Genomic DNA, 57,671 nt, shown 5'->3' with positions numbered 1-57,671 from the left:
CGATGCATGGCGCTTGGTCCTTGCTGGAGAATGGCTTGAAGATGGGCTTTGGTACCGTAGCCTTTATGACGCTCAAAACCGTAGCCAGGGTATCGTTTTGCCAAACTTTTCATCAGTGTATCACGAAACGTTTTGGCAATAATGGAAGCAGCCGAAATACATGCTACCGTGGCGTCACCACCAATAATCGCACGTTGCATGACGCGGTGGCTCAATTCGGGCAGAGCGTGGGGAGGAATGGTCTTGTTACCGTCAATGAATAAATGCACCGGCTCTATTCGAAGGTGCATGACAGCGCGAGACATGGCCAAAAATGTGGCTTGCAAAATATTGACACGATCGATTTCTCCAGGCCAGGCAACGCCAATGCTATAAGCACGTGCTTGTTGCTTGATGGAGACAGATAATTCGTAGCGGAGCTCTTCTTTAACCTGCTTGGAATCGTTAAGGCCTGGCAAGACAAACGATTCCGGAAGGATCACGGCAGCGGCGACCACCGGTCCAGCCAGGCATCCTCGACCGGCTTCATCAACGCCGGCGGTTCGTGTCATATCCTGGCTCAGGTTAAGAGGAAGAGTTGGATTCATCCGTATAGTGGACAAAAATGCGCCATGGTTACGCACCTGAGATATTGCACATAACCATGGCGTTTTTGCATTAGTTCTTGTCCCAGATATTCTTCGTTTTGATACGAGCAGCCTTGCCTCTGAGTTTGCGCAGGTAGTAAATACGGCTGCGGCGAACTTTACCTTCGGCAATGACTTCGATGCGTTCGATAAAAGGAGAATGCATCGGGAAAATACGTTCAACGCCAACGCCATCCGAAACTTTGCGCACGGTGAACGTGCTGTCGGTTCCACCCTTGCGCACGCGCAGGACGTTTCCTTGGAAAACCTGAATGCGTTCTTTTTCGCCTTCAAGAATGCGCATGAAGACCTTCACGGTGTCGCCGGCCTTAAATTTGGGCAGGTCAATGCGCTGTTGTTCGTGTTCAATCTTACGAATGATATCCATTTCCATGCTCCTTGCGTTCCGTGCCCGGCTCCCGTTCGTCTCAGCCGACGTCTCCCAGAAGTCGGTCGACCGTAATGGCCGCAGCCGCGCGCACGGACAGATGATTGTATACGTCAAAAGGCCGTATCGGCCTTAGACATCCGGTTGTGAATTCCAGCGTATCTTCGGTCAATCCATGCCCCGTCCCGAAAAGTAAAAGAATCGGGGACGTGGTGAGCGTATGTTGCACACAACGTAGCGATACGGTCTTTTCGGCCGTAGCACTTGTTGCAAAAACAATGGGCGCTTGCCCCGTTTTCGCCTTTACGGCATGCATGGCATCTTCAATCCGGTCATGCACAGACACGAGAGAAAGTGCCTCTGCCCTATCAGGATTTCGTTGCCCACCAGGCCCGGATGTCCAGTGAGAAAGCAATGTTGCCGCCAATTTTTTCTGGTCTTCAAGCGGCGTGACAACACTGAAACCTCCAAGACCATACGTCCGGGAAACGCGCGCAATATCATGCAAATCCAGATTTGTCAAAGAAACTACCGCATCCTGGCCATATTTGTTTCGTACCGGCCCATGAACAAGACAAAGATAGAGATTGCGTCCCATGCGCTGACGCATGATACTGGCAAGGTACTGCATATCCGCTCTGTCCATGTCGACCTGATCGAACAGGTCAGGACGACGAGCCAAAGTCGTCTCTAAAGATTTTTTTCGTCGCCAAGCTGCTATAGCCGCGTGATCCCCACTCAAAAGCACTTCAGGAACAACAAGCTCTTCGAATTCTTCCGGCCGTGTATAGTGCGGATATTCCAAGAGTCCTGCCGCAAAAGACTCCTCGCTTCCGGAGTCTGCATGTCCCATGAATCCGGGGATGAGCCGTGTCGTTGCCTCAATGACAGCAAGTGCTGCTGTTTCTCCACCGTTCAGCACCATATCACCGACCGATGTTTCCTCGACAGGAAACAGCGAGGTGAAACGCTCGTCATATCCTTCATATCGTCCGCAAACGAGTGTCAATGCACGTTGATGAGAGAGAGACTCAGCCATGCTCTGACAAAACGGCTTCCCTCGCGGTGTCATCGCCACAATCTGCCCAGGCGTCTCAATAGATTGCATCGCTCGTTTGAGCGGCGGCAAGGTCATGACCATGCCCGGTCCTCCGCCATACGGACGGTCATCAACACTGCGATGCCGATCGAAAGCAAAGTCACGGGGATTGACGAACGAAAAGGACACAAGACCACGCTCACGCGCTTGCCCTAAAAGCCCGCATGAAAGCGCCGAATCGAAAAATTCGGGAAAGATGGTGACAATAGTAATATGCACGGAATGTCTGCTGTCTTATCTACGTTGTGTCTTTGTCCTTGCCCAAGAAAACGTCATTCCAGTCTCGCTCAACGATGACAAGACGGACAGAGGTGGCATTACGTCACCCACTGGGCGTAGACGATTTTACAAATACAGTTCGAGCAACCCTTCAGGCGGGTCAACGCTCACGGTTTTTTCGTCGAGATCAATGGCAACAACCGTCTCTTCATTGGCTGGAAACAAAACTTCTTTTCCCGAATCCGTGCCAATAGACCAGACTTCTTGCTGGGGCATCTCAAGCACACCGTTCAAAATTCCGATGCGTGTATTGTCTTGCACATTGATGACATCAAATCCAAATATCTCATGGAGATAGACTTCATCGTCATCAATGAGGGGTAATTCCTCTGCTCGTACAAACACATCAAAACCACGGAGACGCTCTGCGTCGTTGCGATCGTTGATACCTTCAACCACGGCCAAAACGTTTTCTTTGTGCGGCCGGGCTGAAATGAGCTTGTACGGTTTGGGGTCGACATGAGCGCCGCGTGTTTCCGAGCCGAAAAAAATCGTCTCGACCCCGGAGAAGAAGGAGGGGGAGTCCGCATAGGATTGTATGCGGAACTCCCCCTTGATTCCATGAGGTTTAGCGACCCTGCCGACAACAACGTAGTCGGTTTTCGTCATATCGGTTGCGACTTATTCAAGGATTTCCAAGACGGAACGTTTCTTTGCCTTAGTGGATGCCGCACCGAGAATGGTTCGCATAGCTCGTGCCGTCCGTCCCTGTTTGCCGATGACCTTGCCAAGATCCTCCTTGGCTACTTTGAGTTCGATGACCGAGGTTTGTTCTCCCTCGACTTCTGAAACCACAACTTGATCAGGGTTATCGACCAACGACTTGGCAACATATTCGACCAGATCTTTCAGCATTTTCCACCTCCGCGTTCGTCCCGTAGTCAGCACCGCATGTCGTTACAGTTCTCGGTAACCGTGGCAGGATTTTAGGAATCAGCGGCCTTACTCAGCAATGCCCGCACCGTATCAGACGGTTTAGCACCGCGATCAAGCCATTTCTGCATTTTTTCTTTATCCACCTTTATTTCAGCGGGGTCAACCATGGGGTTGTAATGCCCGATGAAATCCAGCGCGCGTCCGTCGCGTCTGGTTTTCGAATCCACAGCAATAATACGATAAAAAGGACGCTTTTTACACCCAAGGCGGGTGAGGCGAATTTTCATGGCCATATCTTATGTACTCCCATTGTAGTTATTTAAGCTTTTTTGCTTGTCCTGCAAGTCATTTTCCACATTCAACCAAAAGAAAACACTCTCGACATGAAGAGGCATCCGGCACAAGGCCGCAATCTCGACAAATTTCAAAGAACATCGTGAAACAGCGTACGTTGTTTCAACTCCGCAAGAAACAGCAAAGACCTATTTGCGGCGATGCTTTTTGCGACGTTCTTTTTTCTTTTTCTGATCGGCCTTGGTCGATTTGCGTTTCGGTTGCCCGCCTTCCATACCGGGAAACCCTTCGCCCATCCCTGGCATGCCTCCCATTCCAGGAAGTCCTCCCATGCCGGGCAAACCGCTTTGACCTGACATTCCGGGCATCCCTGGCATGCCAGGAGGCATCTGCCCTTTGGGCATTCGAGGCATTTTGAAGCCTTTTTTGCCACCACCCATCATCTTTTTCATCATTTTCTGCATTTGCTCGAAATTTTTTACGAGCTGATTGACATCATTGATGGTGACGCCACTGCCTCGAGCAATACGTTGGCGGCGGCTGGTCGTGATGATTTTGGGTTGCTGGCGTTCTTGCACAGTCATGGAATTGATCATGGCTTCAACCTTGGCCAATTCCTTTTCCGGCATCTGAATATCGCCCAACTTCTGACGAATTTGGGACATCCCCGGAATCAATTTCATGATTCCATCCAGAGAACCAATTTTCTTCACTCGCCGAAGCTGAGTGCGGAAATCTTCGAAATCGAACTCGGCCTTGCGGAACTTCCGTTCCATCTCGGCGGCTTCTTTTTCATCGACATCCTGCTGTGCTTTTTCAATGAGGGTCAGGATGTCGCCCATCCCTAAAATACGGGAAGCGGCTCGGTCCGGATGAAAAATCTCAAGGTCATTGAGTTTTTCCCCGATACCGACGAATTTGATAGGCTTTTTCGTGACTTCCCGGATAGACAGCGCAGCCCCACCACGGGCATCACCATCCATCTTCGTAAGAACAACCCCCGAAATATCAAGTCGTTCGTTAAAGCTTGATGCCACGGTTACAGCATCTTGACCGGTCATGGCATCGGCAACGAACAAAATTTCGTCCGGATTCGTCTGGGTCTTGATGGCAATCAATTCTTCCATCAATGTTTCGTCAATATGCAAGCGGCCGGCCGTATCGAAGAGAACAAGGTCGTTCCCCTGTTCCCGAGCCATATCAAGAGCGGCCACACAGATATCAACAGGATTATCCTCCGGCTTGGAGGGGTATACAGGGATGTCGAGCTGAGCGCCCAGCTTGGTCAACTGGTCGATAGCGGCTGGTCGATAGACGTCGGCCGGCACAAGCAGTGGCTTTTTCTTCTTGTTACGTCGCAAGAAAAGAGCCAGCTTTCCTGAAGTCGTGGTTTTCCCAGAGCCCTGCAAACCAACCATCATAATGGATGCAGGTGAAGATTTCAGTTCGAGTTCCTGCGCGGAATCCCCGAGAAGTACCAGCATTTCTTCGTGGACAATTTTGACCACTTGCTGTCCCGGGGTCAGGCTCTGGAGTACGTCCTGTCCCATTGCCCGATCTTTGATCCGAGCGACAAAATCTTTGACTACTTTGAAGTTGACGTCAGCTTCAAGCAACGCCAAGCGTACTTCGCGCAATGCCTCCTGGACGTTGTTTTCATCCAGTCGGGCATGGCCACGAATTTTTTTAAAGACGCCTTCTAGTCGGTCTGTTAAGCTGTCAAACATGCGTAATTTCCCCGGCAGCAAAAAGTAAAGCCGTTCTTTTTAGGCGGTCAAAAGGCAAAAGTCAAGACCACACATAGGTTTGTATTCCGGGATTTCAAGTTCAAACAGGTTGAACAATTGTGTTCGTTTGTCGAAAAGGGGTTATATGTCGAGCATATCATTATCGCAATTAGAGCTTTGTGCGGATGCGTTGAAAAAAAATGGTTTCGATGCGGTTGTGGTTGATTCACCACACAGCGCTACGCAGCATATTCTCGATCATATCGTGCCTGTTCTTCAACCGAAAGTTGTATCCTATGCCGATTCTATGACACTCCATGCCACAGCAGTCCTTGATGCATTCAAAGACGACGCTGATATCGTCTTTATCGACACCTTCGAACCAGGCGTCGACCGCGAAACCATCCTTGAACGTCGCCGCCATGCACTCTTGAGTGATTTGTTCTTCACGGGAACCAACGCTCTGACTCAGACTGGCGTTCTCGTCAACCTCGATATGGTCGGAAATCGCACAGCTGCCCTGAATTATGGTCCTCGTCATCTTGTTTTGACTGTTGGAAAAAATAAAATCGTGCCCGATATTGAAGCCGCGCAAGAACGTATTAAAACCATAGCAGCACCTGAAAACGCAAAACGCCATAATTTCAAGACGCCCTGCACCAAAACGGGAGTCTGTATGGAATGTAAAAGCCCACAACGAATTTGCAATACGTGGACAATCACCGAACGCAGCTATCCCAAGGGACGAATTACTGTTATCTTGATCGATGAAGAAATCGGGTTATAATGAGAATATCGCCGCATGACATGCCACGATAAACTGATGTCACACATATTCATCAGCGAAATACATTATTTGGATAAAAGAGTAACTGCGCGCTGCTGCGTAAATTCATCTATAAACGACTTTGCACTGTACTCCTGAAGATGGAGTCCGTAATGAACACTCAGTTGGGCTATTTGCGGTAACAATAATCCACACTGCTCAAGAAGAAAAACATCATCAAACAACTCAGAGAGAGAACCATCAAATCGTTTGCATCCATCTTCCAAACAAACAGCTCTTGTCATCGTTCGTGCAATAAAATCCATATCGTGGCTTATAACAATGACAATTTTATTTTTTGTTTCAAGTTCTCGCAAAACTCGGATACATTGAGAGACCTCCTTGGGGTCAAGACCGACTGTTGGCTCATCGAGAACAATGATTTCAGTATCCATAGCCAAGACAGAAGCCAAGGCAAGGCGCTTGCGCTCTCCATAGCCTAAGTCATGTGGGTTATATCCAACCTTCTCCGACAAATTAAAAGCATCAAGCGCCCAATTGACAAGAGCCTCTACTCGCTCTGCAGAATATTTTAAATTTTGAGGCCCGAATGCAACTTCATCTCGAACGGTTCTTTTACATATCTGATCATTCGGATTCTGGAATAATAATGCAACGAAGTGAGCGAGTTGAGCAATGCGGCGTTGTGTCGTCGCAATTCCATGAATTCGAATCTCACCATCACGTGGAAGAAGGAGCCCATTAAGATGTTTTGCAAGCGTACTCTTGCCCGATCCATTATGGCCGAGTAAGGCGACTCGCTCTCCCGGGCTTATGGAGAGAGTAATATTTTTTAATACTTCAATATCGATTGTATAACGGTATGATATGTTGTCGATTTCGATTGTTTTCGTCGTCATGAGTCTCCATCATCCAGGCCGTCAATCGTTTGAGAACATGTTATCGCCAAAGGACGTGCTGGAGACCAAATATTTTTATCCCGAGCAATTTTTGAGACTTCCGTAAATTGAGTCCAGGCTAGCCCGATTTTGTCAAGGAGCGGTGAAGACAACACCTCAGTTGGCGCTCCATCCAATACGATTTTTCCATTATGAAGTGCAATAACACGGTCAGCATAAAGGGCAATCCATTCAAGTCGTTGTTCGGCGAGCACAATGGTTGTTTTCTCTTGTCGAAGTCGGGTAAGAATCTCAAAAAACTGCCGTGTTGCTTGGGGATCGAGAAACGTCGTCGGCTCGTCGAGCACTAATGCTTGGGGCTTACTCGATAACGCTGCTGCCAAAATCACTTTTTGTAATTGACCGCCCGACAGGTGATGAGGAGATCTGTCGGCTAAATGGGCAATTCCAACAACACGCAGTATTTCCGTAACGCGACGCCCAATCTCGTCTCTCTCCACGCCCTGATTTTCTAAATTAAACGCCACCTCTTCAAAAACGGTAAAGCGAACACCGGAGAGTTGCTGCTCGGGATTTTGCATTACAAATCCAACACGAGAGCAAATATCGGCAGGAGTTGATTTTTCCGTATTGTGGTTACATACCTGAATCGATCCTTCCATTTTCCCGTTGTAACAATGTGGAATCACTCCCGTCAGCGAATAGCAAAAGGTGGATTTTCCCGCATTGTTTGCTCCGATAACGGCAACGAAATCCCCCCGCTTTATACGTACGGAGATGTTCTGTAATGCCGCTACGTCACATCCAGGATAATAAAATGAAAAATGGTTCAACTCAAAAATAGACATATGAAACATCGACAAATTGAAAAAGTATAAGAAGAAAGAGAATCGCGAGCATTATCCAGCGCGCATATCGTTGCCGTTTCGAATCGGCGACACGTCGCCATGATGTTTTTCTGGAAGAAGAATTAAACCCTCGAGTTTCTAAGGCAATAGCGCGCTGCTCTATTTCGGTAAATGCTCCCAAAACAAAAGGAAAAACCAGGGGACTTAGCGCCTTTATCCGATTGACGATACTTCCGCTCGCATCCAACCCCCTCGCCTGCTGGCCTGCTTGAATGATACCTATGCGCGTTCGCATTGCCGGTAACATAAGCATTGGACTTGCAAAAAGGTAAGAAAAAGAGGGAGGCCAACCTGCTTGAGTTAAAGCGGTAATAAAGTCGGCCGGGTGTGTACTAAAAACAAAAAGAAGTGAAGCGGCAAGTATAGCCGCCAACTGCAAAAGCACGGTTGCACCATAGACAATCCCTTCAAAGTAAAAATAAAAGGAATGAAAAAAATATATAACAGTGACATTACCGGGATACAGCATCCCATGAATAGGCAACATAAATATGGCAATTGGTACAAGTGTACGCCACAGGATGGCCCACCAGGGTCTCCAAAGACAACTTTGTATAGCCCAGGTTGTGCTTATTGCGAGTACGGTGGCATCGGCAATCCATATTCCGGGAGCAAGATAGACAAGCCCCATGGTCAGAAGAATATACGTAAGTTTTGTGAACGGATGTAAGCGATGAAGACAGGAATAACCTGGACGATAAAGCGTCGTGTGTTGCTGAAAAGATGTCATACCAGAGCTGTTTTAACGTTTTGATTTTTTCTGCCAACGGAGCATGGTGTTGTGAAAAAACAGCTCCGTTGGCGTCGAAACATTTTTTCTCGTCTAAAGGCTCCCAGTCGTGACTTCGAGAAAGCGAGATCGCGTTCTTTCTGGCAAGGATTTTACAATCCCCCACGACAAAAGCGCGGTAACGACTTTATCCAGAAGATTCGATGTAAACACGGTGACGACAACCGACCCAAAAAGATCTTTACCCAATGCCAGCATATAAGCAGTAATGAAGTCGGCACCACTTCCTGTTATTCCTCCAAACATATAGAGGCGAATAGGAACGGCCACGATTGCGTTGAATATAGCAATAATAACGCCACTTAACACGGCAAGCCACCATGTCTTAAAAAGGCCATATTGTGCACAAACCCCGGCGACAAAACCTATAGCCATGGCAACGGGGGCAAAGGCAGCTGCGACAGGCGAGGAAATGACACCCCAAATCAAATTCGTCACAAGGCCGGTTAATGCACCAGCAAAAGGTCCGGCAAGAATACCGACGAGAACCGTACCGATGGAATCAAGAAAAATCGGAATTTTGAGTAATGAGACAAGTTGTCCTACAGCTATATTGAGAACAATGGCAACAGCGCACAATACGAGCGTGAACGTGGAAAATTCTTTTTTGATTCGGTCGGCGAATCCCATTTATCTACTCCTTGCCCCTCGCTACATGTTGTATTTCAAGTTCCGGATATCCTGTTTCGGCATCATGCGTTCGCAGAAAACGATATTCCGGAAATATCCCGATAATTATTTCCGCAGTGGTATACACGGTGCATCCCGTGAGAAGATGTGCCCCAAATGTTTTTCCCTGTTCATCCGAGAGAGATATATGCATATGACACCCGTGAAGAGAGAGAATGCCGGTGAGCGAAACAATTTCAAAATGGCCCTGAAGACGTGATGCCTCTTGTTGGTTGGCAAATCGAAGCATTGCAGTCGTCAGGCTACCGACACACGTCACCACACACGCAGCCTCAAGACGTTGTTCACCGACGAAACGCTCTATTTCAGCAAGGAGATCCTGCCCAGGATGTAATCGTATAACTTGAATTTCCATACCACTCTTTTCACGTATATTGTCTATTCGGTAGCATTATATGTTTTTTAAAACAGTAAACATCCATTATGTTCATTCAAAGTTTGTTGATTAGCGGTATATTATTTCTGATGACATCTCCAATTGATAATTTGGATTCAACCCAGCCGTATTAATAGACATATCGCATTGATAGTTGGTTTCAATAAAACCTATGGCAATATATATTGGTACATACCTAGATATACTGCTATACACATGCATTCGATTCATGTAGGCATGAGAATGAATCAATAAAATAAAAATACTGAAATCCATCTCTATATACAATCAATTTTCAAATGCTGTGTTTTGGGTATTTCGATTACATCGGACACAGCATGATTCTAACAATCAATATAAATCTCAAAAACACCAACAAATCTAAAGACAGCGGCTATCCCCAGAAGGTCAAGCCGCTGTACCAAAGAGCAAGAAGTATAAAAATGTAACCGTGCCAGAGACTTTCGCTCTGTTTGTGAAAAATTACACCGAGTGTGCCCTCTCTCTGGATATATCACGGTTGTGGTGGATATTCATCGCTTACGCCTTCCCCATCATCTCTAGAAAACCGGCTCGGGAGCGTTCAATGACATCGTCTTCGACACAGAATGCCAGCCGGAAAAAACCTTTAGCGCCAAATCCTGTGCCGGGAACAGCCAATATGCGCTTTTCCTGCAATCGATTGACAAATGCGATGTCATCGCCACCCGGAGCAGCGACAAAAAAGTAGAATGTGCCGCTCGGCATCGCGAACTCGAATCCGGCTTCTGTCAGAATATCGCCCAGCATATCGCGACGTCGGGCATAAGAAGCCACATCCACGTTCTCTCCGAGTGCTTTGAGCAGAATCTTTTGTCCAATGGCCGGTGCATTGACAAAACCAAGAACGCGTGAGGAAAAAACCAATCCATTCATGATGGTCGTCCGGTCTGGCATATCGGGGGACAGTGCGATATAGCCGACACGTTCTCCAGCCAACGCGAGATTCTTGGAAAAAGAACTGATGAGCACCGTATATGGATAACGCGGCAAGATTGGAGGAACTTCAACGCCGTCATACGTGAGAAATCGATATGGTTCGTCGGCGATAAGCAAGACGGGGTGACCGATTTTACGACTATGTTCTTCAAGCAGAACACAGAGTCGATCAAGCGCTTCTTCGCCATACACAGCTCCTGTGGGATTGTGTGGCGAGTTGATAAGAACAACTCGTGTTTTTTCCGTCAACGCACCGGCGAGTGCACCGACATCAAGGTCGAATGCAGGTGCTGGCATGAGAACAGGTCGCAGAGTTGCCTTAAAGTTCTCGACATAGAACTTATACTCTAAAAAATACGGAGAGGGACAAACCACTTCGTCGCCCGGTTCCAAAACAGCACGAAGAACTGTATTTATACCTCCTGCTGCCCCGGCCGTGACGAGAATATCCGTGGCACTCAGAGGAACACCCTGCTCCTGGCTCACTTTCGTAGCTAATGCTTGACGAACCTCTGGATACCCTGGATTAGGCATATACCCGAAGGCAAACGGCGTCGACGCCGTCTGGGCCAACTCTGACAGGCACTCACCGACAATGGGCGGTGGAGGCAGATCGGGGTTCCCCAAGCTGAAATCGCAAACAGCTTGCGAACCATATTTTTTTTTGAGCTCAATACCGGTTTCAAAAATGCGACGAATCCAGGAGCCTTTTTCGAGATATTCTGTCAGTTGACCAGTCAGTACACACATAGCCCTATCCTTTAGGTATGGTTCTCAGTGTTAATCCAAACCACATATTATTGATTGGTGAAACAGGCATATTTTCCAATATCGTCGTTTTTTTCAAGAAAAATACGCACGTCGGAAGAAAAACAACGTATATTTTTATTTATGCAGATTATCTCTTGCTACTTTTTTATTGACAAGGCAGGATCATCGCGGCAAAAAGTAAACTTTTCCTCATGAACAACTCTCTCTCAACAACACGGTGCATCATGGATGGCAATACCAACGCCATTAGCTTTTCCTACGCCCAGTTTATCGCCAAGGAAGCCTGCAAAGAATCGGCGGCACGAATTTTCGATACGGTGCGCAACCGACTTCACAACGCGCTTCCCGGTGAGGAAAATGCAACTCTGCGCCAGCAAGCATTGGACGCACTCTCCGATGCCGAGTGCGATTACTACAATACATTTCGTATAGAGGATGTCATTGCAGACATCCTCGAATTCTAATCCGACGACGAAAAGGACATCCAAGGCATGACTTCTTCCGCCCGCCCGGAACTTCTCGCCCCGGCCGGAGACAGGGCTTCTTTTCTTGCCGCCCTGGCAGCCGGTGCCGACGCTGTATACGTTGGTCTGAAACATTTTTCGGCCCGTATGCAAGCTGATAATTTTTCTATCACTGAACTGGCTCAACTTACCGAATTGGCCCATAAAAAAAGCCGTCGAGTATATGTTGCCATCAATACATTGGTCAAACCTGACGAAATCGACAAGGCCGGTCGTCTAATCGATCGGACAGTGCGTCTTGTTGCACCCGATGCCTTTATTGTGTGCGACCTCGGCGTTATCGAGCTTGCCCGTCAAGTTGGCTTTTCCGGCGAAATTCATGTGTCCACGTTGGCCAACATCTCACACCAACGCAATCTTTCGCTTCTTCCTGCACTGGGTGTGCAGCGGGCGGTCCTCCCTCGAGAACTCAATGTGGATGAAATCCGTGCCATGTCCGAAGCCTGTCCGGACGGTGTCACACTCGAAACGTTTGTTCACGGTGCGCTATGCCATAATATTTCCGGTCGCTGTTACTGGAGCAGTTTCTTAGGCGGGAAAAGTGGATTGCGCGGTCGTTGTGTTCAACCGTGTCGACGGGTCTATGAAAATAAGGGGCAAAAGGGACGTTATTTTTCCTGCCTCGACCTCAGCCTTGATGTGCTCGCAAAGACGCTCCTCACTATTAAAAACGTGAGTGCCTGGAAAATTGAAGGTCGAAAAAAAGGACCGCATTATGTGTACCACACCGTCAGCGCGTACAAGCTACTACGTGATGAACCAGGCAATCCCGATGCAAAGAAACAGGCACTAAGCTATCTGGAACAGTCTCTCGGCCGGCCGGGAACGCACTATTCTTTTTTGCCGCAGAAACCGAAAAACCCGGTCGAGGCAATCAAACAAACCGGCTCCGGTATGGTTGTGGGTCGATTATCACTGAGTGGCCCTGGAAAGGCCTCTTTCTCCCCACGTATCGGTTTGTTGCCCGGAGATATCTTGCGTATTGGCTATGAAGACGAGCCCGGTCATCAGGTCATTCGTTCTCCCAAATCCTTTCCGAAGGGCGGACGTTTTGATGTGCGATACCAAGGGCGACATCGTCCGAAATCCGGAACTCAGGTCTTCCTCATCGACAGGCGGGAAGCCGATCTTGTTTCCATTGTCGACTCCATGCAAGCCGAGCTTGAAGCCATCCCTAAACCGCAAAATAAAGAATCGCAGTTTGTAGCCACTCTTCCTGCGCCCTTCAAGTCGCCACGAAAAATGCGTTCGTTGACGTATGATGTATGGCGCAACCCTCCTCTTGATCGTATTCGCACAGACTTCGGTATGTGGCTCGCAGTCGGAAAAGGACATAGCCTCCCACTCACCCGTTCCGGGCAAGCATGGTGGTGGCTCCCTCCTATCATCTGGCCGAACGAAGAAAACGAGTATGTGGCGTTGACGGATCTCCTTTTGCGTCGTGGAGCCCGAAAATTCGTACTGAATGCACCTTGGCAGCGCAGTTTGTTTCCGAAGCACCTCAAAAAAGAAACGCAACTTTGGGCCGGACCGTTTTGCAATACGTCGAATGCCCTCGCGTTGAAAGTTCTTGAACAAATGGGTTTTTGTGGTGCCATTGTCTCGCCGGAACTTTCTCAAGAAGATCTGGTTAGTCTGCCAACCAAAAGCCCTCTTCCGCTTGGTATTGTTCAACACGGACGCTGGCCACTGGGCCTGTCTCGCACACTCGCCATGGACCTCAAGCACCATATGCCGCTCAAGAGTCCTATGAACGAAGTATGCTTCACCGCCAAGCATGGACAAAATATTTGGATTTTTCCTTCCTGGAATCTTGATCTGACAGGAAAATCACGAGAACTTGAACGAGCTGGTTACAGCGTCTACATTCATTTGCGTGAACCCACACCGAAAAACGTTCCCATTTCGGAACGCCCGGGCTTGTTTAACTGGGAAGTTGGCCTCATTTAAAGGGCTTGGTACATAGCAATTTCTTCGGACGGCTCGAGTTCTGGATAATACCCCAGAATTCGAGCCGCATCGAAGCAATATAACAATACTGCACGTGATGTTCCTCAGCGTACGGCTTTCCTCCCTCCCTTCGGTTTTCCTTTTTCACCACGTTCCGATGCTTGCCTTTCCACACAGCTCGACGTAAGATTTTGGTCCTATCGGGAAAAAAGCAGGTGTGTATGATTTTGGCTCGTGATTCAGCCCAAACCGAAGCAGGCAATCAGTGCAAGCTTTACGACCTCCTTGACCATGCAGATCCACAGGAGGTCAAACAGGAAGTCCACTCTATCGCAACATCCATTTCACCCAATATGGATGGTGATCTTCTTGAGACTGTTCATAACGATATCATTCGTCTTTTTAAAGGTGAATACCCCGGTTTTCGAGCGAGCACGGCCAAATATCATGACCTCGAACATACCAATTCCGTTGCTTTGGCAACGGTGAGGATACTGCACGGTCTTGCTCTGTCCGGCAAAGTCGCCATTGATGGAAGGATGACGCTGACTGCTCTTGTCGCCGCATTATTTCACGATCTTGGACTTGTACAAACACTGCACGAAACTCAAGGCACCGGGGCTCGCTTCATGGTTGGCCATGAAAAACGTAGTATTGCGTTTCTTCGTGCCTATTTTGCCGATAAAAATGTTCCGCCGCATTTCGTTGACGATGCAGCACACATCATCCAGGTCACGGAGCTCGTTCGCCAAATTGATACCATACATTTTCGTACGGAAACCATTCGTCTTCTGGCCAAAGTCGTGGGGTCGGCGGACCTTCTCGCTCAAATGGCCGATCGAAAATATCTCGAAAAATTATTGTTGCTTTTTGAGGAATTTGAGGAAGCAGGACTCAACGCGTATACGACAGAGATTGAACTCTACCATCAAACCAACGATTTCTACCAAAAAACCGTGCAACCACGCCTCGCCAGCTTCGACAACATTGCCCACGCTGTTCAGCATCATTTCCGCATGCGGTTTGGGATAAACGCTGATTTGTATCATGAGGCTATTCAATGTAATATTGATTATCTTCAACATGTTTTACGTCAATGCAACGAATCCATGCAATGCTACTCTTCCCATTTCAACCGTCCAGGCATAGCAAATCCTACCATATCCCAAAAGACCGATCCTTCAGACAGTCACTGAAAAGTTACTTAGCACGTCTTGTCAAATGCCCCTTGAATTGATATTCTCATAAATAATTCGTGAAAACTGTTGGCTCTGCCGTAAGGAGGCCCCCATGTCGAAAGCCTTTGGCATCAAGTTTCCGCAAGAACTTGCAGGTATCCGCATCAGCCGTCTGATGAATACCTACCTGCAAGACAGCTCTGAACGTCACAAAGCGGAAGTCGATATGTCTATTGAACGAAACAACGCACAACCGCGCATCATTGAACAAGCGTTGGAAGGTTCACTCGTCAATCGATCTGCGTAGCTTCAGAAGCGGTTCCTTCGTACGGTTCTTACCGAGACAAGGATCCTGAAGACATACTTTCTTGTGGAGAGTGTAAGCACAATTTTTTGTGTTTCAGGATTCGTGTGGTATTTTTTGCCACGAAAAACACTCGGGAGATGCACACATTCTACAATCCCCCTTTCCATCGAAAAATACATCACGCCGTGATGACATTGAGCCGTGAAAAGCTTTCTAGGATTGCCGCTGCTTTTTTCCAAAGCAGCGGCAATCCTTTCACGTTTGGCTATCTGGTCGCATAAAAAGTCGCAGCCGCCTGCTAATGTTCCAATCTTTGGGACTTCTGTTTGCAATGGCTTTGCCCCATAGCTCGGCTCTGAAGAGGCTGACGAACTGCGAGCTCATCACCCGTCCTTCTTGTTGCCACTTGGGCTTCGGATAGGTCTTGTCTCCAGGTTTGTATATACGATGTTCGGCAAGCAGAAGCATGGTATACGCAAACACGAGTAGACTCGGAACCGGCTCAATCGCCTTCTCATTTCTCATCTGCGCCTTCTCTACACCCTCCCAACGTCAGGCATATGCTTGAAGAAATTTCTCCAAAGAGAGGTCTGGAGCTGTCGAAATCAGATAGCACGGTTTTCGATAATTCATTCGAGATTGCTTGTTCAGACAATACCCAAGTGGGCGGATAACCATCTGTTTGAGGTTGTGTTCTCCCTGGCGTTTCGCCAGCGCACGGGTCTCAAGGTTTTCACCTGAAATTCACAGATTTCACCCGCTGCAAACGCAGAAACAATTTCTCAGGGAATACTTTTGTCTTGCCGTATTGCTTCTGGGGTGGGCAGGCGCTCACCGTATGCTCGCTTTCGTCCCCTTCCGGCCTGTTCACCCCGTGGCGACGCAACACGGCACGATTTTGACGACGGATCACGTTTTACGCGACCTCATCCCCTACGACATTGACGAGGAAACGCTTGGCAAGGTCGTTCTGGGTGCGCCGTCTGTTCGTCCCGCTCCGGGGAGCGGCGTTGTTGCGCAGGCGCTTGACGATCAGGGACGCGTGGTCAGCGAAGCGCAGATTGACCCAAGCCAGACGGAAGAGGCTGTTCAGGCGATGCAAGACCATTCGCCTACCGGGCACACTCGCGTGATTCCGACCGGACAGGCGCTGCAGGAACGGCACGACGGATTTCTTGAAGACCAAGCTCGACAGACGCAGACGTCGCCGGAATTGTCGCCATCTCCCCAGACTCCAGGATCGGGCGGGATCGTGTCCATGAGGGCGCTCGATGTCGGTGAGCCAAATCAAGGGCAGGGCCAGGAACCGACCGCTGTTTCCGCTTCGGACATCGCCGCGTCCATGGAATATCCTCAAACGGATGTTTTACCAGAACAGATTGAAGAGAGCGTTGCCCCTCTCAATTCTACGAATGCGTCGAGATGGGATCACTTCGAAACGAATGAAAACGGGGATTCGTTTGTCGGTTCAATTTCACCGTCGACTGCTGACGACATAGAGGCTCTTGGGTTAAGCCTTCAGTCTCCAGATGTTTTTGCGACACCAGGGGACATACAACACATAGAAGAAAGTCACGGTGATCAACTGACGGACGACGATATCGAACTCATCCAGCACGTCGTGCAAAACCCAACTGAGATCTTGCCCAATATCGCGACAGCAAGCAGTCCCCAACGTGGACGTCGTACGCTTTTTGTTCGTTCAAACGGGAAAAAATTTGTTGGTATAGTTGAAATATCGCAGGATGGTAGCGGGAATATTCTGCGCAATTACTGGAAAATGTCTCAGAAAAAAGCGGAAAGGTACCTGAAAAAGTACCGAGAAGAGAAAGACCGCAGGCTTCAACTTGGGGGGGCGGCCCCTTCCCCCATTGCCCCCGACGATAATCGTCGGTCCCCGGTGGGCCTTTCCGGTGGTCAAGCTGGGTCTGCGGGTATAAATACCATAGTATCGACTGCTGACAACGTCAATACGAATGAAGAGCGCACGTCTCAACCGTTCTCTCCCAAACAGGCTCAATCCGTACAACGCGATGTGCCGTCAGTCGTGCCCGTGTCTGTTTCCTATGCCGAACAATACGGGCCCAAGGCCGGAACAATCGTGGAACACGTTGAACAGGACAACGTGGACGCCGCTCGCAATATCATGAAGAAGATGCCTGTCGGTGCGTTGAAGCCCTTGGCCGGAGTTGACGCCTCAAGTCAGGTCGGGCGTGACGAACTGGTTGAAACGGTATTGGAACGAATGACAGCGGATGTTGCCGCAACGCGTGCGCAGGAAACGCCGGAGCCGATGCCGGGTTCTTCTCCTGTGCAAGACTCAGCAGGCCAAGCCGTTGTTGGTATCGAGGGAAAAAGCACGGCCCATGAAAAAGGCGTCACCGGGAAGCCACGCGCCGACATGGCCATCCAACATTCCGAAGACTGGGACGCCGCCAAAACAGGAGACCTCGACGCGGCTCGACGCATTGTGTCTTCTGTGTGGCAGGATTCTCACACAGAAGCCGTCAAGGCCAAGCTCGACCCCCAAAAAGAGACGGTCTTTGTGTCTGTGCCAAGTACGACAGGGTCAAACACACTGCCCCTCGCACTTGGCGAAGAACTGACTACGCGTATGGGGGGCGTTCTTTTTGACGGGAAGGTACTGTTTGAAGCAGAACATGACGCTCCCATGAAAAGCATCCCCCCACAGGAGCGCCCCTTCGTCGCGAAAGAATACGTGGCGCAAGAAGGAACGAACTTGACCGCGTTACAGGGAAAAAACGTTGTGGTGGTGGAGGACGTTCTGACAACCGGCGCGTCCGCAAAAGCGTTCGTCCGCGCCCTCAAGAAGGCAGGTATCTCGGTCGATACCGTGGCAGGACTCATGGGTGACGCCCGACTCGATGCAGAGCCCCAACTTGTCGCCAAGTTGCAAAAAGCGTTTGCACGAAACAACATCCCGCTTAACGCGAAAAAAACCGCTTCCGTCTTGTCTCGCGGCGAAGTCAATGTTATTTTGGATCAAATCAACAAGTCGAGGACGACCGATGACAGACAAGCCATTGCCCGAGACCTACAGAGGGTACTCGACGAAAGAACTGCTGGAGTTCTGGGAACGGTTCTGCGAAGGCAAGGAACGGGGAGCACCAGCAGAAAAACGGAAAGCAATGCATTCCTTTCTCCGGGAATACAAGATCGCGCCGGTCTACAAGCTCAATCTGAGCGACCCCAAGCTCATGGAACAGATCTTCAAGAAGAAATAACCCCTTCCCCCATCACGCCGTCTTCACATAACAAGAGCGGCGTTCCTCTTTCCTCTTCCGCCTCTGATACACCGCATTCGCATCCGTCCGCACCCAAGCCATCGCGCCCCGCCATGTCCAACACCGAGGCGAGCGCGCATATTGATCGGTGGACGAAAGGCCTCAAAGGCGTCCCTGAAATAGATATTCGCGAGGATGGCGAACCTGGTACAAAAGGCATGTATCAGCCCGCAAGCAAAGACGGGAAGACGCCCCCAAAAGTCACCATTTTCGCGAACAACCATACATCTGAAGCCGACCTTCGCAACACGTTCAAAGAAGAGGTCATGAACCATCACGGCGTTCGTTTGGCGCTTGGCGAACAGTACGAAGCGTTCATGACGAAGGCGTATGAAAATCAGGCCGTTCAGGATATGGCCGCGAAGCTGGAGAAGGAACGCGGCGACTCTTTTCATGGAAATAGAGCGATAGCAGCCGACGAAGCCATCGCCGCGCTTGGCCGTCAAGGCTGGCGGTCCACCATCATGGATAAACTCGTTTCCACGGTGCGTCGGTTCATGCGTCGGCTGTGGCCCGACATGAAGGTGACGGACCGCGAGATACGAGACGTTATCGGCAGATCGTACAAGGCCGTGAGGACGGGAACCGGGAGTGCTGCGTCTCACGGACCAACTCTGACGATGTTCTCAAAAGACCAACCCGCAGACGCCTTTCTCGAAGCCCCTGGAGGCGGAAGAGATTTCGGTCACATCAATGATGAAATGGCGCAGGCCATGGGGAGTCGTCCCGGACCGATTCGGCTTCAAAACGGAGACGAAAAGTTCGGAGCGGTGCACATCGACCAAAGGCATGGGCCTCAAATACAGCAACGAGGATTCAAAGATACCACCGGATTCATTTCTCATATTACAAAGAACTTTAATGCTATCTTCAAAGGAAACACTGATAGGCACTTTGTCTTGACGGTACGAGGAAACAGAATATGGCCAGCCGCTATAGTGAAAATGGAATACAGCCCTAATGGAGAATTTTACAAGGTCGTTACGGCATCTCCAGTAAGGAAAGATCAGTATCTTCATCCTGATGGCGTGCATAAGAAAAAGCTTCTCTGGGAAGGCACGCAGGACCCTCATCGTGACCATAACAGCCAGACCCCTGGCGTCATCTCGGGCCAGAGAAGCGATGTAGAAAATATAACGCCTGATGTTGATCCAGTCAACGACGGCGACATCATGGCGCATCGCGATGCACAGAACGACGAACAGCCTGTGTACGATCCTGAAGCCAGGGTGGACGTCGTTGAACTTGATTCTGCGACGTTGCCGGCTGACATGGATTGGAAAGACGCGAAAGCGGTTCGCAACTGGCTTTTCAATTCCGCCGATTTTGATACGCCTGTTCAGGTCAAGAAGACAGGGGAGACGGTGACGTTTACTCGGCGCGGCTTAAAGGAATCTACAAAACGTCGGGGGGAACAGCAAAGGCAAGCCTATGGAGCGTTACGGCGTCTGATTGAAAACGCCGCGTTTTTTCGTTTTGAACCAGCAACGCAGGAAAAACATCGTCACCTCTTTGGGCAAAACGTCTATTATGCAGCGCTACGATTAGGAGGAAGGGATTATTCTGTAAAAATTAAGGTTAATCTGAGCAGGGCAGGCGATATTAAATCATATAAAGATCATAAAATTTCAGAGATTGAAGTGGCGTCACCCATGTCCCCGACGCAAGCCCATGAACATGGGGGGCAATCGGCATGGCCGGCCTCGAAGAATCAAGACTATGACGCCACATCTTCTTATCCTGTAAGAGTCCTGGCTGGTGAAGTCAATGCCGACGACGGCATCATGAGGCAGCGGGATACGCAACAGAGCGAAAAATCCCCCCTCCCCCACGACGACATTGACGCCATCATTGCCGAATTCAACGATGCCACGCCGGGAGCCGCGCCGGTTCGCGTGTTCGAGAACACCGAGGAAGCCGAAGCGTTCGCCGGGCAGAACATGCGCGGCGTCAACGGATTCTATGATCCCAAGAACGGCATTGTCGGTCTTATCGCCAATCGAGTCAAGAGCGCCAAAGACCTCCTCACAACGTTGGTGCACGAACAGAAGCGCCACCATGGATTGCGCGTCTTCCTGGGCGACCAGTATCAGGCCGTCATGGATAAAGCCTGGAAGAATCCCGCCGTCCAGGCAAAAATTCGCGAACTCATGGACAAAGGTTACAGCTGGAACCTGCGTTCTTTGAAAGGACGCCGGAAAGCGACGGACGAGGCGATTTCCTGGTTGGCTGACGAAGGCTGGACAGGATCGCTCGTGGACCGGATCATCGCGGCTGTGCGTCAGTGGCTGCGAAAGATGCCGCGTTTTTCCCATCTTGAGTTTTCGGACGCGGAAGTCCGGACCTTGATCGGCAACGCCGAACGGGCTGTCATGAAACCGACGAAGGTGCAGGAGGCAACGCAGACGGGTCGGAAAGGCAGCGTGGAGCCGGTTGCGGCACAGCGTGATGAAAAGGACTCTTCTCACCCCGTGTACGATCCTGACGCCAGAGTGCAAGTGGTTGAACTTGATTCTGCGACGTTGCCGGCTGACATGGATTGGAAAGACGCGAAAGCGGTTCGCAACTGGCTTTTCAATTCCGCCGATTTTGATACGCCTGTTCAGGTCAAGAAGACAGGGGAGACGGTGACGTTTACTCGGCGCGGCTTAAAGGAATCGGCGAAACGTCGGGGGAAACAGCAAAGGCAGGCTTATGGAGCGTTACGGCGCCTGATTGAAAACGCCGCGTTTTTTCGTTTTGAACCAACTGATGATCGACATCGAAACCTGTTGGGGCAAAATGTCTATTATGCGGTTTTGAGAATGAATGGAGAGGATTTTTCAGTAAAAATCAAAGTGGATATTCACAATATTGGTGGCCTGAAATCATACAAAGACCATAAGATTTCATCAATAGAAGTGGCGTCACCCATGAACCCGACGCGCGCCCATGAACATGGGGGGCAATCAGCACGGAAGGACTTGACGAATCAAGACCGTGACGCCACGTCTTCTTATCCTGTAAGAGTCCTGGCTGGTGAAGTCAATGCCGACGACATCCTGGCGCAGCGGCAAAGCCGTCCCTCCTCTCCGTTTATTACCAAACGCGTGCAGCGAGCGATTGACGATTTTGCTCGACAGTTGGATCAATATTTTGATGGCAAATTCAACAAACGACGCCATTTCACGCTGGGGCCAACCCCCATTATTCTCAAACGCCTTGGAGTCCCAAACTTACCTTTTACGATGCGTCCTGGAGTTATTCCCAAAGCAACTCAGGACAAACATTTCGTGCGACCTGAGTCATTTTATTCGCTTATCCAGAACCTTCATGACCCCATTATGGTGTTTGAGTCAAAAGACGGTCTCGGCAATTTAGTTGTCATGACGGAAGTGATTGACGAGAAAGGGAAAACTGTAATGGCGGCGGTGCATGTGAATGCTTCAATGCAACACCATGCAGTCAACAATATAGCAAGTTTTTATGGAAAAACGAATGAAAACACATTCTTGAATTGGATAAATCAAGGCTTGCTTCGTTATCAGAACAAACAAAAAAGCCTCGCCTGGTCCCAGTCAAGAGAGCTCCAATTGCCCAAGGAGGGGACCAAGCGAGGCAACAAGAAAATATTGACGGAAGCCGATTTTGTCAATGCCTCCGACATCCAGGCCCATCGCGGCGAATCGTTTACCGACGCCGAGTCCGAACGGCGCTACCAGGAAGCCCGGAAAGGGATCGGCACCAAAGAAACCTTCCTTGATCACGTCAAGGGATCATGGAATCAACTTGCCACCGGTTTTACGCGGCACTTCATCCATCTACCAAACGAAGCGAAATTTGCCAAAGCGCGAATGGTTGCGCCACTTGGAACAGGCGCAGCGCAATGCGGCTGGTGTCGCTGTGCAGAACATGCAGAACATCACCAAAGACCTGACGAGAGAGGAGTTTGATCTGTTCAACCGTTTGGTTGTTCTCGACGACTTTGCATTTCCTACACCGAACAAAGTCTTTTCATATCGGAAGTTGACTTCGACCTCCCAACGCCAGACATATGCTTGAAAAAAAATTCTAAAGGGAGGTCTGGAGCTGTCGAAATCAGGACGTACGATTTTCGGTAATTCATTCGAGATTGCTTGTTAGACGATACCCAAGTGGCCGGATAACCATCAGTTTGAGGTTGTGTTCTCCCCGGCGCTTCGCCAGCGCACGGATTTCAAGATTTCCACCTGAAATTCACGGATTTCACCCTCTGCAAACGCAGAAACAATTTCTCAGGGAATACTTTTGTCTTGCCATATTGCTTCTGGGGTGGGCAGGCGCTCACCGTATGCTCGCTTTCGCCCCCTTTCGCCCTCTGGCAGGCCCGTACAACTTTGCATCCTTTCGTATGCGGCAGATAAAATGGAAAGTTGATGTACTATTGTTCGTTGGCTTTCCGCTTAATTAACTGCACCTTCCTCAGGAATCCCATTAGGACTTCCTTGTATCTAGTTATGTAACTAGATACAAGGAAGTTCAAACCGTCAACTTGACAAAGGGGTTGACTTATGAAGAGCAGAAAAAAAGAGGAATTTGTCTGGCCATGGATCAAACGCGAGATTGCCGCTGCTTTTTTCCAAAGCAGCGGCAATCCTTTCTTGTAGCAATTATTTCAATCGCGCCCGCAGTGTGTCAGCGAACCGTTCAAGATCATTTTTATCACCGTCACGGTAATCTTCAGGATAGAGCAAGGCAGACATATAAAATACACTGTCCAGGTTTAAGGCCTGTTCCGCTCGTTGACCAAAACCGGCAAGGGATGCTGCGATATCGACGAATTCTGGAATGCCTTGAAGTTCTTTGCCGCCCTTTTCCGCCAACTCGATCAGGTTCTCCGCCTTCTGCGCCATGGCCGCTCGATATGCGGGTTCATCGTTGTTTTCATGTAAAGCAACTGCTGCATCTCGTTCCACGTTACGAATCGCAACGGCAGTTTCATCAATCGCTGTGATCACATTTCCTAAGCATACTCGAGCGGTCTCATCCATGGTCATTGTCCTTGTATTAATATCAGCCGAAGGTGCTTCCATTCCATCCAAAAAAACGACGATTGAGATCTGTAAACTCAATGTAGGTTCTGTCTGGAGAAACCCCCATTTCCTGATCGATAAAAGCACACAAAGCACTACAGAATTGCGTACACTGCGTTTCAGCAAGACCGATACTCTTGCACTCAACGGATGCAGCCGGTTCCAATGAGCCCGCAAACGACATGGCAACATTGTCCACGATCAAGGTCATGACATAGTTTTCACTCTTCCCGGTCAGTGTGGCCAGTGTCTGCGAAAGTTTGGCGCACAGGTCGGTTTTCACGTGCTCGTCAAATGTCACGTTTGTTTCAATCCGGCACAGTGGCATAGCTTTTTCCTCGCTAAAAATCGATGCGGTCTCTAAAACATTTGGCGTAATAGATCTTCGCCACGGGCCAAGGGGGCATTGGGGTCAGCCATGTCGATACGGTTTTCCTCGTCATCAATATACGCCAGAGCCTGCTCCGATCCTTTAAGGAAAGGCATAGGAATGCCGTCGACATTCGCGATGGTCAACCCTTCTTGCGGCATGTGGAAGTCTTCCACGGGATAATCTTCTTCAACGACAGAGCGATAATTAAGCCATATCGGCAAGGCCGCTCGTCCACCGGTTTCACCGCGTCCCATCGGTTTGAGTTGGTCAAATCCAATATAAACCCCCGTCAACAGATAGGGTGAAAAACCAATAAACCATGCGTCTTGCTCATCGTTGGTTGTTCCCGTTTTTCCTGCGATGGGACGTCCCAATTTTTTCACTCGGGTTGCCGTGCCGGCGCGAACAACTTCTTTTAACAACGACGCCATGATGTAGGCATTTTGCGGAGAAATGGCCGGAACCGCCGTCACTTGGGACGTATAGACATCTTCTCCCCACGCACTTTTTACAGAGAGTACAAACCGTGGGTCCACATAGGAACCGTCGCGCGCAAAAGCCGTATAGGCCTTGCATAAATTGATCAATTTCAATGACGCCGCGCCAATACTGACAGGAAGATATGGTGGTATTTCAGCTTCAATCCCAAGAGCTTTGGCCCGATCGATAATTTTTTGCATACCGATCGTTTTTGCGACCCGAATCGTGACGAGGTTACGCGACTTGGACAATGCAGAACGAACCGTCATAGGTCCAAGAAATTTACCACCATAGTTACTTGGTCGCCAGACCTTATGGGTAAACGGATCAACATAGACAAACGGACTGTCCATAATCACCGTGCCCGGAGTAATCCCGTTATCCATTGCTGCGGAAAAGACGATGGGTTTAAACGACGATCCAGGTTGTCTTTCGGCTTGTGTTGCTCGATTGAATTGACTGCGCTCAAAGGAGAATCCGCCTGAACAGGCCAGGACATCGCCCGACTTGGGATCAATGGAGACAATCGCGCCTTCAACAATAGGCTCTTGCTCCATATTGACCACCCAGCTTGTGCTTGCCTCACTCTTCTTTTTCTCGGCAGTAACGTCTTCCGCTTGAGACTTCGGTGCGGATTCCACCGACGCTGCGATAATATCACCAACTTTGACGCCCTTGCGTCTGGCAAATGCCATCGTGTTGGCCGGCATAAAACCTGTTTTATCGCCAAATCGGACTTGCGCTCCTTTTTTCGTGACCTGGGTGACAAGAACATGAATCCAGGCTCCAGGATAAAGATTTTCCTCTGACACAGGATGAGACTTTAAGTATTGCTCGAACTCGTCTTTAGCTATGGAGTCTATAGGTCCACGATATCCCCGACGCTTCGAAGATGCCGATAAACCACTGCGCAACGCAATTTCTGCGGCACGCTGGTGACGCGGATCCATCGCAGTATAGACATGCAATCCACCATTATACACCGTGGATTCACCGAACCGTTCCACAAGCCAACGTCGTACTTCTTCAAGATAATACGGGCCAACCTTCCAGGACGGGTCAGGCATGCTTTTAAAAACTAATGGCTCACTGATAGCTTGATCATGTTGTTCTTTCGTAATCCAACCAATCTCAAGCATACGCCCGAGAACATATTTTTGTCTTGCCTTGGCTGAACTGAAATCATGGAAAGGACTGTATCGGGAAGGCGCTTGTGGCAGACCGGCCAAAAGCGCAGCTTGCGCCAACGTCAATTGGCCAACATGCACACCAAAGTACGTCCGTGCAGCCGCTTCAACGCCATAAGATTTTGAACCGAGATAAATCTGGTTGAGGTAGATGGTCAGAATTTCATCTTTCGTCAAATACCGTTCCAGACGATACGCCAAAATTGCTTCTTTGAGTTTACGTTTGTAGCTTTTTTCCGGAGTCAGCAGCAACCGTTTGATAATTTGTTGGGTGATGGTGCTCCCCCCCTGCCGGATGCCACCATGACGCATATTCACCACCATGGCACGAAAAATAGCCATGAGATCAACACCTTCATGCTGATAAAATGATGAGTCTTCCGACGCGAGAAACGCTTTGGGAAGGTAGTCCGGCATATCGGCCAGGGTCACGAGAAAACGTTTCTCCGCGTAGAGATATCCTATGACTTCTTTGTCTCTACTATAGACCGTTGTCACCAATGGCGGACGATAATCCGTCAAATTTCGAAAACCAGGTAAATCTCCGGCTGCCCAAAAATAAATACCGGCCAGAGTCATGCCTGCCGCAACGACAACAAGTAAAGTAAACAAAACAAGAATGATCAGCAGTTTTTTCATGAAATCGATACCTTTACGCCTTGACGGATGAAACGAAGGCCATCCCTTCCCTTGGTGGAAGTCCCCATGCCAGACGCAATTTACCGTGGAGTTTTCGCACGGTTTGTTCAGTCGTCCCTATGGCTTGCACCACTCCAGGTACGGTTCTCCCTTCTTTTTGTGCCAAGCACTGCGAGGCCGTAAACACGGTGAGCATATCTCGTACGACCCAAAGAGGAAAAATACGGCAATAATATGGCCGAACTTCGGTCGGGAGCATGCATCCTGCCGATTCGAGAAATGTACATTTCCCATCAGCGTGTGTAGACAGCCGAAAGTGAAATTGGTCTGCAGGAAAAAGCGCCATAATGACTTTCCGCTCACCGGGAAACAATCGCGCCATATTATTGACGAATGCTGCAGAGTTGCGTTCGCGCGTAAAGCCGCCACGTTGCGACACAACGTCTACGATGCGGTTACGTTCCAAAGTAGAGACCGGGAAACAGGCTTCTTCCTGTCCCGGCACAAGTTGACAGCAGGTAGGGCCTAAAGAGGCACACCTGGCGCAAACATCGGGGTCGGAACGTTTCTGAATTGCAGTTGAAAAATGCCGGATGCTCACAAATTGGCTCCAAAAAAATGGCCGGCCGGCCGAGTTCTTGTGATAGTAGCCACACCGGCACATCATTGCAATGCCGTGCATAATGATCTGTCGGGAAAAGAACGTAATTCCCAATATCGTCCCTGTAAAGCGTTGACCAGCACAAAAAACAGCCTTCAGCTCTCCATAAACTCAGAACTCCCCTTGACTGCGTCGACTTACTGCTGCTGGGCGTTGGTGAATTCGAGTTTTTCCAGACCCGTATCCGTCAAAATGATGCCGTGTTGCGTAGAATCCAAATATCCATATCCGGACATTTCCCGGATAACGGAACGTATGCGATACAACGGTAAAGATAAATCTTGAACCAAACGATTTTCATCAGTTTCCCTGCGTGCCGCTTCAAGGAGATCGCGAGCAAGAACCGTCAGTGTTCCATCAGGCTTTATACATGCCATTTCTTTGAATTCTCCTCCAATGCCCGTGGGTATAGCGCGCAACATGGCGTATGCGAGCGTAAAATCCTATAGATCCTCTCTATCGTTCAGATAGCATGGACGCTTCGTGTATGGGACAGCGCCCTATTTATGACTTCAATGTTTTCTTACAGAAGTACCAGTCCAGGCACTGCGTGTCCGTATTTCCAAGCTGGTCGTCAGCGGCGTCTTGGGTTCGAGGCGGAGGGACAATAACCTCATCGCCGGGTTTCCAGTTGGCAGGAGTCGCGACACCATGTTCATCCGTTGTTTTCAGCGCCGTGACTAATCGAAGAATTTCATCCACATTCCGTCCCGTTGTTAAGGGATAATAGATAATCGCTCGAATGACCTGCTTATCATCTATAACAAAAACACATCGTGAGGTTTCGGTTTTACTTTCCCCTGGCATAATCATTCCATAAAGCATGGCCACACTACGTGCCTGGTCCGCAATAATTGGAAATGTGATTTTTTGCCCAAAAGTTTTTTCAATGTTCTTGGTCCAGGCGATGTGAGAAAATATGCTATCAATGGATAATCCCAGCAGTTCGCATCCCATTTTCTGGAATTGACTGTGTGCTTTGGCAAATGCAATGAACTCCGTCGTACAAACTGGAGTAAAGTCAGCTGGATGAGAAAACATCACAACCCATGTTCCCTTAAAATCTTCAAGGTGCAAAAGCCCTTGCGTTGTCTCCGCAGCGAATTGCGGAGCGAGATCACCAATACGTGGCATAGGAGAGGATTGAATTTGGACGTCCGAAGTCATAAGGTTTTCCTCCGTGTTTTCTCATGGAAAAATCGATGCATACGCTTAAAAAGCATTCTGACAATAGACTTTTTTAACTTTTTTCATGCACTTTTCAAAAGAAAAAGAAATACGAAATAATTTTCAAAAATTTTGTTTATGAAACTTTAATCTTACAACGAGACTTTACCACAAACAACGATCCATGTATTTTGTCGATAATTGAAGTTTCTTTGTTGAGTTACACCTGGAGAAATAAAGCACCCATGAATATACCACCGAAAATACTCGTTATCGACGATGACGATACCGTCCTTGCCAGTTTTGGTCTCTGGCTTGAAGATAATGAATTCCAGGTCATTGAGGCGCGTAACGGCAGAGAAGGACTGAACGTGGTCAACACGCAGGATCCGGATGCTATCATTCTTGATCTTGTTATGCCGGTCATGGATGGTCTCGAATTTCTTCGTGTTAAAGCCGATACCCACCCCGAGATCCCTGTCATCGTTATGACAGGGAAACGTGATCTTTCAGATGCTGTGCGTGCCTTTAAATATGGCGCATTCGATTATTTAACGAAACCGTTGGATAATTTTGAACTGTTGAACCATGCACTGCAAAGCGCACTTGAACATCGCACATTGAAAGAAAAAATTGAACGTGCCGAAAAACGCTACACAAATCTTGTACAGCATATTCCAGTTCTTATCTTCATGCTGCACCATGATTTTAATCTTGGATTTATCAACAAATTTTGTGAAGCCATGCTCGGATTCACGCAATCGGAAGCACTGAGTACGCCAAATTGGTTTTTAGGACGTATTCACGACGCTGATCGTGAGCGCATTCGCAATGCCTTCACCGCTACATTTCGAAAATGCGATCGTCCGTTATCCGAAGAATTTCGGCTTATTCACAAAGATGGGGCCGTTATCCATGGCATTCTCAAAACGATTCCCGCTCAAGATTGCGTTCCCGGACAATCTGTTACGTATATGGAAAGTTTGGTCATGGATATTTCAGAACGCATGATGCTGGAAAAATTTGTTGTTCAGAAAGAAAAACTTAAAACATTGGGAGCCATCTCTGCCGAAGTCGCTCACGAAATCCGCAATCCTCTTATCTCAATTGGAGGATTCTCTCGCCGAATGCGTCAGAAATATCCAGATATTGCCGAAACTGAGATTATCCTGAGCGAAGCCACCCGTCTTGAAAAAACGCTTGATCGCATTCGAACGTATCTTCACCCTGTGAAGTTGGAACGCGAAGATTGCTCTATAAATGATATCGTGGAATCGGCCCTGGATCTTCTGGAACCGGAACTCCTTGCTCGCAATATCATACCCAAAGTTAAATTCGATCGGTTGATAAGTCAGATCCGTTGTGACCGAGAGATGCTCGGACAAGTTGTCATCAACCTTATGCGGAATGTATCCGGCAATATCGACACGGAGAACACGCTCGTAATAACAACATTTGAACGGGACCAATTTGTTAATCTCGAAATTGTCTTTCATCCTTCTCACGTTATTTCCGACCCGGAACTTCTCTTTTTACCTTTTGAGGAGACCGAAACCAATGTCGGTCTCCCCTTTTGCTATCGCATGCTGAAAAACATGGGTGGGTCTTTAACATTTGATCGGAATGAAAAGGCGTGCGTATTCCTTGTTACTTTGCCGATTTCCGGTCGAGAGATTCAATGATGCCGGCGTCTCATGCCCTCATGGCCAGGAATTTCTGAAACGACCAGCGGTTCCCGAACTCCGCGGCGCATCCAGCGAGGCACTTGCCATGTTGGTCCAGCTGCGAAGACAATGCCCACTGCAACCAAAAGACATCCTGCCACATGGGAAGCACGAATTGTTTCATGAAGAAAGAGCGCTGAAATGATGACTCCCGATGCCGGCATTACCCCAACAAAAGCTCCTGCTTCACTGGCAGGCACTCCAGAAACGCCACGGAACCAAAACCAATAAGCCGCGACGGTCACAATCAGTCCATAATAAGTCAGTATGCCCCACTGAGCGATACTGAGGCTGGATACATGAAATTCCGGAGATATCACGAACGCGGTAGGCACAAAAAAAATTGCCCCGGCGAGGGTAATGACAGCGGATGCTTCCATATCACTGATAGCCGAGCTCACCGATTTTCGCATAAGTAAAAAGACTGCCTCACTCACGTATGCCAAAATGATACAAATTATTCCGCGCAAGGATCCGACATCGCCTCCTTGGACAAACAAGGTACCGGAATTAGCAAGAACAATACCCAATCCGCTGAACAGGATGCCCAATTTCGCCATGCGATTTAAATGCTCTCCATAGAAAATCGTCGCAACACACGCCATGACGAGCGGCGTTGTTCCCGCCATAATGCCACCAATGACCGCGGTTTCCGTTTTCAGACCATAGAGCATGAAAATATTGAACAGAACAGCTCCAAAAATTGCTTGGCACAAAAGTACGATCAGGTCTCGACCATGACTTCGTACTTTGGGGATAAGACGGAGAAGAACCGGCAACATCGTGACAAGCGCAATGGCAAATCGAAGGCCAAGAGCCCAAAAAACCGGCATATTCATCACAAGATGCCTGGCAACAACAACAGACGACCCCACCATTACCATGGCCGTCGTCAGGCACGCGTAGGCTTTAATTCGTGAGACAGTATCCATGCGTTTCTCCTTTTCTCTGCAAATGCAATGATGCAGAGGAGATAACGCGGATATCAGCGTTTCTCTTGTACGCTTTTGCGGTAGAGGCCTGGAGAAACTCCAATCTGGGGGGTAAAGTGTCTGGTCAAATGGCTTTGGTCGTAAAATCCAGTTTCCAATGCGGCATCGACAACTCGTGCTCCCGATAACAATAAAGATTTTGCCTGCCGAACCCGGATCATGGTCTGGTAGCGATGTGGTGGTAAACCGTATACTTGACGAAAGGCCCGGTTGAGATGCCAAGGGCTCAAACCAGCCAAATCGGCAAGCTCTTCCAAAGACACATCTTCTGCGTACTCGTCTTCCAATTTTTGACGAACACGATGGAGCGCCTGGGTCGGATCGAAAGAAAGTGTACGGCCCGGGCGTGTTTCCCGACCATGTCGAATCATCCAGGCAACAACCAATGAACGCATGAGGCTTTGTCGTGCGAGAACAGATAGTTGTCCCTCTTCAAGAAGACGGTGCGCCGTTGCTATGCGTGCAGCGAGTGATGCATCGTGGACAATACCCGGAGTAAAAATGATATCTCCAGACTTGACGTCGGCTTCCTGGAGCATGGACCGCACCAGGGCTGCATCAAGGTAGAGCATACGGTAACTCCAGCCAACTTCTCCTGCTGCTTCGCCGGTATGCGGTTCCCCTGGCACAACGGTATTGACGATCCCAGTTGTGGCAACAAGCCGTTCTCCACGATATTCAAACCCGAGAGCACCAGAAGTGATCACTCCCACTGCGTAACCATCATGCGCATGCACCTGAAACCGCCGTCGCATAAAGTGAGCGCGAAGGCACTCCACGCCATCGAGTCCTTCAGGTGTAAAAAAGTTCGCCCATTCCTTGACCCCGATCACGTTTCTCTCCATGGTTTTCTACCGCATCGCGTGTTTACATCATCTGACTTTGCACAGGAATAACGCTCTATGCCAGAACCGACTCTCTTCGCGTATCAAACGATTGCCAAACATGTCTCTCATGTACATCCCGTCATTGTCGACGGAGGCGCCAACAAAGGTCGACGAACACAAACGTTTCTTGACCTTTTTCCAGAAGCCCATATTCACGCTTTTGAACCACTCCCCGACCTTGCGAGCAAGCTCTCAAAACGTTTTCCGGCACAATCGGTCACTGTACATCAATACGGTCTTGGAGCCTCGTCGTTCCCCACAACCATCAATAAGTTGAACAGGCCCACGCTCTCCTCGATTCTTCCCCCTTCCGGAATTCAAGAGAAATATGCTGATCAGGTTTTGACATTATCGGATGTTATTCCTATCCAGGTTGTTTCTCTTGATGAAGTTCTTCCCGACGGCGCCGATGTCGTCAAACTCGATCTTCAAGGGTACGAGCTTGAGGCGTTGCGCGGAATGCCCCAAACACTCGCTCGATGCCGTGCTATCCTTGTCGAAGTTGCCTTTATCCCACTGTATGAAGGACAACCACTATTCGAAGAAATCGAGTTGTTTCTTTCCTCTTCGGGGTTTGTCCTCGAAAAACTGTATGATATCTGGACAAACCAGCAAAATGAAAAAACCGCAGCCGATGCCTTATTTCTACGATGAGAAACATAACCATTATTATGTTTCTTGTCTGCGGACCAATCGCGAGGATCGTCTTGTGAAACATTGAGCTCCGCGTGTTCACGATGGAAACACCAAAAACAGGGCTGAGAGGGCTTTACAATTCATAAGAGCTCGTTTTAGGGTTCTCTCAAACCTCAACCCCCTGATTCCTTATGAAAACACGCTTCGGATTTGGAATGAAGCCAAAGAGTCGGCCACTTTTTGGCGCGCCCCCTCGTCGTGCTCCTTTCCTCCGTATACTGCTTGTATGCGCGTTTATGGGAGTTGGTCTCGTTGCTGCTTATCAGGCCGGTTGGTTTGTTGAGTCGGAACCTGCAACGTGTGTCCTGAAACTAAACGGACCGGAGGTCAGTGAGCTGTTCACTTGCCCTCCTTCTGAAGAAGAGCAAGTCCCCAAACATGTCAACTTCAACGGCGTGGTCAAACCGGGAGACACTGCGGCCCAGCTGCTTGGCAGCTATCTCGACGCAGCCCAGCTGCACACTCTTGCCGCTCAATCGCGTAAGGTTTACCCCTTATCGCAAATCCGTATCGGGAAAGAATATACGATTGAAGCTGAAGGCGACACGCTTACACGCTTTGAGTATGAGATTGGTCCCGGAAAAACCCTCATCGTGGCTCTCGGCGACGATGGCTATCAGGTTGATACTGAAATAGAGCCAAGTGAAGTTCGCACGGAACGCGTGTCAGGCAGTATTCGTTCGAGTCTTATCCAAGCGGTGAACGATTCTGGTGAGAACACGAAACTTGCCGTCAAAATCGCCAATGTTTTTTCATATGATATCGACTTCTGCAAAGACATCCGTCGGGGTGATACATTTGAAGCCGTTGTGGAGAAACGTTACCGCGGTGGACAATTTGTCGGATATGGCCGGGTGTTAGCGACACGATTTTCCAACCAGGGTGAAGTTTTTGAAGGCTTTTATTATGAAGACGGCAAAGGCAATGCCGGCTATTATGATGCGTTAGGCAAAGCACGCCGTAAAATGTTTCTTAAAGCTCCACTTGATTTTACCCGTATATCTTCTGGGTTTACCCACAGTCGCCTTCATCCCATATTCAAGAAAAAACGCCCTCATCTTGGCGTTGACTATGCCGCTCCCACGGGGACACCGGTATGGAGCATCGGAGATGGAGTTGTCGTAAAAAAAGCGTATGGTAAAGGATATGGCTATTATGTCACCGTACGGCATAATAGTGTATATACCACACAATACAACCATCTCAGTCGTTTTCCCAAAGGGCTCGCTGTCGGGAAAAAAGTCAAACAAGGACAAGTTATCGGATTTGTCGGTAGCACCGGATGGGCGACAGGTCCCCATCTCGATTTTCGCCTCTATAAAAACGGCCAAGCAATCAACGCGTTAAAGTTGAAGAAAACGACAGCCGACCCGATCTCGAAGAGGGAGTTGGCATCATTCAAGAAAAAGGTTCACCCTCTTTTGAGCTTGCTTGATAATTCTTCTCGCGCTTCCTCAACACGCACGGCAAAAGCCGATACGTCCACCCGAATGAAAGTGCAGAAAATGTCGAAACGCGAGACAACCCAAAAGGAACCCAACTCTGGTCAGCAAACCAAAGCTGCCCTATAAGCGACGGTATGAATATGACCCCAGGCACTTTGTGCATCGATATCGGTAGCGGAACGCAGGACGCGTTACTGTATTACCCCGATCGCGAATTGGAAAATTGTCCGAAGTTTATTCTCGAATCGCCAGCCAGAATGGTTGCGGCCAGAATTCGTGAGCTTGGTCAGTTGAAAATGCCGATTTATTTGTATGGCAATAATATGGGCGGCGGATTTTATCGTAGCATCAAGGCACATCTCGCTATGGGGCTTGATGTTTCTGCCCGGCGTGATGCTGCCTATTCATTGAGTGATAATCCGGAGAGTCTTCTTGAAATGGGAATTCGGCTCGATGAGCGCTGTCCAGATGGATTCATGCCCGTCTATTTATCCGATTTCGATCCTGCATTCTGGGATATATTTTTGAAGATGTCAGGACATCCCTACCCGTCTTATTTTCTCATTGCCGCTCAAGATCACGGATTTCATCCGGGGTCCAGCAATAGAATGGGCCGCTTTGAACTCTGGCGCCATCTTCTGGAACAAGCCGATGGCCGCCCCGAGTCGCTTATTTATGATACGCCTCCCGAAACGTTTACTCGGTTGCGTTCCATAGAAAAACAGGCTGGGGCGTGTATGACAGCTGACACAGGTGCCGCGGCTATATTGGGAGCTTTGTTTGTTCCGGAAATCGAGGAAGCGTCTCGGGATCACGGCGTTCTTGTGCTCAATATGGGGAATAGCCATATTGTCGCAGCCATGGTGTATGCTGGTCGGATTTATGGTGTTTACGAACATCATACCGGTGTTCTCGACCCTGGTGATGTTATGTTGCAAATCGACCGTTTTCGTCGCGGTACTCTGGCATGTGAAGAAGTCTTTGATAGCTATGGACATGGATGTTTGTGCTTGCCGCCTCCGTCTGATGCAGGCGGATTCGATGATATTCATGTCATCGGTCCCAAGCGTGAACAACTCATGGGATACCATGTTTCCTTTCCCAGCCCTGGTGGAGATATGATGCTTGCCGGGTGCTTTGGACTTTTGAAGGGTCGAGAACTCAAGCGCCTTGCAGCTGAACAAAACTAAAGCCGCGTGGACCTGAAGTGTTCACAGCGCCACATTCTTGATCGTTTTCCGTCAACGCAGTATCGTTATGATCTTTTCGGCTTCCTGTTCCGACAGTATCAACGAGGTTGACGCTCATGAAGACTCCTACCAGCAAGTTCATTATCGCTTTTGCTCTTCTCATTCCACTTTGTGCATCTCTCTATCTTGGGTGGCGTGTCCTCGAAAAAAGCGGTCAGGATGAAGTTATTGAGGATTATTATAAACGTCTATTCGATTCATCACAAAAAGAAGATGCGTCATGCCCCCCTGCCACGACGTGTGAAAACGATCAGCTTGACGCTGGCTACCAGACGTTGGTGAGCGACCTGGAAGGAGAAGTCGCAGCAAAAGAAGTGACGATCGAAAAATTCAAGGAAATGCTCTCCATCAATGTTGTCGATGAAATTCTTTTCGATACAGGGAGAGCCATAATTACGCCACGTGGCAAAATTGTGCTGGCCAAAGTCGGCGGCGTCATCGGCAAAATGACGGACAAACACATCTACATTGTGGGGCACACCGATGATGTGCCCATCCAAACATTCCGCTATCCCAGCAACTGGGAACTCTCATGTGCCCGTGCAGCCGCGGTTATTCGTTATCTTCTCGATACGGATAACTTGGATCCGGCAATGTTTTCAGCTGTAGGCCGGTCATCATATCAACCTGTGTCTGAAAACGACACGCCGGAAGGCCGCGCCCGGAATAGACGCGTTGAAATCGTTATTGCCAATTTTTCCAAGTTCTGACGTTTTCCCCGACTTGAACTATACTCGACGGAACCGAGCTAACGCGGCATAGTCAGGCGCTGTACGGGCATTAAAGTACCCACACGCTCGATAATAGCGTACGTCCTCAAGCCATGTTGTAAAAAATGTTTTATCGGAAAAGCATCGTTTGGCGAGCTGGAAGGGTTGAGTTCGGAGATCAAGCAACGGGCCGATCAACTCCGAAGGATCACGAAAGCACTCCCAATCACACTCAAGGCATCGCATTGACGTATCCCGGCTGTGAAGATCGAGATCCCAAAACTTCCCTAAATTTTCTCCCCCCCGATATCCACAGGGGTATGTGTTCATGTCTTTCGAATCGATAAAAAAGAAATCAATTCCACCGCGGCAACCATAGCACTCTTCCGACTGTCCTTGATATTGACGAATCAGAGAAAGCAATGAGCTTCTTGGCGTGAACACTCGCAAACGGTCTCGAAATGTCGGTACGGTGTCCATAAGCGCTTGAAAGAGCAATGGCTTTTCCTCGGCACTGAACCGAATGAAATCATCCTCGGATGTTGCTGCGTACACGGCGTTTTGACCCGCTTCATCAGCATCAAGGCTCATAGGATAGCATGCATTGACAATGGTAAAGCCAAGCCCTTCGACAAATTCATAAAACCGAGCGAAAGCGTTGGTAAATTCCTGTCGAAAGCGGTCTGCATCAAGCGACCCATCCGGGCGGCGACATACGATTGGTTTCGGTCCCCCGGTTAATCGATTAATGCCCAGATTGGCTGAAGGATATAATCCATATTCACGAAAAATGGAGAGTCCACGTTCCAGGTTGCGGACAATGCCGCGTAATCCACGGTTTGTTTCGTGCGTCTCCGGATCTGCCGAATCAACACTGACCCAGAACGTATTGATCGACGTGGCGGCCAACTTTTCGGCAATGCCATGAATTTTCTTTTCAAAGTCGTCGGGATTTGATCCCCGAAAGAGAAATCCATTTGTTCCCGTGCGGATATATTGAATACCGACCTGAGCAGCATGGTTGATCAGGCTGACAATCTCATCCAGATAAAGCAATGGTTCTCCTCCGGTAAACGAGACTGCCTGAACATTTCGTTCGGCCATCGCATCAAGGAGACGTCGGACCTGATCGACATCCAATTTCGTTCGAGGAAAATCATTACTCACACGCATTGCGCATTGTGCACAACTCGCATTGCAGTGGTCCGTATATTGAACCACAACTTGTCCGGGGATTCTCCCTTTGGCCAAGGAAGCTAATGTTTTGGTAGAAAATACCGATCGGCGTGAATCCGATGAAGAAAAAAGTTGTGTAAGCATGCAGTGTTCATCCAGATAAGGTTTGACACAGGGCCGAATACGCACAGAGCGTCATCGGGACTGGCTCACGTTGTCCTGATGAATTTCCAAAAAATCAAGGTGAAAGACCAATTGTCATAGGAATGTCACACCACAAAGCCTTTTAACCAAAATGAAAACGGCAAGAAGAAAATTTCCTCTTGCCGTAGAATTCAGGGGTTAGCGTACTTTTCAATACGCGTTATTACTGCATGGCTTCCGGGAAAAGTTCTTCGGCCATTTCACGCAGTATGTATTTCTGGATTTTGCCACTTGCCGTCATGGGAAACGCGTCGACAAAGGCGATGTATTTTGGAATCTTAAAACGGGAAATTTGCCCTCGGCAGAAGTCTATAATATCTTCGGGAGCATATTCCACATTGGGTTTCAGAATAATAAACGCACCGACTTCTTCGCCGTACTTGCGACTCTTCACGCCTACGACTTGAACATCGGAAACCCCTTCCATCGTGTACAGGAATTCTTCCACTTCACGCGGATAGATGTTTTCTCCGCCACGGATGATCATATCTTTGAGGCGTCCCGTAATGGTGACATAACCATTTTCATCCATGACACCCAAATCGCCCGAGTGGAGCCAATTTTCACTGTCTATCGCCGTAGCCGTTGCTTCGGGGTTATTGTAATAGCCTTTCATGACATTGTATCCCCGACAGCACACCTCACCCTGTACTCCGGGAGCAACTTCTTGATTCGTTTCGGGGTCGACAATACGTACTTCGATTTCGGGCATGGCACGTCCCACGGTTTCCGTACGAAGTTTGATGTCGTCATCTGTTCGGCTTTGCGTCATAACGGGCGATGCTTCGGTCAATCCATAACAGATAGTAATATCCGTCATATTCATCTGATCAATGACCTGCTGCATAACCCGCACCGGACAAGGAGATCCGGCCATAATTCCCGTGCGCATGGTCGAGAAGTCGAACTTCGGAAACAACGCATGTTCAAGAATGGCAATGAACATGGTCGGTACCCCGTAGACGGCGGTACACCGTTCCCGCTCAATTGACGTCATGACCATGACCGGATCAAACGACTCAAGAATAACCAGGGTTGATCCGTGCGTAATTGCCGCCATAACTCCCAAAACACACCCAAAGCAGTGGAACAGAGGAACCGGGAGGCACAAACGATCTTTGTGCGTAAATTTCTGGTTTTCTCCAATCCAAAAACCGTTATTTCCCACATTGTAATGTGTCAGCATAACGCCCTTAGGAAAACCGGTCGTTCCCGAGGTGTACTGCATATTCACGACATCATGCGGTTTCAACGTTTTTTGCCGTTCCAGGTATTCTTCGTCTGATACCATCTCAGCAAGAGCAAGTACCTCCGGCATGGAGTACATGCCGCGGTGCTTCTCTTGTCCGAGAAAAAACGCACGTTTCAGGTGGGGATATCGCTCACTCTTGAAAAACTTTCGCGGCATATCGCGCAGTTCCGGAATAAGCTCATACACCGTCAAAACGTAGTCAGTATCGCGAAATCCATCAATAAGCATGAGATTTTCGGTTTCTGACTGCTTCAGAAGGTAGTCAAGTTCCGAGGTCTTATAGAAGGTGTTGACCGTCAGCAAGATGGCCCCAATTTTGGCCGTAGCGAATTGCAAGGCAACCCAATAGGGCACATTTGTTGCCCAAACGGCGACTTTCTCCCCTTTTTGGATACCAAGCGCCATCAATCCTTTGGCCATGCGATCGACCAACTGACCGAACTCACGATAGGTGAGACGAAAATCGCGATCCACGTATACCACGGCGTCGTTATCCGGATAGGCGGCCACGATTTCATCAAGAATTTGCCCCAGGGTGACTTCTCGAAGATTTGATCTGTCCATGATGTTCACCGTACGTCTTTAGGATGGGAAATACAGGACAGCATAAATGGAAGCCGGCCCCTCAGACGTTGCCCCGAGATAATGCGGGACAACAGAGTTGTAATACATCGAGTCTCCAGGGCCGAGCGTGTACACAGATTTCCCATACAGGAGCTCGACATGACCCGATTGCACCAGGATGAATTCTTCACCCTGGTGTGACGCTAAGGGTTTTTCTTTGGACGTTTCAGGCTCAATCTCAATGTAAAACGGCTCCATGTGACGATCGGTTTTCCCTTTTCCCAACGAGTAATAGCGCATACTCGTCGATGACGTGGCCGGATCTGCCATGGTCAACGATTCTTCCCGTTCAGACAGGCGAACGATGAGAGGATCCTGCGATACCGCATCATCCAAAAACGTACCAAGTCGGCAGCTTAACGCACGGGCAATTTTGAGCAGTGGGCCCAAAGCCGTGGACATGTTCTCCTCTTCAAGCGACCGCAGAAACTCGATTTCGAGTTCACACCGACTGGAAAGCTCTTCCAAAGTGATGTTTTTTTGTTCTCGGATACGTCGAATACGGTTGCCAATTTTGTCCGCGCTCATACCTACATCCTCACTTCAATACGGTTGGCGTTCGTTCCCGGGCGGCATGCCGGGACTTCACCCGAATCCGTACTCGGAGCCTACTGCCCCCCCTGGACGTAAGCTCCTTACTCCTGAGCACAAGGGAACAGGATCGGTTTCGGGGCCGATAACTGTTCCGTATGAAAGCGTGACTCGTCAAGTAAAAAACGTGCTATGGAATTTCCTTCAATAATCACCGCTTCGTCATCAAATGTCAGCCGCAGTGGCTTAGTATCTTCGTCGGATTCATCACATAAATTCAGAGCTTGTTGTGGAGAAAAAACTGACTGAGAGCCGGATGGCTCGGTCACGATCACTCGTGTTGACGGCGTCGATACTGTCGAAATTTGACCGGTCGCCGTGAATCCAAGTGAGTTGATGTCTCCGCTAATTCCTTCAGGGTCCGGATCAAATGCTTCTATGGGTCCAACCGGAGTATCAATCACAAAGGGACGAGCTGGCTCTATTGACCTCATCGCTCCGTCCGGATACAGCGCAAGTCCTATACGCATACCCATTTCACCAACAGGTGTCGGTACAGTCACGGTTTGTTCCGGCCAAAGCGTCAGTGAACGCAAATTTCCACCGGGATACAGTTGAATGGATATGCATTTTGTTGCCACCGTTCCCCATGGAGCCTTCACGGTATTGACGGGAGCCAACGCACACTCGTCACGCCACGACCAGAACCCGCTCAACCTTCCGTTAACAGGAAAAAGACGCCGAATGGAACCATCCGAATAAAAAGTCACAGCTTCAACCTCAAACTCTCCAACAGGCGACGCAATACGTGTTTTTGTTTCGAGGTTTATAAACTTGATCATTCCGTTGTCATGAAAAGACAGCGGTTCCACCTTGCGTCGCCGGGTGTCGTTTGTTTGGTACTGTGGGGTCAGAGAGCCCACCGGCGTTTGAACCTCCATTTTTCCGGTAGGCACGACAAAATTGACTCTGCCGTCAGGATGCGTGACAATATGGCTGAACATATCGGTCGTCGTCTGGGCCATAATTGTTTCAATAATGGTGGTTGTCATATTTTTGTTCACCTTTTTGAAGTATGTTATGTTCGGTTATGCCCTTTTTAGGGAGAGTTTGTCGGACTTTATGTAGATGAGAACTCCTGGCAATATTTATCACGCAAGAAAGATGCCTAAAAATGAGAAAAACCACCCAGGCAGACATTGAAATGTCTTTGACTTGGAGCTAATAGGTCTCCCATGACGGAAAAATCAATCCTGTTTGTCTCCCCTGCTCACTCCGTCACGTCGCTTTTTCCTTCCTTCAAAGAAGCCGGATTGGAGGCAGGTATTGCGGAAAACGTGGCAGGCGCCTTGGCCTTTGTAAAAAAATCACACCCAGTGATCGTCTTTACGCAGGCCCGAATCGGAGCATACTCTGCTAAGCAGCTTCTTGAAGAGGCCGAGGCTGATCCTACTTTTCCTCCTATCGTTGTTTTTTCAGAACGTGGTTCGGCAACGGAAGCTCAGCAATTTCTCGCTCTTGGAGCAAAAGATTACTGGCTTGCGCCGCTCACTTGGGAAAAAATCAAAGCAGTTATTCCTCTTTTTCCAAATTCTGAAGCTCCTGTTCCAGAAGAGCCTGTTGTTAAACCAACAACTGTGAAGGCAACGACTTCTCCAGGACACGTCGCTATTATTGGAAGTCACCCCGCTATACGGCGTGTATTACAACTGGCCAGGCAAGTCGCGAAATCCAAAGCAACGGTGTTGATTTCGGGAGAATCGGGAACAGGGAAGGAAATGTTCGCCAAGTACTTGCACGCGCACAGTGATAGATTGGGGAAACCGTTTATTGCTCTCAACTGCGCGGCCTTGCCTGAACACCTTCTTGAAAGCGAACTTTTCGGGCATGAAAGAGGAGCGTTTACCGGAGCTATAGCTCGGAAACTTGGAAAATTTGAACTCGCTCATACTGGCACAATTCTCCTTGATGAAATATCCGAGATGGATCTCGGACTTCAGGCGAAACTCTTACGCGTGTTGCAGGAAGGTGAGTTTGACCGCGTTGGTGGTGTCGAAACGGTCAAAGTCGATGTGCGCGTGTTGGCAACAACCAACCGGTTTCTCGATCAATATGTCGGGGAAGGAAAATTTCGTCAGGATCTTTTTTACCGACTGAATGTCATTCCTTTGAAGTTGCCACCGCTTCGTGATCGTGGAGAAGATATCGTCCACCTTGCCGCATATTTTGTAAATAATTATTGCGAAACGTACGAGATCAACACGCTTGAGTTTTCAGACGAAGCCCGTAGTTGGCTTATGGAATATGACTGGCCAGGCAATGTCCGGGAATTGCAGAATCTCATGGAACGTGCGGTGTTGTTAGCTGGAACTGGTCCAATTCAAAAAGCCCACTTCCTCTTGGATTCCGACTCTTGGCCCGAATTTGAAGAAGACGAGCCGGAATCCTCCGAAGATACAGCTGATCGTCTGCATCGTGATGCTGAAACATCACAGAACGCTGAGAATGCAGAGGGTGATAATGGCGAAAGTCCATCGGACGACTCTGCTCAGAACAGTCCCATCCTTGATGTCTTGCCGCTTGAAGTTATGGAGCGACACATGATTTTACGTGGTCTCAAACAAACTGCAGGAAATCGTACACAGGCCGCTCAACTTCTTGGTATTTCGGTTCGGACTTTACGCAATAAACTGAGTGAATACCGCAAACTCGGTGTTGATATTCCATAAGCGCATTGTTGTCGTTTCGGCTCAAGCGATGCCTTTTTCTTTGAAGAAGTTGGCGTATTGTTGATCGACTCCTTTAACATGACTTAAATACCAATTACGAAGAAACTGAACGAGTTCCATCGATAGAAGGGTGCGTCCTTGTTCGAATTCCATTTCAAAATCAAGAATTTTTTCAATGAATTTGTTGTGTTGAGTACGGTGGCTGGACAAACCCGAGAATCTATTTTTTTCCATTAATCGTTCTTCTGTCGAAAAATGCATCTTGACGTATTTTTTGAGTCCAACAAAGGTTTTCGCCAGTTGCTCTTTACTTTTCCCCGACCGCATGCCCTCATGGAGTTGATTAATCATATTCAACAGCGTCTTATGTTGCTCATCGATTTCATGAACACCGACACTCAATTCCGGATCCCAGGAAATGAAGGGCATTTCTTTCTCCTTCGTTCAAAGTGTGCTCGATATATTTTACTGCTCACAAAAGAACTCTATACTTACAAGTCGTTACTTATTATAGGCCTGCCGTCAAGTTCGTTTTATGGTTTGACCATCTTTTCCTTTGCTCGTGTGGACAGGGTGAAACAGAAACGCTACAACCCGATGCGCGCGCGAGCAGGAAAAACAACTTTAACACACTGAATTTTAAAAAAATTTGGAATATCTATGGCCCAGGGAAACACATATAATATTCTCATGTACTCCCATGATACCTACGGCTTGGGCCATATTCGTCGAACCATGGCGATTGCCTCACAGCTTCGGCGCAAAGGGGTGAACATCCTCATATTAACGGGTTCTCCACTTGTCGGCCGATTCAATGTTCCTGAAGGCGTCGACTTCGTCCGTATTCCAGGCATGATTAAAAAGACAAATGAAGAATATCTTCCTCTCTCCATTAAAATCAATGCCAAACATGCTTTGAATATCAGGCGTAATATTATTATTGCGACGGCAAAAGCCTTCAATCCTCACCTCTTCATCGTTGATAAGGCACCAATGGGCCTCAAGCGCGAAGTTATTCCCACGCTCAAATGGTTGAAACGCTGTCAACCACAGACGAAGACCATTCTTGGGCTCCGTGACATTATGGACGATGCTCAGTCGACTATTGACGATTGGGAAGATAAAGGGATCTACAACGTTCTCGACTCCTTTTACTCGGAAATTTGGGTCTATGGAGAGCAACACCTCTACGACTCCATTCGCGAATATAAGATCCCTGACCATATTGCTCGTAAAATGGTTTTTACAGGATATATTCCTCGCACTGTGCCCAAAGGGGGCAACGTTGCAGCGGTGCGACAGGAAGAACACTTTTGCAAGAAAGAAAAAGTGGTGCTTGTTACGACGGGTGGTGGCGGTGATGGGTTCCCTGTGATGGACGCCTACCTCCAAATGCTCGAGAGCAACCCGAGCCCTGGTTTTCGCTCCATCCTGGTTTCAGGACCATTTATGCCACGCATCGAACGGGAAAATATTGCGTCCCGTGCAAAAGCCGTCGGGGCGCGCTTTCATCATTTTTTTCGTCGTATGGAAATTCTCATGGGTCTCGCCGATGTTATTGTCAGTATGGGCGGATATAATACCACCTGTGAAATCCTCTTCCAGCGCAAACCATCTTTAGTGATACCCCGTGAAACACCACGATTAGAACAACGCATCCGCGCCGAAGTGCTCGGACAGCATGGTTTGCTTGATTTTATTCCATGGCAAGACCTGGAACCGGGACGGCTGAAAGCAGCGGTCGATAAACTCCTTTTCAACCCCAAACCTTATGCCGATGCACTTTCGTCCTTTCAATTTCGAGGACTTGATATCATATGCGACCGCATCGAAGCATTTCGCAAAGGCGGACAATGAAAACAGTGCAGCCTGTTCTCGGAATGGTTCTCAAAGGCTATCCTCGTATTTCGGAAACATTTATTTCCAATGAGATTTACTTGCTGGAAAAAGCCGGCATACGTATTCATATCATTTCAATGCGCGAGCCTCGCGAGAACTTCACCCATAGAAGTGTTCAACGCATCAAGGCGGACATCACCTACTTGCCCGATCGCATTCTTCCTCATCTTCATCGCCTGGCAGTACACAACCTCTGCTTGCTCTGCATAACTCCTCGTCGTTATGTCAAAACAGCCGGCTTCATGGTGAAACAATGGCTGAAAACACGACGATCAGCGACGCTCAAACATTTTTTGCAAGCTGGATATTTCGTGAACAAACTCCGCACGGTCGGCATAACCCATCTTCACGCCCATTTTGCGCATTCACCAACCTCTGTGGCGCTTTTTGGATCACGACTTGCCAACATTCCTTTCAGTTTTACTGGACATGCCAAAGATGTGTACACACAAGATCCGGAAAAGCTCGCTCGGAAAATTGATCTGGCTCAATTTGTGGTGACATGTACTGGTGCCAACAAAACCTATCTCGAATCCATTGCCTCCAATCACCATAATATCAATGTGGTCCATCATGGTATTGATTTGCATCTTTTTACCCCGCAGCATGACAAAACTCAGCCGCATAGCCCGGCACGAATTATTTCCGTCGCTCGGCTTACGGCAAAAAAAGGACTAGCTACTGTTTTCGAGGCTCTGGGGAAGCTTCATAAAGGTGGTCTTGATTTTCGATATACCATTATCGGCACCGGAGAAGACCGGGAAATGCTCGAAACACTGGCCACACGCTTGGGAATTCAAGACATGATTGACTGGCGTGGTGTGCGTCCTCATGAAGATGTCGTGACCGCCTTAGATGAATCCGATGTGTTTGTTCTGGGTTGTCAGGTACTCGAAAATGGCGATCGAGACGGCATCCCCAATGTTTTGGTGGAAAGTATGGCCATGGGATTGCCTGTTGTCGCAACACGAGTTTCGGCTATTCCGGAGCTTGTTGAAGACGAAGTGAGCGGCCTCCTCGTCTCGCAACGCGACCCTGATGCTTTGGCACATGCCCTCCAACGCCTGCTGACCGACATCCCATTGCGAAAAAGAATTATTGAAAATGCAAAGCAAAATGTCAGTGTGCATTTTGACAACACACGTCTTATTGCCGGTCTTGTCTCTATTTTTGCCAAGAACACTCAACTTGTGCCGCTAAAAGAAGGCGAGACGGAATAACACCATGCGTGTTGCCTTTTATGCCCCCTTCAAACCTTTGGACCACCCGCTTCCGTCTGGGGATCTCATTATTGCACGGGGACTTGTAGATCATCTCCGGGAGCATGGCCATTGTGTTTCCGTGGTGAGCCAGCTGCGTGCACGAAATATTGTATGCAAACCATGGCTTTGGCCGCGTATCCCGGTGGAAATATTCAAAGCCCAAAAGCTAGCAAAGGCCGCACACGCCGACATTTGGATGACGTATCATACCTACTACAAGTCCCCTGATGTCATTGGTCCACTGGCCAGTTGGATGGCGGGAGTTCCCTATATAATCTTTCAAGGAATGTATTCGACCAAACGTGCAAAACGTTGGAAAACGTGGTTCGGATATCAACTCAATCGATTCGCACTCCTCCACGCCTTTCATGTCTTTACGAATAAACATCGGGATTATGAGAACCTTATACGTCTCCTCCCCGAAGATCGTGTCACATACATTCGACCTGGCATTATCCCCGACCAATTTCGTTTCGATGAACAATCCAGATCCCGACTTCGAAAACAGTGGGGCGTGGGAAACTGTCCTGTCATCATGGCCGCCGCCATGTTTCGGAAGGATGTCAAAACGCAAGGCCTCCGATATGTCATTGCCCGATTGGGTGAACTCGCCCAGTCCGGATATGATTTTCAGCTTATCATTGCCGGTGATGGCGTAACGCGTAATGAACTCGAACTCCTTGCAGCCAAACACCTCCCCGGCAAAGCCCATTTTCTTGGATTAATTCCCCGTAACGAACTGTCTGCATATTACAGTGCGGCAGATCTCTTTGTCTTTCCCGGCATCAACGAGTCTCTCGGTATGGTGTATCTTGAAGCACAAGCCTCCGGTCTCCCTGTTGTCGCATTTGATAACGATGGCCTCCCCGAAGTCGTCATCAACAAACAGACCGGCTTTCTCACAGAGCCATTCGCAGATCATGATTTTCGCCATGCTATCGCCGCGTTATTGGATAATAGGCGCCTTCGTCTCGAAATGGGGGAAAATGCAGAACACTATGTTCGCACGGAACATGATTTGACGAAGAATTATCAACGATTGGAAACAATGCTTGCCGCTATTGACGATACGATGATTCAGACACGCTTCAACAAACGGGATGCGCAACTTGAAACGCCATCATCCGATTGTGTGGCCCAACCTTCCCATGACGAAAGCCAATACGGACGTCGTCGCAAGGCCTTACGCGATGACCAGGAATAACATTGCTTTTCTCTTCGTAACGCTATGATACCTTTCACGAACGACAAGGTGGATGTCTCATTTTTTTTGGTGCGTCATGCTCACACCCAATGGAATGCTCTCAAACGACTACAAGGGCAGCATGATACACCTTTAACGCAGGAAGGCAGGCAACAGGCCATAGCAATGGGGCACGCCCTGGCACGGCTTCACCTTGATGCCATCTTAGCAAGCCCTCTTGGAAGGGCCGAAGCAACAGCACATCTTCTCAATACCGAACTCAATCTCCCCCTTCGCTTTGAACCACGCCTGGTCGAACAAGATTTTGGGGAATGGACGGGGGCAACCATTGCCGCACTCCGTGATGATCCCACTTCGGGGCTTCACGACGAAGAAGCGAAGGGATTTGATTTTTGCCCTCCTCAAGGCGAATCTCGCCGACAGGTTGCCGACAGGGCCGAAAAGTCACTCCTTGAATACGATGCCCAAATGGGGAAACGCGTTCTTGTCGTAACCCATGAAAGTGTCATCAAAAGCCTGATCAATCGCCTTCTTGGTTTAGCGTTTCTTCCAGGTCAATCAGCCAAGCTAAATAAAGGCTGTCTTCATATACTGAAGCGTACCCATGGAACACTTCAACCATGCACACTCAATGAAAAAATTGAGGAAGACGTTCACCAATGAAAATCGTCCATTACTGCCAACATGTTCTTGGTTTGGGGCACTTCATGCGAAGCTTGGCTGTTGCCGAAGCGTTATCTGGACATGATGTAATTTTTGTTACCGGTGGACCGGATGTGGGATATTCCTTTCCGCCTCACGTTCGTCAAGTCCGCTTGCCTGCCCTTGAAATGGATGAAGAGTTCAAAACCCTCCGTGCAAGCGATTCGGATACGGATTCTTCCTTCTCCATTGAAGCGTTGCAAGATGAGCGCAAGCGCCTTTTATGGAACGTCTTTGAATCGGAACGCCCCGATGTGTTTCTTGTTGAGCTCTACCCATTTGGCCGAAAGCGTTTTGAATTTGAATTGCTTCCCGTTCTTGAAGCCATTCGTGAAGATCGATTCGGCCCATGCGTCGCCATTTCAAGTCTGCGTGATATTCTTGTGGAAAAAACTGATCAGGCTAAGTTCGAACGCCGCGTTATTGACCGACTTGGTCGTTACTTCGACGCACTTGTTGTTCATTCCGATGATCGTGTCTTTTCGCTGAGGCAAACATTTTCTCGATGTAATGATATTCCTATTCCCGTTGTCTCGTCTGGTTTCGTCGCCAAAGAGGCTGACCCCACATCGCGTAACCGCATCCGCACGGCTCTTGGTTTGGGGGAGCACGATGGGCTTGTTGTCGCCAGTGCTGGCGGTGGCAAAGTGGGAGGCCCGCTTATGTCGGCCGTTGTCGATGCCTTCCTTGACCCTTCCTTCGATCCATCGGTCTCTCTCCACATCTTTACCGGTCCGTTTCTTGATGATTCCCACTATGACGCACTCACCCATCGCGTTCATGGTCATAAACGTATACATATTGAACGTTTCACGGATGATTTTCTTGGATACCTCTGTGCGGCTGATGTATGTGTGAGTATGGCTGGGTATAATACCATGATGAATATTCTGTCTGCTCGGGTACCTGCTGTTGTCTGGCCTTTTGACCAAAATCGCGAACAACGATTTCGTGCCGAGCGTTTCGCAACGATGTGGCCTTTGACTGTTCTTCCCAAGGGGGAGCTTAATGCGCGCACTTTGGCGCAAGCCATCGGCACACGACTCAATGATTCTCGTCCAGATCCAACCAGTATCAACCTCGACGGGGCCAAACAAACGGCACAATATATTGTTGAATCGACGGCTGAACTCATACGGAGGCGTGTATGAGCGTTTCTCACCCGGTTATGGCTCTATGGAATGCTCCTCCAGCCAATTTTGTCACGCGGTTAGGCCAGACCATTGATGTTGGTTTAAGCCAAGCCAAGGAAGCGGGACGAGAAATCAATATTTTTTTCAGAGATGATGATGTCTCGACCCCCAAAGATGGGTTCGCTCGATTGGCTAGTATATTTCTTCGACACCATGTTCCTTTGTGCGCTGCTGTCGTTCCAGCATGGTTAGATGAATCGAGTGGAATCGAACTCAAAGCACTCTTTGCCGATAGTCCTGAACTCTGTTTTTGGCATCAACATGGCTGGCGCCATGTCAACCATCAACAGGCTGGAAAGAAAAGTGAATTTGGCAGTGATCGCTCTCTTGCCGCCAAATCTGCGGACATCATGAAAGGGCAGGAAATAATACAACGTGTTTTTGGGGAACGTGCCGGACTTTTCTTTACCCCGCCATGGAATCGCGTGGACGAAGAGACGCTTGAGACTCTCTCGGACCATGGCTACTGTGCCGTTTCGCGGAGTCAGAATGCAAAGCCACTGCCCCCTTTGTCACTTCCGGACGTTCCGGTAAATGTCGACCTCCATACACGGAAAACTCCCAATGCCAAAGATGCTGCAATCGAAATTCTTCATGAAATCGAGACAGGTCTTGCATCTGGGTACCTTGGCATAATGCTTCACCACCACCGCATGAATAGTGTTGCTTTTGATTTTCTCGATGCGATACTTGATCAACTGACATCACGACATTCGCTCTGTTTTGTTACATTGGCGGATATAATTCTCGCCTGAGAGCTTCTTTTTTTGATGTTGATGAAGCAGGGGGCCTTTTTTATGGCAAAATGAATCGAAGTCAGGTACTGAAGTTAAAGAAGAAAATTGTACTGTCAGAGATTCCCCCCTTGAACTCCAACAGTGAAATGCACAATGCCTTTACAAAAAGCCTACACCGTTGATGAAGAAAAAGAACAAAGTGTTTATTTCGGCATTACTCCTGGAACCCCTGTTTTGGTTGAACTCAAGGGGCTAGGTGGACGTTTCAAAACGTATTTTGTTGGCCTTGTTCCGAACAAAAGTTTCATTACGCGCATGCCAATGGCGATAGACGTGCGGGAACACATTTACCCTGATAAAAATGTTATGGTTCGTTTTTTGTCCGAGGGTGTCATTTACAGTTTCAAAGCATCAATTGATGGCTCCATCATGCGACCTGTTCCATTATTGTTTGTCAGCTATCCCGATAAAATCGAAGTCGTAAACTTACGGAAAAGTCAACGAGTTGACTGTTTTCTTCCGGTAATAGCCCACCTTGATGAACTCCGCTATGAAGGAATGATTACGAATATTTCGACAAGTGGTTGTCTGATGAGTTTTGCAAAAGAAGATGCAAAAATGGTCGATCTCGTCAAAGAAGGCTCGACGTTTCAAAGTGAATTCTTCTTTTTTGACAAGTCCGACACATTACATGTGGATTCAAAAGTGAAAAGTATCAAACACGGAGAAATTCCGTCATTGGGCATTGAGTTCATCAGTTTAAAACAAGAATTGAAGCAACATCTCGAAAAATACGTTGAAACCATCCGACAATATCTTGGGTACTCCTGAGTTTTTTTCTCTTTCTCACTCCTTCATCTCAAAATAACCAATCCAAACCAAACGACCTCAAAGTCCTGCCTCCATCATACAGTAGTTTTTACTAAAACTTCATGCTTTTCATAAAGAAAAGCCGCGACGAGTGCACGTCGCGGCATCAATTGAAAAAAGCTGTTTTTTGAATCTACCATGCGTTGTCGGTATGGCCTCACACAGCACGCTTTTTTAATGATCGGGCTATCCAGAAAGGGCTCGACGGGTCCAGTCAACAATTTGCTGGGCGTTCATCGCACCGGAAATACGGCTCACTTCACGCCCTTGCCGAAACAGGGCCATTGTCGGGATACTTTGTATTTGAAATCGAGCTCCCAACGCAGATTCGGCCTGTGTATCGACTTTTACAAGCAGGACGTCCGGCTCTAAAATCGAAGCCGCTTCTTCAAAGGCAGGTGCCATCATACGACACGGTCCACACCACGGAGCCCAGAAATCAACGAGAAAAGGCACCTCAGAACTCGTCAAAAAACGTTCAAAGTGTGCAGCATCCACGGGAATAGGCTTCCGAGAAAACAGGAGGCTTCCGCATTTTCCGCACACGGCCTGTTTCAATCTGTCGGCATCAACTTTATTTTTGACATTGCAATGAGGACAGACAACGACTTTGCTGCTCATCTCGCCTCCCGTGCTCTGTCTATTAGGACAGGTTCAAATACCGAGTAATGACATCCTGCAAGTAAAACACGGACCCTTTGCTGCTGACAAGCTGGGGATCAATGTACTCAACAAGCTCAATATTGGCCTGAGTTCGTTCAAGCATGTCTCCATCATAGCTGATGGAGGAAATGAGGCGTTCATTATCGAAATATTCCAGTTCATCGACATAAACTGTCAATTTCTTTGGATCAAAAGGACCAGTTGCATCGCTCAGTTGGTAGACAATGTTCCCTTTTTTCCTGGCTCCGGCAACAAGAATGAGGTCGTGTTCATTCATCTCAACAAAATCAAGATCAAACGCATCGGAATCCGACACAATTTGCTTCTTGTCGACAACGGCTTTGTCCGCTCCATCCACCCCGGCTTTCGCTATGTATGAAGATGCCAAGGGACTCGTATACGAGGCGACGGAAGTATTTTCCTGCCATGTCGTCCAGGGAAAAGACAATAACTCACCGACTTCGGCTGCCCGGGCATCTTGATTGTAAAGCAACCTGGAGACACAGTGTTTGACCATGTCGACTTCCCGGGATTTGCACAAATCAATGAGCTTGAGAAGAAAATTGCGCGGAATAACGCCGACAGCAAGTTCGACGCAGGGTCCGGTCATAACAATTTCAAGCTCCATTCCATATCTCCTTTATCTCTCCCGGCAATACCGGGCCATGTCGAGGGAAGCTCCCCATTCGCATCGTCTTACGGCAAAAGATGCAATTTCGCTGGGGAAGTGTTTTAAAAATAGGACAAGTCTTTTATTGCTGCAAGCAGTTGACAGGGGTTTTCAGGCTGTATTCAATATCGAACCACGCGCACTTGGTTGGATGCGACCAGACTCTCCAATTTGCGACGCAACCAGCGTTTGAACATGCCCCGTGTAGAGGGAATGAGCAAGAGCAATCCGATAATATCGGTCAAAAAACCCGGCGTCAGCAGAACCACGCCGGCAACAAAAATAATCACGGCATCAAGGATTTCTTCCGCTGGCATGACCCCTCTGTCTGTACAGCTACGAACCTTTTGCAGAGTACGTAACCCTTCCATTCGGGCCAGCCATGCTCCCGTAAAACCACTGGCAAGAACGAGAAGAACCGTCCAGGCCGGTCCAATGAAAGAACCGACTTTGACAAGCAGATAGATTTCCACAACGGGTATCAACGTAAACGCCAAAAAGAGTTTCCATAACATAGCATCATCTCACGAGGTTACGCGCGTTACACTCCTTGCCCACAACCAATGCGAGATATTGGGCCTATCATTCACGCGTGCATCGGTCGATATTTTTTTTACGATTTTTTCTCTTCAAAAGCCCCAAATAACAATTATGCAGAACGTACTCAACGGGGCAGTTTGTCACCCAAGCAAACGCTTTCGTTTTCTCTTGTTTTTACTCTCTCCGCTTGAGGAAAAATCGTAATTTTTTTTTCAATACCAAATTATCAAGCCTTTCGCCGAGAGCTTTCAATGATATATTTGAAAACGATGTACCAAAGAATTGGTCTTTTCTCTTACTCATACTGACGAAATATATTTTTAAAGTCATGTATATGGAAGTACGTGTAAGAACACAACAACTCGACAAATTTGAAGTCATTCAAACTTGATTGTAAAAAAATTATCCAACACTCTTGATACACAAAGTATATTCACGCTAACATGCTAATATTATCGATATTTTTCAGAGAAAATAGTGACGACCAACAATACTCACAAAATATACTGCTTTATTCAGATAATTGTAAATACAATAAACGACAATCTCCTCATCCGTCCTCTTGTGTGGAAATCAATCTTGTCTTTCTTATCGCGGAATTGTTTTCTTTCTGCGTAGAAACTTTCGTTTGTTGTGTGTGTCTGCACACCAATTACTCGAATATTCAACTGCATACACCATCTCTTCATGCACTTTTGTCGTATGTGACGTACCGTGTACTTTGCTTACTCTCTAGAATTACTTTTTTACAAAAAGAAGAAAAGCGATACGCTGCATAATTATAGATACGATTCAAATGATTATTTTTTATTATTCTGGACAATTGACAACAACGGTGGAACTCCAATTGAACTTCGACCATCTCCCACAAGGTTGTACTGCTCTCTGGACGTCATAAGGATATTCAGATAAAGAAATCCAACTTTCCAAGGACTCGATATCAATGTTTGCCATGGATTGATATCGAGAGGGACGATCCAACAGCCGCGGATATACCGCGCATTGCAAGCGGAGGAATGGATGACCAGTCTGGAAAAGCCCCAAAAAGAGATTGCACCACGTCTTCGGGGCCTTCGTGAAGCCGTGGGGTTGACGGTTGAAGAGTTGGCGGAAAAAATCGGCATATCCGCCGTGGACGCTGCTCAATATGAAACAGGCGAAGTAGAGATCCCGGTCAGCTATCTTTTTGCTGTCGCCTCATTATGCCAAGTTGATCTTACTGTGCTTTTATCCGGAGGAGAGGCCCACCTCCATGAATACAGTCTGGTCAAAGCAGGACAAGGACTCAGTGTTGATCGTCGTAAGTCCTATGATTACAAAAGTTTGGCTTACCGTTTTTCCGGCAAACGAATGGAACCATTTCAGGTCACCGTTCCACCACGCTCAGAAGACCAACTCTCTTTTACGAGCCACCCTGGACAGGAATTTATCTACGTTCTTGAAGGCCGACTTGAAATTCGGCTTGGTTCCAAAATTCTTGAACTTATTCCAGGGGATAGTCTCTATTTCTCGTCACGCACTCCCCATGCGTTACGTGGGCTTGACAATGCTCCTGCTCAATTCCTCGACGTCATCAATTAACATAACGTCTTTCCTCAATCTGTTTGCACCGCATCGGTCACACACCGACCTGCCGACTTGGATGCTCGCACTGAGGCTGATTTGACGTAAGCCATTTTTTACTGCGAATGCTCTCTGCTAAGGATGCCGCCAATGAAAAAACAATCGTTTGGGAGTTATGAGGAGTTTTTGGCCAAGTTCAGGCTGGAGGTTCCAGAAAACTACAATTTCGCGTATGACGTCATTGACGAAAACGCCAGACAAGACCCAACACGGCTCGCCATGATCCACATTGACGATGCCGGCACTCGTCGTGACTATACTTTTGCCGATCTTGCGACCCAGTCCAGCCGCCTTGCAAATGCTCTGACGGAAGCTGGCATTGGGAAAGGCGACAAGGTCATGCTGATCCTGCTGCGACGCGTCGAATTTTGGGTTAGCATGCTTGCCTTGTCCAAAATTGGAGCACTTGCAGTTCCGTCTCCGGCTCTTCTGACACAAAAAGACATCGAATATCGCGTCAATTTCGCCAAGATAAAAGCCATTCTCTGTGAAGATAGTGTGGCCGACCGCGTTGATGCAGCTCAAAAGGCATGTCCAAGCCTTAAAGTACTTGTTTCAGCAGGAGAAACTGAGCCACATCCTGGGTGGCATGATTTTGACGCTTTCTGCGCAGGGAAAAATGATATCTATGTCCCTACGGGGGAACGTCCTGGTGGCGAAGATCCATTACTCATTTTCTTTTCATCAGGCACGACCGGACAGCCTAAAATGGTCGAGCAACTCCATTCCTACTCTTTGGCCCATTACATTACGGGCGTCTACTGGCATGACTTGGAACCAGGAGACGTTCACCTGACATTGGCCGACACTGGATGGGGAAAAGCTGTTTGGGGAAAATATTTTGGGCAATGGATGGCTGGCGCCACTGTATTTGTCTGGGATTTTCGAGGAAAATTCGAACCTTCCGCCCTCCTCGACGTTATTAGCCGTCATGGCGTCACCACTTTTTGTGCCCCGCCCACGGTATACCGTTTTCTCATTCGAGAAGACCTGAGCGCGTACGATCTGTCCAAATTGCGACATTGCACGACGGCAGGGGAATTGCTCAACGACTCGGTGTTTATTTCATGGAAAGAATCAACCGGGTTGCCTATCTATGAGGGATATGGACAAACGGAAACTACACTTCTTCTGGCCACGTATCCGTTCATGACACCCAAGCCCGGTTCTATCGGACGCCCGACACCGGGATGGGATATTGTCTTGCTGGATGCCGACGGAAATGTTTGCCCTCCAGGGGAAGAGGGAGAAATTTCAGTCAGCCTCAAAAAGGGATATCCCGCAGGTTTATTTAACGGTTACCTTGAAGAACCAGAACGTACCGCACTGGTTTTAGACGAAAATTATTACCGTACCGGTGATAAAGCCTGGATGGACGAGGATGGATATTATTGGTTCTTGGGCAGGGTCGACGATCTTATTAAAAGTTCCGGCTACAGAATTGGACCGTTTGAAGTGGAGAGCGCGCTCATCACTCACCCGGCCATTGTAGAAGCCGCTGTCACCGGTGTTCCCGATCCGATCCGTGGCCAAGCAGTCAAGGCGACTGTGGTCTTAGCGCCTGGATTCGAAGCGAACGATGAATTGACAAAACAACTGCAGGACCATGTCAAACAGGTGACAGCACCGTACAAATATCCGCGTTTTATTGACTATGTTTCCGAGTTGCCAAAGACTATAAGTGGCAAAATCAAACGTGCTGAAATTCGAGCCCGTGACGAAGGGAACAACTAACGGCCCCAATGCTTTCAGTCTTGGTATCGCGTCTCATTCTACAATGAGACGCGATGCTTACGAGAGATGGGCATTTGGGCAGGAGAAACCCGGACAAGTACAGGAGTACTTTTCGAAAAATACAGCCCAACCTGTTCTTCCGGATATATTCGCAAAACTCGTTTTCTCAACCCGATTTGATATGTCATCCACTTGAAAAGACGTGAAAAAATCATTGTCGACTCCTAGAATGCGAAACCTGTCCGGTTCCGATCAAGGCCTAAGGCCGTTTCCTTCATGCATTTGAGAGAATGTGTTTGTAGATCACGGTTTCATACATTGCACTCAGGCGTCGCGCCCGATGCCTGGCGAAACCAAAATCCATCAAACGACAGTACATGTGCATGGGGTTAAGACAATGTTGCAAATAATTACGCAGGCGAATCATGGCCGTCTCCTTGGCTGGAGGTCGCTTCCTTGCGATTCATGATGCAAAATTTACGCCTAAAAGAGTCTCATTTACATCACTCCTCCTGACGCCGCGCGCTTCCTTGCCGGCGCCCTATGCTTGTCTTATCGGCCGAATGAAAAAAAAGAATAGAGCCGAGAAAAGCGGAAAGATATTCCGGCTTCAGGATATGAATGTCTGCTTGTCTTGGACTATGCAGTATACAGAACCCGTTCCGTTGTCTGACGGAGTCGGCGGCTCAAAATTTTGGATATATTGAGTAATATCTTGAAGCCCAATTTCAGGTTAGCTTTACAGACATCTTGAAATGCTTGACGGGAGATGACGAGCAAGGCGGTTTCTGCCTTGGCTTTTGCCGATGCGGAACGTTTTTCTCGATCGATAAGCGACATTTCCCCAAAAAACATCCCTTTTTCCAGCGTCGTGATGACCTTTTTCCGATGGTAAATATTCTTTTTGAATATCTCGACTTGGCCTTTGATGATAAGAGCCATATAATCGTTATCTTCCCCATCGTGAAAAATATATTCCCCGTCTTCATATAGGACGATTTCAGCAAATTCGACGAGCACAGTAATTTCATCGTCAGAGAAATCCTTTCCCCACGGTGTTTTCCGCAGCATCGTCGAGACGTTGTATTTTTCTTTTTCTATCGCTTTCATAGAATCAAATCGGTCATGTGCTTGATTGTCCGTCACATCATCCACACCCGGCACGCTATCATACACAGCAGGAGATGTCGTGTTGGTATCAACTCGTGGACGTATTTCTGAAATACCAGGAACAACATGCAAAACTGCATCTTGTAAACGACGAAATAATGGCAACACCTGTCCGCAATGACGTTTCGAATGTCCGTGCTGAGTATTCATATAGAATCTCTCTTTGTTTCGGTAAAGACTTTTTCAACGAATCCAAGCCTCCAAGTGTTTTTTGCAAAAAAAAAGCCGAAAGTTACACTTTCGACTTTTTATTGTATTTTAAATAGTTATGTTTTTCATTCTAAAACTTGTAGATCAAACCTAAGCCGACATACCAAGGATCGTTGATATTTCCGGTAAAATTACGGGTTGAATTCCACACACTGGCCTTGGCTCCGGTCAGCTTTGCCCATCCCAATTCCAAAACCCACGTGAGATTGTCATTCATGGCGTATGTGTTAATCGCATTGATTCCGTAGAGCCATTCCGAAGTTGTTAAATCTTTCCCCAAAGCAACGTATTCACCATTTCCGCCACTCACGGCCACGGCCTGACGAATCCCTTTATCGGAGTTCGTCCCATTGGCCATAGCTAATGTCAGGGTATGCTTCAATTTCGGCACAAAAGAAATGTCTTTGAAGGAGAAAGCCAACCCCCAGCTTCCAATGGGATTGGATCCCAGATTGTTGTCGGTAAGAGGCTGTGTATTATCATAAAAAATCGTTCCCCCAGGCCCCCACTTCGTACTGGTTGCGGGAAGTCGTTCACTCCCATTGGTAATGCTGTCGTCTTCCCCGGTTCCCCACCATGCAGCAAGCTGAGGAGTTACCCATTCCAATCCGGTATATTCGACGGCCGTATCAGCAAACCACCCTTGCCGACGGTTACGCTCTGC

54 protein-coding genes (2 of these 54 cut by a window edge) are annotated in these 57,671 nt (G+C 48.3%); 21 read left to right on the top strand and 33 right to left on the bottom strand.

Features of this window, described 5'->3' with window-relative positions; all coding sequences use genetic code 11:
- The 7 genes from G451_RS0123020 to ffh all read right to left on the bottom strand — a co-directional run.
- On the bottom strand, positions 1-551 hold the 5' portion of the coding sequence (locus G451_RS0123020) for a ribonuclease HII (protein ID WP_245587864.1). 79 nt of this gene lie to the left of the window's left edge; only the first 551 of its 630 coding nucleotides appear in the window; it begins with the start codon at positions 549-551; its stop codon lies beyond the left edge, outside the window.
- Between the two features lie 106 nt (positions 552-657).
- Positions 658-1,014: a 50S ribosomal protein L19 gene (gene rplS / locus G451_RS0123015; protein ID WP_027186089.1), complete on the bottom strand. Its 357-nt coding sequence runs from the start codon at positions 1,012-1,014 to the stop codon at positions 658-660.
- Between the two features lie 40 nt (positions 1,015-1,054).
- Positions 1,055-2,332, bottom strand: a complete 1,278-nt coding sequence (trmD, locus tag G451_RS0123010; protein WP_027186088.1) for a tRNA (guanosine(37)-N1)-methyltransferase TrmD — start codon at positions 2,330-2,332, stop codon at positions 1,055-1,057.
- A gap of 126 nt (positions 2,333-2,458) precedes the next feature.
- Positions 2,459-3,001: a ribosome maturation factor RimM gene (gene rimM / locus G451_RS0123005; protein WP_027186087.1), complete on the bottom strand. Its 543-nt coding sequence runs from the start codon at positions 2,999-3,001 to the stop codon at positions 2,459-2,461.
- A gap of 12 nt (positions 3,002-3,013) precedes the next feature.
- Positions 3,014-3,247, bottom strand: coding sequence for a KH domain-containing protein (locus G451_RS0123000; protein ID WP_027186086.1), 234 nt, complete (start codon positions 3,245-3,247; stop codon positions 3,014-3,016).
- Between the two features lie 71 nt (positions 3,248-3,318).
- Positions 3,319-3,561, bottom strand: a complete 243-nt coding sequence (rpsP, locus tag G451_RS0122995) for a 30S ribosomal protein S16 (RefSeq protein ID WP_027186085.1) — start codon at positions 3,559-3,561, stop codon at positions 3,319-3,321.
- A gap of 189 nt (positions 3,562-3,750) precedes the next feature.
- A complete protein-coding gene (gene ffh / locus G451_RS0122990) occupies positions 3,751-5,289 on the bottom strand; it encodes a signal recognition particle protein (RefSeq protein WP_027186084.1) in 1,539 nt (512 codons plus the stop codon).
- A gap of 145 nt (positions 5,290-5,434) precedes the next feature.
- Between ffh and G451_RS0122985 the strand changes: the two genes are divergently transcribed.
- Positions 5,435-6,076, top strand: coding sequence for a lactate utilization protein (locus tag G451_RS0122985; RefSeq protein ID WP_027186083.1), 642 nt, complete (start codon positions 5,435-5,437; stop codon positions 6,074-6,076).
- A gap of 65 nt (positions 6,077-6,141) precedes the next feature.
- On the opposite strand, the gene G451_RS31255 is transcribed toward G451_RS0122985, so the two are convergent.
- From G451_RS31255 to G451_RS0122955, 6 genes are all read right to left on the bottom strand, one after another.
- On the bottom strand, positions 6,142-6,975 hold the full coding sequence (locus G451_RS31255; RefSeq protein WP_034643667.1) for an energy-coupling factor ABC transporter ATP-binding protein: 834 nt from the start codon (positions 6,973-6,975) through the stop codon (positions 6,142-6,144).
- Positions 6,972-7,823, bottom strand: a complete 852-nt coding sequence (locus G451_RS0122975) for an energy-coupling factor ABC transporter ATP-binding protein (RefSeq protein WP_027186082.1) — start codon at positions 7,821-7,823, stop codon at positions 6,972-6,974. The genes G451_RS31255 and G451_RS0122975 overlap by 4 nt, the downstream gene beginning before the upstream one ends.
- On the bottom strand, positions 7,810-8,613 hold the full coding sequence (locus G451_RS0122970; protein ID WP_027186081.1) for an energy-coupling factor transporter transmembrane component T family protein: 804 nt from the start codon (positions 8,611-8,613) through the stop codon (positions 7,810-7,812). Before G451_RS0122970 ends, G451_RS0122975 begins: the two co-directional genes overlap by 14 nt.
- Before the next feature lie 93 nt (positions 8,614-8,706).
- Entirely contained in the window at positions 8,707-9,303 is a 597-nt protein-coding gene (locus G451_RS0122965) for an ECF transporter S component (protein ID WP_027186080.1), read from the bottom strand.
- Positions 9,304-9,307: 4 nt separating this feature from the next.
- Positions 9,308-9,718: a PPC domain-containing DNA-binding protein gene (locus tag G451_RS0122960; protein WP_027186079.1), complete on the bottom strand. Its 411-nt coding sequence runs from the start codon at positions 9,716-9,718 to the stop codon at positions 9,308-9,310.
- A 561-nt stretch (positions 9,719-10,279) separates the two neighbouring features.
- Positions 10,280-11,467, bottom strand: coding sequence for a pyridoxal phosphate-dependent aminotransferase (locus tag G451_RS0122955; protein ID WP_027186078.1), 1,188 nt, complete (start codon positions 11,465-11,467; stop codon positions 10,280-10,282).
- 245 nt (positions 11,468-11,712) lie between these two features.
- Here G451_RS0122955 and G451_RS0122950 point away from each other — a divergent pair, with 245 nt between their 5' ends.
- From G451_RS0122950 to G451_RS0122935, 4 genes are all read left to right on the top strand, one after another.
- Entirely contained in the window at positions 11,713-11,952 is a 240-nt protein-coding gene (locus G451_RS0122950; protein ID WP_156921773.1) for a hypothetical protein, read from the top strand.
- Positions 11,953-11,979: 27 nt separating this feature from the next.
- Positions 11,980-13,962, top strand: coding sequence for a U32 family peptidase (locus tag G451_RS0122945; RefSeq protein ID WP_027186076.1), 1,983 nt, complete (start codon positions 11,980-11,982; stop codon positions 13,960-13,962).
- Positions 13,963-14,183: 221 nt separating this feature from the next.
- Positions 14,184-15,158, top strand: a complete 975-nt coding sequence (locus G451_RS31250) for an HD domain-containing protein (RefSeq protein ID WP_051261821.1) — start codon at positions 14,184-14,186, stop codon at positions 15,156-15,158.
- Positions 15,159-15,252: 94 nt separating this feature from the next.
- Complete coding sequence (locus G451_RS0122935) at positions 15,253-15,447, top strand: hypothetical protein (RefSeq protein WP_027186075.1); 195 nt, start codon at positions 15,253-15,255, stop codon at positions 15,445-15,447.
- Between the two features lie 255 nt (positions 15,448-15,702).
- On the opposite strand, the gene G451_RS0122930 is transcribed toward G451_RS0122935, so the two are convergent.
- Positions 15,703-15,972 carry a hypothetical protein gene (locus tag G451_RS0122930; RefSeq protein WP_027186074.1) on the bottom strand — a complete coding sequence of 90 codons (270 nt, stop codon included), beginning with the start codon at positions 15,970-15,972 and terminating at the stop codon, positions 15,703-15,705.
- 313 nt (positions 15,973-16,285) lie between these two features.
- On the opposite strand from G451_RS0122930, the gene G451_RS0122925 reads away from it, so the two are divergent.
- A complete protein-coding gene (locus G451_RS0122925; RefSeq protein WP_027186073.1) occupies positions 16,286-22,684 on the top strand; it encodes an LPD3 domain-containing protein in 6,399 nt (2,132 codons plus the stop codon).
- A gap of 696 nt (positions 22,685-23,380) precedes the next feature.
- On the opposite strand, the gene G451_RS0122915 is transcribed toward G451_RS0122925, so the two are convergent.
- From G451_RS0122915 to G451_RS0122890, 6 genes are all read right to left on the bottom strand, one after another.
- Positions 23,381-23,761 carry a hypothetical protein gene (locus G451_RS0122915; RefSeq protein WP_034643662.1) on the bottom strand — a complete coding sequence of 127 codons (381 nt, stop codon included), beginning with the start codon at positions 23,759-23,761 and terminating at the stop codon, positions 23,381-23,383.
- Positions 23,762-23,783: 22 nt separating this feature from the next.
- Positions 23,784-24,131: a phenylpyruvate tautomerase MIF-related protein gene (locus G451_RS0122910; RefSeq protein ID WP_027186071.1), complete on the bottom strand. Its 348-nt coding sequence runs from the start codon at positions 24,129-24,131 to the stop codon at positions 23,784-23,786.
- A 32-nt stretch (positions 24,132-24,163) separates the two neighbouring features.
- Positions 24,164-26,482 (bottom strand): penicillin-binding protein 1A, encoded by a 2,319-nt coding sequence (locus G451_RS0122905; RefSeq protein WP_027186070.1) that lies wholly within the window; start codon positions 26,480-26,482, stop codon positions 24,164-24,166.
- Between the two features lie 13 nt (positions 26,483-26,495).
- Positions 26,496-27,083, bottom strand: a complete 588-nt coding sequence (locus G451_RS0122900) for a YkgJ family cysteine cluster protein (RefSeq protein ID WP_245587863.1) — start codon at positions 27,081-27,083, stop codon at positions 26,496-26,498.
- A 197-nt stretch (positions 27,084-27,280) separates the two neighbouring features.
- Complete coding sequence (locus G451_RS0122895) at positions 27,281-27,520, bottom strand: hypothetical protein (protein ID WP_156921772.1); 240 nt, start codon at positions 27,518-27,520, stop codon at positions 27,281-27,283.
- A gap of 127 nt (positions 27,521-27,647) precedes the next feature.
- Positions 27,648-28,310, bottom strand: coding sequence for a peroxiredoxin (locus tag G451_RS0122890; RefSeq protein ID WP_027186067.1), 663 nt, complete (start codon positions 28,308-28,310; stop codon positions 27,648-27,650).
- A gap of 245 nt (positions 28,311-28,555) precedes the next feature.
- Between G451_RS0122890 and G451_RS31245 the strand changes: the two genes are divergently transcribed.
- A complete protein-coding gene (locus tag G451_RS31245; protein WP_051261820.1) occupies positions 28,556-29,992 on the top strand; it encodes a response regulator in 1,437 nt (478 codons plus the stop codon).
- On the opposite strand, the gene G451_RS31240 is transcribed toward G451_RS31245, so the two are convergent.
- Together G451_RS31240 and G451_RS0122875 are read right to left on the bottom strand one after the other, a co-directional pair.
- Complete coding sequence (locus tag G451_RS31240) at positions 29,986-30,966, bottom strand: DMT family transporter (RefSeq protein ID WP_051261819.1); 981 nt, start codon at positions 30,964-30,966, stop codon at positions 29,986-29,988. The genes G451_RS31245 and G451_RS31240 overlap by 7 nt on opposite strands.
- Before the next feature lie 53 nt (positions 30,967-31,019).
- Entirely contained in the window at positions 31,020-31,859 is an 840-nt protein-coding gene (locus G451_RS0122875) for an AraC family transcriptional regulator (protein WP_051261818.1), read from the bottom strand.
- Between the two features lie 69 nt (positions 31,860-31,928).
- On the opposite strand from G451_RS0122875, the gene G451_RS0122870 reads away from it, so the two are divergent.
- The 3 genes from G451_RS0122870 (at position 31,929) to G451_RS0122860 (ending at position 35,244) form a co-directional block, all read left to right on the top strand.
- Positions 31,929-32,567: an FkbM family methyltransferase gene (locus tag G451_RS0122870; RefSeq protein ID WP_051261817.1), complete on the top strand. Its 639-nt coding sequence runs from the start codon at positions 31,929-31,931 to the stop codon at positions 32,565-32,567.
- A 197-nt stretch (positions 32,568-32,764) separates the two neighbouring features.
- On the top strand, positions 32,765-34,180 hold the full coding sequence (locus tag G451_RS31235; RefSeq protein WP_169727930.1) for a M23 family metallopeptidase: 1,416 nt from the start codon (positions 32,765-32,767) through the stop codon (positions 34,178-34,180).
- An 8-nt stretch (positions 34,181-34,188) separates the two neighbouring features.
- Positions 34,189-35,244 (top strand): DUF1786 domain-containing protein, encoded by a 1,056-nt coding sequence (locus tag G451_RS0122860; RefSeq protein ID WP_342663771.1) that lies wholly within the window; start codon positions 34,189-34,191, stop codon positions 35,242-35,244.
- Here G451_RS0122860 and G451_RS34365 read toward each other — a convergent pair.
- On the bottom strand, positions 35,216-35,362 hold the full coding sequence (locus G451_RS34365; RefSeq protein WP_156921771.1) for a hypothetical protein: 147 nt from the start codon (positions 35,360-35,362) through the stop codon (positions 35,216-35,218). The genes G451_RS0122860 and G451_RS34365 overlap by 29 nt on opposite strands.
- On the opposite strand from G451_RS34365, the gene G451_RS31230 reads away from it, so the two are divergent.
- The gene (locus G451_RS31230; protein ID WP_051261815.1) at positions 35,361-36,014 is read left to right on the top strand and encodes an OmpA/MotB family protein; all 654 of its coding nucleotides are present in this window, start codon (positions 35,361-35,363) and stop codon (positions 36,012-36,014) included. The genes G451_RS34365 and G451_RS31230 overlap by 2 nt on opposite strands.
- Positions 36,015-36,032: 18 nt before the next feature.
- Here G451_RS31230 and G451_RS0122845 read toward each other — a convergent pair whose 3' ends face one another.
- The 4 genes from G451_RS0122845 to G451_RS31225 all read right to left on the bottom strand — a co-directional run bounded on the left by G451_RS0122845 (position 36,033) and on the right by G451_RS31225 (position 40,853).
- Positions 36,033-37,334, bottom strand: coding sequence for a radical SAM protein (locus tag G451_RS0122845; protein WP_051261814.1), 1,302 nt, complete (start codon positions 37,332-37,334; stop codon positions 36,033-36,035).
- A gap of 223 nt (positions 37,335-37,557) precedes the next feature.
- Complete coding sequence (locus G451_RS0122840) at positions 37,558-39,210, bottom strand: AMP-binding protein (RefSeq protein ID WP_027186062.1); 1,653 nt, start codon at positions 39,208-39,210, stop codon at positions 37,558-37,560.
- 18 nt (positions 39,211-39,228) lie between these two features.
- A complete protein-coding gene (locus G451_RS0122835; protein WP_027186061.1) occupies positions 39,229-39,798 on the bottom strand; it encodes a helix-turn-helix domain-containing protein in 570 nt (189 codons plus the stop codon).
- Positions 39,799-39,905: 107 nt separating this feature from the next.
- Positions 39,906-40,853: a hypothetical protein gene (locus tag G451_RS31225; RefSeq protein ID WP_051261813.1), complete on the bottom strand. Its 948-nt coding sequence runs from the start codon at positions 40,851-40,853 to the stop codon at positions 39,906-39,908.
- Positions 40,854-41,036: 183 nt separating this feature from the next.
- Here G451_RS31225 and G451_RS0122825 point away from each other — a divergent pair, with 183 nt between their 5' ends.
- On the top strand, positions 41,037-42,530 hold the full coding sequence (locus G451_RS0122825; RefSeq protein WP_027186060.1) for a sigma-54-dependent transcriptional regulator: 1,494 nt from the start codon (positions 41,037-41,039) through the stop codon (positions 42,528-42,530).
- A gap of 21 nt (positions 42,531-42,551) precedes the next feature.
- Here the strand turns inward: G451_RS0122825 and G451_RS0122820 are convergent, their stop codons facing one another.
- Positions 42,552-42,959, bottom strand: a complete 408-nt coding sequence (locus G451_RS0122820) for a bacteriohemerythrin (RefSeq protein WP_027186059.1) — start codon at positions 42,957-42,959, stop codon at positions 42,552-42,554.
- A gap of 231 nt (positions 42,960-43,190) precedes the next feature.
- Between G451_RS0122820 and G451_RS0122815 the strand changes: the two genes are divergently transcribed.
- From G451_RS0122815 to G451_RS0122785, 7 genes are all read left to right on the top strand, one after another.
- Positions 43,191-44,387: a glycosyltransferase family protein gene (locus G451_RS0122815; RefSeq protein WP_027186058.1), complete on the top strand. Its 1,197-nt coding sequence runs from the start codon at positions 43,191-43,193 to the stop codon at positions 44,385-44,387.
- Positions 44,384-45,649: a glycosyltransferase gene (locus tag G451_RS31220; RefSeq protein WP_051261812.1), complete on the top strand. Its 1,266-nt coding sequence runs from the start codon at positions 44,384-44,386 to the stop codon at positions 45,647-45,649. The genes G451_RS0122815 and G451_RS31220 overlap by 4 nt, the downstream gene beginning before the upstream one ends.
- Positions 45,650-45,653: 4 nt before the next feature.
- Positions 45,654-46,895 (top strand): glycosyltransferase family 4 protein, encoded by a 1,242-nt coding sequence (locus G451_RS31215; protein WP_084448733.1) that lies wholly within the window; start codon positions 45,654-45,656, stop codon positions 46,893-46,895.
- A gap of 48 nt (positions 46,896-46,943) precedes the next feature.
- The gene (locus G451_RS31210; protein WP_034643741.1) at positions 46,944-47,558 is read left to right on the top strand and encodes a histidine phosphatase family protein; all 615 of its coding nucleotides are present in this window, start codon (positions 46,944-46,946) and stop codon (positions 47,556-47,558) included.
- Positions 47,555-48,748, top strand: coding sequence for a glycosyltransferase family protein (locus G451_RS0122795; protein ID WP_027186057.1), 1,194 nt, complete (start codon positions 47,555-47,557; stop codon positions 48,746-48,748). The genes G451_RS31210 and G451_RS0122795 overlap by 4 nt, the downstream gene beginning before the upstream one ends.
- Positions 48,745-49,545, top strand: a complete 801-nt coding sequence (locus G451_RS0122790) for a polysaccharide deacetylase family protein (protein WP_027186056.1) — start codon at positions 48,745-48,747, stop codon at positions 49,543-49,545. The genes G451_RS0122795 and G451_RS0122790 overlap by 4 nt, the downstream gene beginning before the upstream one ends.
- 135 nt (positions 49,546-49,680) lie before the next feature.
- Positions 49,681-50,358: a flagellar brake protein gene (locus G451_RS0122785; protein WP_027186055.1), complete on the top strand. Its 678-nt coding sequence runs from the start codon at positions 49,681-49,683 to the stop codon at positions 50,356-50,358.
- Positions 50,359-50,583: 225 nt separating this feature from the next.
- Here the strand turns inward: G451_RS0122785 and trxC are convergent, their stop codons facing one another.
- From trxC to G451_RS0122770, 3 genes are all read right to left on the bottom strand, one after another.
- Positions 50,584-51,018, bottom strand: coding sequence for a thioredoxin TrxC (gene trxC, locus G451_RS0122780; RefSeq protein WP_027186054.1), 435 nt, complete (start codon positions 51,016-51,018; stop codon positions 50,584-50,586).
- A 22-nt stretch (positions 51,019-51,040) separates the two neighbouring features.
- Complete coding sequence (locus G451_RS0122775) at positions 51,041-51,688, bottom strand: hypothetical protein (RefSeq protein ID WP_027186053.1); 648 nt, start codon at positions 51,686-51,688, stop codon at positions 51,041-51,043.
- Between the two features lie 164 nt (positions 51,689-51,852).
- Positions 51,853-52,245, bottom strand: a complete 393-nt coding sequence (locus G451_RS0122770) for an FxsA family protein (RefSeq protein WP_027186052.1) — start codon at positions 52,243-52,245, stop codon at positions 51,853-51,855.
- Positions 52,246-53,290: 1,045 nt separating this feature from the next.
- Between G451_RS0122770 and G451_RS0122760 the strand changes: the two genes are divergently transcribed.
- Both G451_RS0122760 and G451_RS0122755 read left to right on the top strand, forming a co-directional pair.
- Positions 53,291-53,851, top strand: a complete 561-nt coding sequence (locus tag G451_RS0122760; protein ID WP_027186051.1) for a helix-turn-helix domain-containing protein — start codon at positions 53,291-53,293, stop codon at positions 53,849-53,851.
- 132 nt (positions 53,852-53,983) lie between these two features.
- The gene (locus G451_RS0122755; protein ID WP_027186050.1) at positions 53,984-55,627 is read left to right on the top strand and encodes an AMP-binding protein; all 1,644 of its coding nucleotides are present in this window, start codon (positions 53,984-53,986) and stop codon (positions 55,625-55,627) included.
- 639 nt (positions 55,628-56,266) lie between these two features.
- Here G451_RS0122755 and G451_RS0122740 read toward each other — a convergent pair.
- A complete protein-coding gene (locus G451_RS0122740; protein WP_027186049.1) occupies positions 56,267-56,947 on the bottom strand; it encodes a Crp/Fnr family transcriptional regulator in 681 nt (226 codons plus the stop codon).
- Between the two features lie 130 nt (positions 56,948-57,077).
- A protein-coding gene (locus G451_RS0122735; RefSeq protein ID WP_027186048.1) for an outer membrane homotrimeric porin crosses the window boundary here: on the bottom strand, positions 57,078-57,671 show its end. It continues 843 nt past the right edge of the window; the window shows 594 of its 1,437 coding nt (coding positions 844-1,437); its start codon lies beyond the right edge, outside the window; it ends in the stop codon at positions 57,078-57,080.

Origin of the sequence: Desulfovibrio inopinatus DSM 10711, from assembly GCF_000429305.1 — a bacterium.
GTDB lineage: Bacteria > Desulfobacterota > Desulfovibrionia > Desulfovibrionales > Desulfovibrionaceae > Alteridesulfovibrio > Alteridesulfovibrio inopinatus.
This window is presented reverse-complemented; position numbering and strand designations above follow the sequence as displayed.

Excerpts from the sequence above, each read along its gene's own strand:
- G451_RS0122845 (WP_051261814.1), bottom strand. The coding sequence starts at position 37,334 with ATGCTTACACAACTTTTTTCTTCATCGGATTCACGCCGATCGGTATTT.
- G451_RS31230 (WP_051261815.1), top strand. The coding sequence starts at position 35,361 with ATGAAGACTCCTACCAGCAAGTTCATTATCGCTTTTGCTCTTCTCATT.
- G451_RS31215 (WP_084448733.1), top strand. The coding sequence starts at position 45,654 with ATGCGTGTTGCCTTTTATGCCCCCTTCAAACCTTTGGACCACCCGCTT.
- G451_RS0122985 (WP_027186083.1), top strand. The coding sequence starts at position 5,435 with ATGTCGAGCATATCATTATCGCAATTAGAGCTTTGTGCGGATGCGTTG.
- G451_RS34365 (WP_156921771.1), bottom strand. The coding sequence starts at position 35,362 with ATGAGCGTCAACCTCGTTGATACTGTCGGAACAGGAAGCCGAAAAGAT.
- G451_RS0122890 (WP_027186067.1), bottom strand. The coding sequence starts at position 28,310 with ATGACTTCGGACGTCCAAATTCAATCCTCTCCTATGCCACGTATTGGT.
- trxC (WP_027186054.1), bottom strand. The coding sequence starts at position 51,018 with ATGAGCAGCAAAGTCGTTGTCTGTCCTCATTGCAATGTCAAAAATAAA.
- G451_RS0122770 (WP_027186052.1), bottom strand. The coding sequence starts at position 52,245 with ATGTTATGGAAACTCTTTTTGGCGTTTACGTTGATACCCGTTGTGGAA.
- G451_RS0122785 (WP_027186055.1), top strand. The coding sequence starts at position 49,681 with ATGCCTTTACAAAAAGCCTACACCGTTGATGAAGAAAAAGAACAAAGT.
- G451_RS0122965 (WP_027186080.1), bottom strand. The coding sequence starts at position 9,303 with ATGGGATTCGCCGACCGAATCAAAAAAGAATTTTCCACGTTCACGCTC.
- G451_RS0122955 (WP_027186078.1), bottom strand. The coding sequence starts at position 11,467 with ATGTGTGTACTGACTGGTCAACTGACAGAATATCTCGAAAAAGGCTCC.
- G451_RS0122790 (WP_027186056.1), top strand. The coding sequence starts at position 48,745 with ATGAGCGTTTCTCACCCGGTTATGGCTCTATGGAATGCTCCTCCAGCC.
- ffh (WP_027186084.1), bottom strand. The coding sequence starts at position 5,289 with ATGTTTGACAGCTTAACAGACCGACTAGAAGGCGTCTTTAAAAAAATT.
- G451_RS0122825 (WP_027186060.1), top strand. The coding sequence starts at position 41,037 with ATGACGGAAAAATCAATCCTGTTTGTCTCCCCTGCTCACTCCGTCACG.
- G451_RS0122930 (WP_027186074.1), bottom strand. The coding sequence starts at position 15,972 with ATGAGAAATGAGAAGGCGATTGAGCCGGTTCCGAGTCTACTCGTGTTT.
- G451_RS0122795 (WP_027186057.1), top strand. The coding sequence starts at position 47,555 with ATGAAAATCGTCCATTACTGCCAACATGTTCTTGGTTTGGGGCACTTC.
- G451_RS0122970 (WP_027186081.1), bottom strand. The coding sequence starts at position 8,613 with ATGACATCTTTTCAGCAACACACGACGCTTTATCGTCCAGGTTATTCC.
- rimM (WP_027186087.1), bottom strand. The coding sequence starts at position 3,001 with ATGACGAAAACCGACTACGTTGTTGTCGGCAGGGTCGCTAAACCTCAT.
- G451_RS0123000 (WP_027186086.1), bottom strand. The coding sequence starts at position 3,247 with ATGCTGAAAGATCTGGTCGAATATGTTGCCAAGTCGTTGGTCGATAAC.
- G451_RS0122870 (WP_051261817.1), top strand. The coding sequence starts at position 31,929 with ATGCCAGAACCGACTCTCTTCGCGTATCAAACGATTGCCAAACATGTC.
- rpsP (WP_027186085.1), bottom strand. The coding sequence starts at position 3,561 with ATGGCCATGAAAATTCGCCTCACCCGCCTTGGGTGTAAAAAGCGTCCT.
- G451_RS0122960 (WP_027186079.1), bottom strand. The coding sequence starts at position 9,718 with ATGGAAATTCAAGTTATACGATTACATCCTGGGCAGGATCTCCTTGCT.
- G451_RS0122945 (WP_027186076.1), top strand. The coding sequence starts at position 11,980 with ATGACTTCTTCCGCCCGCCCGGAACTTCTCGCCCCGGCCGGAGACAGG.
- G451_RS0122760 (WP_027186051.1), top strand. The coding sequence starts at position 53,291 with ATGACCAGTCTGGAAAAGCCCCAAAAAGAGATTGCACCACGTCTTCGG.
- G451_RS31250 (WP_051261821.1), top strand. The coding sequence starts at position 14,184 with ATGATTTTGGCTCGTGATTCAGCCCAAACCGAAGCAGGCAATCAGTGC.
- G451_RS0122820 (WP_027186059.1), bottom strand. The coding sequence starts at position 42,959 with ATGCCCTTCATTTCCTGGGATCCGGAATTGAGTGTCGGTGTTCATGAA.
- G451_RS0122925 (WP_027186073.1), top strand. The coding sequence starts at position 16,286 with ATGCTCGCTTTCGTCCCCTTCCGGCCTGTTCACCCCGTGGCGACGCAA.
- G451_RS0122905 (WP_027186070.1), bottom strand. The coding sequence starts at position 26,482 with ATGAAAAAACTGCTGATCATTCTTGTTTTGTTTACTTTACTTGTTGTC.
- G451_RS0122915 (WP_034643662.1), bottom strand. The coding sequence starts at position 23,761 with ATGGATGAGACCGCTCGAGTATGCTTAGGAAATGTGATCACAGCGATT.
- G451_RS0122840 (WP_027186062.1), bottom strand. The coding sequence starts at position 39,210 with ATGGACAGATCAAATCTTCGAGAAGTCACCCTGGGGCAAATTCTTGAT.
- G451_RS0122755 (WP_027186050.1), top strand. The coding sequence starts at position 53,984 with ATGAAAAAACAATCGTTTGGGAGTTATGAGGAGTTTTTGGCCAAGTTC.
- G451_RS0122975 (WP_027186082.1), bottom strand. The coding sequence starts at position 7,823 with ATGTCTATTTTTGAGTTGAACCATTTTTCATTTTATTATCCTGGATGT.
- G451_RS31240 (WP_051261819.1), bottom strand. The coding sequence starts at position 30,966 with ATGGATACTGTCTCACGAATTAAAGCCTACGCGTGCCTGACGACGGCC.
- G451_RS0122835 (WP_027186061.1), bottom strand. The coding sequence starts at position 39,798 with ATGAGCGCGGACAAAATTGGCAACCGTATTCGACGTATCCGAGAACAA.
- G451_RS0122950 (WP_156921773.1), top strand. The coding sequence starts at position 11,713 with ATGGATGGCAATACCAACGCCATTAGCTTTTCCTACGCCCAGTTTATC.
- G451_RS31235 (WP_169727930.1), top strand. The coding sequence starts at position 32,765 with ATGAAGCCAAAGAGTCGGCCACTTTTTGGCGCGCCCCCTCGTCGTGCT.
- G451_RS0122775 (WP_027186053.1), bottom strand. The coding sequence starts at position 51,688 with ATGGAGCTTGAAATTGTTATGACCGGACCCTGCGTCGAACTTGCTGTC.
- G451_RS0122895 (WP_156921772.1), bottom strand. The coding sequence starts at position 27,520 with ATGGCATGTATAAAGCCTGATGGAACACTGACGGTTCTTGCTCGCGAT.
- G451_RS0122910 (WP_027186071.1), bottom strand. The coding sequence starts at position 24,131 with ATGCCACTGTGCCGGATTGAAACAAACGTGACATTTGACGAGCACGTG.
- G451_RS31220 (WP_051261812.1), top strand. The coding sequence starts at position 44,384 with ATGAAAACAGTGCAGCCTGTTCTCGGAATGGTTCTCAAAGGCTATCCT.
- G451_RS31245 (WP_051261820.1), top strand. The coding sequence starts at position 28,556 with ATGAATATACCACCGAAAATACTCGTTATCGACGATGACGATACCGTC.
- G451_RS0122935 (WP_027186075.1), top strand. The coding sequence starts at position 15,253 with ATGTCGAAAGCCTTTGGCATCAAGTTTCCGCAAGAACTTGCAGGTATC.
- G451_RS0122740 (WP_027186049.1), bottom strand. The coding sequence starts at position 56,947 with ATGAATACTCAGCACGGACATTCGAAACGTCATTGCGGACAGGTGTTG.
- rplS (WP_027186089.1), bottom strand. The coding sequence starts at position 1,014 with ATGGATATCATTCGTAAGATTGAACACGAACAACAGCGCATTGACCTG.
- G451_RS31225 (WP_051261813.1), bottom strand. The coding sequence starts at position 40,853 with ATGACAACCACCATTATTGAAACAATTATGGCCCAGACGACGACCGAT.
- G451_RS0122815 (WP_027186058.1), top strand. The coding sequence starts at position 43,191 with ATGGCCCAGGGAAACACATATAATATTCTCATGTACTCCCATGATACC.
- G451_RS31255 (WP_034643667.1), bottom strand. The coding sequence starts at position 6,975 with ATGACGACGAAAACAATCGAAATCGACAACATATCATACCGTTATACA.
- G451_RS0122860 (WP_342663771.1), top strand. The coding sequence starts at position 34,189 with ATGAATATGACCCCAGGCACTTTGTGCATCGATATCGGTAGCGGAACG.